This is a genomic window from Streptomyces sp. NPDC058685 (genome assembly GCF_042714725.1).
GTDB lineage: Bacteria > Actinomycetota > Actinomycetes > Streptomycetales > Streptomycetaceae > Streptomyces.
The window spans coordinates 1-57671 of the sequence record NZ_JBHXSL010000004.1 but is presented as its reverse complement, the minus strand read 5'-3'; the positions used below and the strand labels follow the sequence as shown (position 1 = coordinate 57671).

The 57671-nt window shown below is 70.7% G+C and carries 50 protein-coding genes; 24 read left to right on the top strand and 26 right to left on the bottom strand.

What is annotated here, in order from left to right:
* The first annotated feature begins 227 nt into the window (after positions 1-227).
* From ACFWU3_RS04795 to ACFWU3_RS04785, 3 genes are all read left to right on the top strand, one after another.
* Complete coding sequence (locus ACFWU3_RS04795) at positions 228-1247, top strand: endonuclease/exonuclease/phosphatase family protein (RefSeq protein WP_384431168.1); 1020 nt, start codon at positions 228-230, stop codon at positions 1245-1247.
* A gap of 98 nt (positions 1248-1345) precedes the next feature.
* Positions 1346-2290, top strand: coding sequence for an NADP-dependent oxidoreductase (locus tag ACFWU3_RS04790; protein WP_384431165.1), 945 nt, complete (start codon positions 1346-1348; stop codon positions 2288-2290).
* 119 nt (positions 2291-2409) lie between these two features.
* Positions 2410-4371, top strand: coding sequence for an FUSC family protein (locus ACFWU3_RS04785; RefSeq protein ID WP_384431162.1), 1962 nt, complete (start codon positions 2410-2412; stop codon positions 4369-4371).
* A 74-nt stretch (positions 4372-4445) separates the two neighbouring features.
* On the opposite strand, the gene ACFWU3_RS04780 is transcribed toward ACFWU3_RS04785, so the two are convergent.
* Both ACFWU3_RS04780 and ACFWU3_RS04775 read right to left on the bottom strand, forming a co-directional pair.
* A complete protein-coding gene (locus ACFWU3_RS04780; RefSeq protein WP_327682215.1) occupies positions 4446-4829 on the bottom strand; it encodes an RNA-binding S4 domain-containing protein in 384 nt (127 codons plus the stop codon).
* A gap of 10 nt (positions 4830-4839) precedes the next feature.
* A complete protein-coding gene (locus ACFWU3_RS04775) occupies positions 4840-5418 on the bottom strand; it encodes an ABC transporter permease (RefSeq protein WP_384431159.1) in 579 nt (192 codons plus the stop codon).
* Between the two features lie 170 nt (positions 5419-5588).
* Here ACFWU3_RS04775 and ACFWU3_RS04770 point away from each other — a divergent pair, with 170 nt between their 5' ends.
* Together ACFWU3_RS04770 and ACFWU3_RS04765 are read left to right on the top strand one after the other, a co-directional pair.
* A complete protein-coding gene (locus ACFWU3_RS04770; protein WP_384431156.1) occupies positions 5589-7061 on the top strand; it encodes an APC family permease in 1473 nt (490 codons plus the stop codon).
* A gap of 5 nt (positions 7062-7066) precedes the next feature.
* Positions 7067-8035, top strand: a complete 969-nt coding sequence (locus tag ACFWU3_RS04765) for a hypothetical protein (protein WP_384431153.1) — start codon at positions 7067-7069, stop codon at positions 8033-8035.
* Positions 8036-8056: 21 nt separating this feature from the next.
* On the opposite strand, the gene ACFWU3_RS04760 is transcribed toward ACFWU3_RS04765, so the two are convergent.
* On the bottom strand, positions 8057-10108 hold the full coding sequence (locus ACFWU3_RS04760) for a PhoX family protein (RefSeq protein WP_384431149.1): 2052 nt from the start codon (positions 10106-10108) through the stop codon (positions 8057-8059).
* A gap of 298 nt (positions 10109-10406) precedes the next feature.
* Here ACFWU3_RS04760 and ACFWU3_RS04755 point away from each other — a divergent pair, with 298 nt between their 5' ends.
* Positions 10407-12269, top strand: a complete 1863-nt coding sequence (locus ACFWU3_RS04755) for a VWA domain-containing protein (protein WP_384431147.1) — start codon at positions 10407-10409, stop codon at positions 12267-12269.
* Here ACFWU3_RS04755 and ACFWU3_RS04750 read toward each other — a convergent pair.
* Together ACFWU3_RS04750 and ACFWU3_RS04745 are read right to left on the bottom strand one after the other, a co-directional pair.
* Complete coding sequence (locus tag ACFWU3_RS04750) at positions 12266-13399, bottom strand: sensor histidine kinase (protein ID WP_384431144.1); 1134 nt, start codon at positions 13397-13399, stop codon at positions 12266-12268. The two genes, ACFWU3_RS04755 and ACFWU3_RS04750, sit on opposite strands and share 4 nt — an antisense overlap.
* Positions 13396-14049, bottom strand: a complete 654-nt coding sequence (locus ACFWU3_RS04745) for a response regulator transcription factor (protein ID WP_384431141.1) — start codon at positions 14047-14049, stop codon at positions 13396-13398. Before ACFWU3_RS04745 ends, ACFWU3_RS04750 begins: the two co-directional genes overlap by 4 nt.
* A gap of 146 nt (positions 14050-14195) precedes the next feature.
* Here ACFWU3_RS04745 and metG point away from each other — a divergent pair, with 146 nt between their 5' ends.
* A complete protein-coding gene (gene metG, locus ACFWU3_RS04740) occupies positions 14196-15809 on the top strand; it encodes a methionine--tRNA ligase (protein ID WP_384431138.1) in 1614 nt (537 codons plus the stop codon).
* 83 nt (positions 15810-15892) lie between these two features.
* On the opposite strand, the gene ACFWU3_RS04735 is transcribed toward metG, so the two are convergent.
* The 4 genes from ACFWU3_RS04735 to aspS form a co-directional block, all read right to left on the bottom strand.
* A complete protein-coding gene (locus tag ACFWU3_RS04735; RefSeq protein WP_384431135.1) occupies positions 15893-16669 on the bottom strand; it encodes a L,D-transpeptidase family protein in 777 nt (258 codons plus the stop codon).
* On the bottom strand, positions 16666-17496 hold the full coding sequence (locus ACFWU3_RS04730; RefSeq protein WP_384431132.1) for a hypothetical protein: 831 nt from the start codon (positions 17494-17496) through the stop codon (positions 16666-16668). Before ACFWU3_RS04730 ends, ACFWU3_RS04735 begins: the two co-directional genes overlap by 4 nt.
* Entirely contained in the window at positions 17483-18007 is a 525-nt protein-coding gene (locus ACFWU3_RS04725) for a SigE family RNA polymerase sigma factor (RefSeq protein WP_384431130.1), read from the bottom strand. The genes ACFWU3_RS04730 and ACFWU3_RS04725 overlap by 14 nt, the downstream gene beginning before the upstream one ends.
* Before the next feature lie 198 nt (positions 18008-18205).
* Positions 18206-19978, bottom strand: a complete 1773-nt coding sequence (gene aspS / locus ACFWU3_RS04720; RefSeq protein ID WP_384431127.1) for an aspartate--tRNA ligase — start codon at positions 19976-19978, stop codon at positions 18206-18208.
* A gap of 195 nt (positions 19979-20173) precedes the next feature.
* On the opposite strand from aspS, the gene ACFWU3_RS04715 reads away from it, so the two are divergent.
* Entirely contained in the window at positions 20174-22285 is a 2112-nt protein-coding gene (locus ACFWU3_RS04715) for a SpoIIE family protein phosphatase (protein ID WP_384431124.1), read from the top strand.
* Here the strand turns inward: ACFWU3_RS04715 and ACFWU3_RS04710 are convergent.
* The 3 genes from ACFWU3_RS04710 to ACFWU3_RS04700 form a co-directional block, all read right to left on the bottom strand.
* On the bottom strand, positions 22225-23304 hold the full coding sequence (locus ACFWU3_RS04710) for an AI-2E family transporter (RefSeq protein ID WP_384431121.1): 1080 nt from the start codon (positions 23302-23304) through the stop codon (positions 22225-22227). The genes ACFWU3_RS04715 and ACFWU3_RS04710 overlap by 61 nt on opposite strands.
* A gap of 159 nt (positions 23305-23463) precedes the next feature.
* A complete protein-coding gene (locus ACFWU3_RS04705) occupies positions 23464-24420 on the bottom strand; it encodes a pirin family protein (RefSeq protein ID WP_384431118.1) in 957 nt (318 codons plus the stop codon).
* Positions 24421-24528: 108 nt separating this feature from the next.
* Positions 24529-24987, bottom strand: coding sequence for an SseB family protein (locus ACFWU3_RS04700; RefSeq protein ID WP_384431115.1), 459 nt, complete (start codon positions 24985-24987; stop codon positions 24529-24531).
* 143 nt (positions 24988-25130) lie between these two features.
* Here ACFWU3_RS04700 and ACFWU3_RS04695 point away from each other — a divergent pair, with 143 nt between their 5' ends.
* The 3 genes from ACFWU3_RS04695 (at position 25131) to ACFWU3_RS04685 (ending at position 28791) form a co-directional block, all read left to right on the top strand.
* Positions 25131-26957, top strand: a complete 1827-nt coding sequence (locus ACFWU3_RS04695; protein ID WP_384431112.1) for an acyl-CoA dehydrogenase — start codon at positions 25131-25133, stop codon at positions 26955-26957.
* 88 nt (positions 26958-27045) lie between these two features.
* Positions 27046-28344: a M18 family aminopeptidase gene (locus ACFWU3_RS04690; RefSeq protein ID WP_384431109.1), complete on the top strand. Its 1299-nt coding sequence runs from the start codon at positions 27046-27048 to the stop codon at positions 28342-28344.
* A 75-nt stretch (positions 28345-28419) separates the two neighbouring features.
* Positions 28420-28791 (top strand): hypothetical protein, encoded by a 372-nt coding sequence (locus ACFWU3_RS04685; RefSeq protein WP_384431107.1) that lies wholly within the window; start codon positions 28420-28422, stop codon positions 28789-28791.
* Positions 28792-28996: 205 nt separating this feature from the next.
* On the opposite strand, the gene ACFWU3_RS04680 is transcribed toward ACFWU3_RS04685, so the two are convergent.
* A complete protein-coding gene (locus ACFWU3_RS04680; RefSeq protein WP_384431104.1) occupies positions 28997-30811 on the bottom strand; it encodes an NHL domain-containing thioredoxin family protein in 1815 nt (604 codons plus the stop codon).
* A gap of 74 nt (positions 30812-30885) precedes the next feature.
* On the opposite strand from ACFWU3_RS04680, the gene ACFWU3_RS04675 reads away from it, so the two are divergent.
* Positions 30886-31602, top strand: coding sequence for a hypothetical protein (locus ACFWU3_RS04675; protein WP_384431101.1), 717 nt, complete (start codon positions 30886-30888; stop codon positions 31600-31602).
* Positions 31603-31607: 5 nt separating this feature from the next.
* Here the strand turns inward: ACFWU3_RS04675 and ACFWU3_RS04670 are convergent, their stop codons facing one another.
* The 6 genes from ACFWU3_RS04670 to ACFWU3_RS04645 form a co-directional block, all read right to left on the bottom strand.
* Positions 31608-31838: a hypothetical protein gene (locus ACFWU3_RS04670; protein ID WP_384431099.1), complete on the bottom strand. Its 231-nt coding sequence runs from the start codon at positions 31836-31838 to the stop codon at positions 31608-31610.
* Between the two features lie 286 nt (positions 31839-32124).
* Positions 32125-32973 carry a helix-turn-helix domain-containing protein gene (locus ACFWU3_RS04665; RefSeq protein ID WP_384431095.1) on the bottom strand — a complete coding sequence of 283 codons (849 nt, stop codon included), beginning with the start codon at positions 32971-32973 and terminating at the stop codon, positions 32125-32127.
* Between the two features lie 12 nt (positions 32974-32985).
* On the bottom strand, positions 32986-33504 hold the full coding sequence (locus ACFWU3_RS04660) for a DUF6879 family protein (RefSeq protein ID WP_384431092.1): 519 nt from the start codon (positions 33502-33504) through the stop codon (positions 32986-32988).
* On the bottom strand, positions 33485-33757 hold the full coding sequence (locus tag ACFWU3_RS04655) for a hypothetical protein (RefSeq protein ID WP_326475721.1): 273 nt from the start codon (positions 33755-33757) through the stop codon (positions 33485-33487). The genes ACFWU3_RS04660 and ACFWU3_RS04655 overlap by 20 nt, the downstream gene beginning before the upstream one ends.
* Before the next feature lie 480 nt (positions 33758-34237).
* Positions 34238-35785 carry a recombinase family protein gene (locus ACFWU3_RS04650; protein WP_384431089.1) on the bottom strand — a complete coding sequence of 516 codons (1548 nt, stop codon included), beginning with the start codon at positions 35783-35785 and terminating at the stop codon, positions 34238-34240.
* A 42-nt stretch (positions 35786-35827) separates the two neighbouring features.
* Positions 35828-35983 carry a hypothetical protein gene (locus ACFWU3_RS04645; RefSeq protein ID WP_384431729.1) on the bottom strand — a complete coding sequence of 52 codons (156 nt, stop codon included), beginning with the start codon at positions 35981-35983 and terminating at the stop codon, positions 35828-35830.
* A 157-nt stretch (positions 35984-36140) separates the two neighbouring features.
* On the opposite strand from ACFWU3_RS04645, the gene ACFWU3_RS04640 reads away from it, so the two are divergent.
* Positions 36141-36635: an LURP-one-related/scramblase family protein gene (locus tag ACFWU3_RS04640; RefSeq protein ID WP_384431087.1), complete on the top strand. Its 495-nt coding sequence runs from the start codon at positions 36141-36143 to the stop codon at positions 36633-36635.
* A 41-nt stretch (positions 36636-36676) separates the two neighbouring features.
* On the opposite strand, the gene ACFWU3_RS04635 is transcribed toward ACFWU3_RS04640, so the two are convergent.
* Positions 36677-37477 carry a carbon-nitrogen family hydrolase gene (locus ACFWU3_RS04635; protein ID WP_384431084.1) on the bottom strand — a complete coding sequence of 267 codons (801 nt, stop codon included), beginning with the start codon at positions 37475-37477 and terminating at the stop codon, positions 36677-36679.
* Between the two features lie 166 nt (positions 37478-37643).
* Between ACFWU3_RS04635 and ACFWU3_RS04630 the strand changes: the two genes are divergently transcribed.
* Positions 37644-38468 (top strand): maleylpyruvate isomerase family mycothiol-dependent enzyme, encoded by an 825-nt coding sequence (locus ACFWU3_RS04630; RefSeq protein ID WP_384431081.1) that lies wholly within the window; start codon positions 37644-37646, stop codon positions 38466-38468.
* Between the two features lie 139 nt (positions 38469-38607).
* Here ACFWU3_RS04630 and ACFWU3_RS04625 read toward each other — a convergent pair whose 3' ends face one another.
* Together ACFWU3_RS04625 and ACFWU3_RS04620 are read right to left on the bottom strand one after the other, a co-directional pair.
* Complete coding sequence (locus tag ACFWU3_RS04625) at positions 38608-39906, bottom strand: MFS transporter (RefSeq protein WP_313945237.1); 1299 nt, start codon at positions 39904-39906, stop codon at positions 38608-38610.
* Positions 39903-40544, bottom strand: a complete 642-nt coding sequence (locus tag ACFWU3_RS04620) for a GntR family transcriptional regulator (protein WP_384431077.1) — start codon at positions 40542-40544, stop codon at positions 39903-39905. The genes ACFWU3_RS04625 and ACFWU3_RS04620 overlap by 4 nt, the downstream gene beginning before the upstream one ends.
* A 246-nt stretch (positions 40545-40790) precedes the next feature.
* On the opposite strand from ACFWU3_RS04620, the gene ACFWU3_RS04615 reads away from it, so the two are divergent.
* On the top strand, positions 40791-41714 hold the full coding sequence (locus ACFWU3_RS04615) for a D-alanyl-D-alanine carboxypeptidase family protein (RefSeq protein ID WP_384431690.1): 924 nt from the start codon (positions 40791-40793) through the stop codon (positions 41712-41714).
* Positions 41715-41809: 95 nt separating this feature from the next.
* Here the strand turns inward: ACFWU3_RS04615 and ACFWU3_RS04610 are convergent, their stop codons facing one another.
* Genes ACFWU3_RS04610 through pdhA form a run of 3 tightly spaced genes read right to left on the bottom strand, consistent with a single transcriptional unit; the run spans position 41810 to position 45431 of the window.
* Entirely contained in the window at positions 41810-43276 is a 1467-nt protein-coding gene (locus ACFWU3_RS04610; RefSeq protein ID WP_384431074.1) for a dihydrolipoamide acetyltransferase family protein, read from the bottom strand.
* 14 nt (positions 43277-43290) lie between these two features.
* The gene (locus ACFWU3_RS04605) at positions 43291-44271 is read right to left on the bottom strand and encodes an alpha-ketoacid dehydrogenase subunit beta (protein WP_384431071.1); all 981 of its coding nucleotides are present in this window, start codon (positions 44269-44271) and stop codon (positions 43291-43293) included.
* 2 nt (positions 44272-44273) lie between these two features.
* The gene (pdhA, locus tag ACFWU3_RS04600; protein WP_384431069.1) at positions 44274-45431 is read right to left on the bottom strand and encodes a pyruvate dehydrogenase (acetyl-transferring) E1 component subunit alpha; all 1158 of its coding nucleotides are present in this window, start codon (positions 45429-45431) and stop codon (positions 44274-44276) included.
* 327 nt (positions 45432-45758) lie between these two features.
* Here pdhA and ACFWU3_RS04595 point away from each other — a divergent pair, with 327 nt between their 5' ends.
* From ACFWU3_RS04595 to ACFWU3_RS04585, 3 genes are all read left to right on the top strand, one after another.
* A complete protein-coding gene (locus ACFWU3_RS04595) occupies positions 45759-46424 on the top strand; it encodes a response regulator (RefSeq protein ID WP_384431066.1) in 666 nt (221 codons plus the stop codon).
* A gap of 119 nt (positions 46425-46543) precedes the next feature.
* Complete coding sequence (locus ACFWU3_RS04590; RefSeq protein WP_384431063.1) at positions 46544-46960, top strand: pyridoxamine 5'-phosphate oxidase family protein; 417 nt, start codon at positions 46544-46546, stop codon at positions 46958-46960.
* A 15-nt stretch (positions 46961-46975) separates the two neighbouring features.
* Positions 46976-47983, top strand: a complete 1008-nt coding sequence (locus ACFWU3_RS04585) for a phosphotransferase (RefSeq protein WP_384431060.1) — start codon at positions 46976-46978, stop codon at positions 47981-47983.
* A gap of 63 nt (positions 47984-48046) precedes the next feature.
* Here the strand turns inward: ACFWU3_RS04585 and ACFWU3_RS04580 are convergent, their stop codons facing one another.
* Entirely contained in the window at positions 48047-49579 is a 1533-nt protein-coding gene (locus ACFWU3_RS04580; protein WP_384431057.1) for a protein kinase, read from the bottom strand.
* A gap of 351 nt (positions 49580-49930) precedes the next feature.
* On the opposite strand from ACFWU3_RS04580, the gene ACFWU3_RS04575 reads away from it, so the two are divergent.
* The 6 genes from ACFWU3_RS04575 (at position 49931) to ACFWU3_RS04550 (ending at position 57535) form a co-directional block, all read left to right on the top strand.
* Positions 49931-51547 carry a protein kinase gene (locus ACFWU3_RS04575; protein WP_384431054.1) on the top strand — a complete coding sequence of 539 codons (1617 nt, stop codon included), beginning with the start codon at positions 49931-49933 and terminating at the stop codon, positions 51545-51547.
* A 177-nt stretch (positions 51548-51724) separates the two neighbouring features.
* Positions 51725-52288, top strand: a complete 564-nt coding sequence (locus ACFWU3_RS04570) for a hypothetical protein (RefSeq protein ID WP_384431051.1) — start codon at positions 51725-51727, stop codon at positions 52286-52288.
* Between the two features lie 85 nt (positions 52289-52373).
* A complete protein-coding gene (locus tag ACFWU3_RS04565) occupies positions 52374-53042 on the top strand; it encodes a PadR family transcriptional regulator (RefSeq protein WP_384431048.1) in 669 nt (222 codons plus the stop codon).
* A 184-nt stretch (positions 53043-53226) separates the two neighbouring features.
* Positions 53227-53994 (top strand): ABC transporter ATP-binding protein, encoded by a 768-nt coding sequence (locus tag ACFWU3_RS04560; protein WP_384431045.1) that lies wholly within the window; start codon positions 53227-53229, stop codon positions 53992-53994.
* Positions 53991-56852 carry an FtsX-like permease family protein gene (locus tag ACFWU3_RS04555; RefSeq protein ID WP_384431043.1) on the top strand — a complete coding sequence of 954 codons (2862 nt, stop codon included), beginning with the start codon at positions 53991-53993 and terminating at the stop codon, positions 56850-56852. The genes ACFWU3_RS04560 and ACFWU3_RS04555 overlap by 4 nt, the downstream gene beginning before the upstream one ends.
* 140 nt (positions 56853-56992) lie before the next feature.
* Positions 56993-57535, top strand: coding sequence for a bacterial proteasome activator family protein (locus ACFWU3_RS04550; protein ID WP_352206441.1), 543 nt, complete (start codon positions 56993-56995; stop codon positions 57533-57535).
* Positions 57536-57671 lie beyond the last annotated feature (136 nt).

Below are 57671 nucleotides of genomic sequence, written 5' to 3'. Positions count from 1 at the left end.
GCGCGCACCGGTCCCATCCGACCGCCCGCGCCCCCTCCCCCGAACCACCGCCGCGACACCCGCAACAAACTCGCCCGGACCGGCGTCCTCACAGTGGGGCGACCCGTACGTCGGCACACGTCGGCATACGCAGACAGCGTCGGCACACGTCGGTACACATCGACACCCGTCGGCAGACGTCGAAACGCACCCGCACACATCCGCACCCCCCGCGCCCGGAGGACGTCTTGAACAGCGCCACATCCACGGCAGCCCCTGCCGCCGCGCCGGGCCCCCCGCCGTACCCCGCGCGGCGCCGTCGTGCCGCCGGGTGGCTCGTGGTGCTCCTGCTCGTCCTGCCCACCGCCGCCGCGGCCTGCCGGCTCGCGGACACCGACGCCGTCACCCCCGTGCCCCAGCTGCTCGCCTTCCTGCCGTGGCTGCTGATTCCCGCGGGCGCGGCCCTGCTGCTCGCGGCGCTCGCCCGGCTGCGGGCCGCGACGGTCTGGGCGGTCGCCGTGCTCGCGGTCGTCGGGTGGTTCGTCAAGCCGTACGACACCGGGCTCACCGAGCGTCCGAAGGGGCCGGTCGTCGCCCGGCTCACCGTGCTCTCGTCGAACGTCGAGTACGGCAACGCCACCCCGGACCTGCTGGCCGCGATCCGGCGCGAGCAGCCCGACCTGGTCTTCGTCCAGGAGTGCGCCGCCCGCTGCTCGGACGCGCTCGCCGCGGAGGTCTCCACCGCCGACTACCCGTACCGCAACGTCGTCGAGGGCGAGTTGGCCTCCGGGTCGGCGATCCTGAGCAGGCTTCCGCTGAAGGCCGCCCCGGGGATCGAGAGCACCCTCGCCATGCCCGGGTCGGTGGCCCTCGCGGGTGAGCGGCAGATCCATGTGCAGCTCGCGCATCCGCTGCCGCCCGTGCCCGGCGGGGTGGACGACTGGCGCAGGGAGCTCGGCCGGCTGCGGGCGTACGCCGGCGGGGTGAAGGGCTCGTCGGCGATCGTGGCCGGGGACTTCAACGCGACGCAGGACCACTCCGCGTTCCGCCGCATCCTCGACGCGGGCGGGCTGCGTGACGGCGCCACCCTCGGCGGCGCCTCGCGGGCCCCGTCGTGGCCCGCGGCCGTGCCCGCCCCGCTCGGCGCACAGATCGACCATGTGCTGGTCAGCGAGGACTTCTCGGTCCGTGCGGCCCGCTTCCTGGACCTGGACGACACCGACCACCGTTCGCTGCTGGTCCGCCTGGAACTGCACGACGTGCGCTGACCGCCGCGCCGGGTGAGAGTGAAGGCGTCGTGGTGATCCTCCCCCGGACTCCGTCTGGGGGTATCCCCAGGGGGCCGTCCGTCGGGAGGTGTTTCCGGATGCGCGCTGTCGCGGTCAAGGCGTTCAAGGCCGAGCCCGAACTGATCCAGGTCCCCAAGCCGGACCCCGCCGAGGGCGAGGTGCTGGTGAAGGTCGAGTACGCGGCGCTCAATCCCGTCGACCGGCAGATCGCCGACGGCGCGTTCGACGGCCGGGCCGAACACGTCTTCCCGCTGGTCCTGGGCTGGGACTTCGCGGGCCGCATCGATGTCGTCGGTCCGGGCGACAGCCGGTTCGTGGTGGGTGACGCGGTCTTCGGCCAGGCGGCCCGGCCACCGGTCGGCACCGGCACGTTCGCCGAGTACGTCGCCATGCCGCAGGACGGGCCGATCGCGTTCGTCCCGGACGGGCTGTCGTTCCGTACGGCGGCACTGCTGCCGACGGCGGGCATGACCGCGGCGGAGACGCTGGCCGCCACCGGTGTGACGGCCGGCCGGTCGGTACTGGTCGTGGGCGCGGCGGGCGGGGTCGGCAGCATCCTCACCCAGCTGGCCGCCGCGCGTGAGGTGCGCGTCGTCGCGGCCGTGCGCGGCGACGGGGAGCGGCGGATGGCCGCACTGGGGGCGGACACCACGCTCGACACCACGGCCCGGGACCTCGCCGCGGCCGTGCGCGACCTCTTTCCCGACGGCGTCGACGCACTGATCGACCTCGTCTCGGACAGCCAGGCCGCCTTCGCGGCGAACGCGGCCCTCGTCCGCGCGAGCGGCACGGCCGTCACGACGCGCGGTGTCGCGGCCGGCGCGCGCCTCCCGGCCGGCGTCGAGGGCGTCGACTTCCTCCAGCGCCCGTCCACGAATCTGCTGGACACCCTGGCCGCGGCCGCCGCCGACGGCGAGCTCCAGGTCCCGCTGGGCGCCGAACTCCCCCTGGAACAGGCCCCGGACGCCCTGGTCCGGTCCGGCGGGGGCGGGGCGCGCGGCAGGACGGTCTTCACCCTCTGAGGCTCCGGGGGACCCGGTCCTGCGGAGCCGAGCAAGGGGCCTCCGGAGCCGAGCGAGGGCGCATCCGAAGCCGAGCGGGGTCCCCTCCGCAGCGGAGGGACTTGCTCCCGTACGCCTTCATGAGGCATGTCTTGACCATGGAGACCCGAGCGGGACGGCTGTCCCCACCCGAGTGGCTGCTCAACGGGCTGCGGCCGCAGTCCGCCCCCGTGCCCTGGGCGGCCGTGGCGCGGGCGGGGGTGGCACTCGCCACGCCCCTCGCCGTCGGACTCGCCCTGGGCAAGCCGGCGTACGGCGCTCTGGCGTCGATGGGCGCGCTGTCCGGTGTCATCGGCGACACCGCGTCCGCGTACCGCATGCGGATCTTCAACATCGCCGTCCCGCAGCTGTTCGGCGCGGTGGGCGTCACGCTCGGCACCCTGGTGTACGGGCGGGAGTGGCTCGCGGTGGCCGTGCTGACCCTGGTCGCGCTGGTCTCGGGAATGATCTCGTCGATCGGCGCCGTCGCCTCCGTCTCCGGGCTGCTGCTCCTGCTCAACGCGGTGGTGGGCGCGGGCCTGCCGATGCCCCGGCCGTGGTGGGTGGCGCCGCTGCTGCTGACGGTCGGCGGGCTGTTCGTGCTCGTCCTCACGCTGCTGGGCTGGCCGTTTCGCAGACGGCTGCCGGAGCGGGCCGCCGTCGCCGACACCTATCGCAGCGTCGCCGATCTGCTGGCGGCGGCGGGCACGGCGGAGTACGCGGACCGGCGCGAGGCCGTGACCGACTCCCTGAACACCTCCTACGACCTGATCCTCGCCCGCCGGGCCCGTGCCCACGGCCGGAGCCGTGCGATGGTGCGGCTGCTGGCCCAGCTCAACGTGCTCGTCCCGCTGGTGGAGGCGGCGGCCGCGGCCCATCTGCACGGCCGGGCGTCCCGGCGCCCGGAGATCGCGGAAGCGGTACGGGAGCTGGGGGACGCGGTCGCCGAGAGACGCAGCGACCCGCCCGAGCTGGTCCTGCCCGAGCCGCAGGGTCCGGCGGACCGGGCCGTCGAGGCCGCCCTGCGGCACGCCGCGGCCGTGGTGCACGAGTCCGACCCCGACCCGTACAACGTCGACGACCGGCTCGGACGGCCGGCGGAGCTGCGCATCCGTTTCCGGCGCGCGGCCCGCAGTGTGCTGCTGTCCGAACCGTCCTGGCGCTACGGGCTGCGGCTCGCGCTCTGCATCGGTCTCGCGCAGTCGCTGGTGGCGCTGGTGCCCGTGACCCGTTCGTACTGGGTCGCGCTCACCATCACCTTCGTGATGAAGCCGGACTTCGGGTCGGTCTTCTCGCGTGCGGTGCTGCGGGCGCTCGGCACGGCGGCGGGGCTGGTGGTCGCCGCGGCCGTGCTCTCCGAGGTGCCGCGCGGATGGTGGGACGTACCGGTGATCGTGGTGCTCGCCGCGCTGATCCCCGCGTTCTCCGCGAAGGGGTACGCCTTCCAGACCGCGGCCATCACGCCGGTCATCCTGCTGTTCTCGGACATCCTCAACCACCAGGGCTTCGGCCTGGTGGTGCCCCGGCTCGTGGACAGCCTCATCGGCTGCGGCATCGCGCTGGTGGCCGGCTATCTGCTGTGGCCGGAGAGCTGGCACACCCGTGTCGGCGACCGGCTGGCGGACGCGGTGGACGAGACGGCGCGGTATGTGGCGGGGGCGTTCGACGCGGCCGGTGACCGGGCGGAACGACTGCGGCAGCGCCGGCGGATCTACCGCGACCTGTCGGCCGTGCGGTCGGAGTTCCAGCGCGCGCTGACCGAACCGCCGCCGGCGGGGACGCGGGCTGCCGCCTGGTGGCCGCTGGTGGTGGCCGCCGAACGCATCGTGGACGCGACGACGGCGGCCCGGGTCCGCGTCGACCACGGCGCGAGCCCGCCGCCGCCCGCCGAGGTGACGGACGTGGTGCGGGAGCTGCGGGGCCTGGCCGAGGGCATTCGCAGCAGCGTGGTGCTGGTGGAGGTACGCACGGAGCTGAAGGGCGGCGAGGACGGCGTTCTGGCGCCGCTGCGCCAGGAGGTGATGGCGGCGAGGGCGATCGCGTCCCCGGCGCGGGGAACCTAGCGGCATGTCGTCGGGGAGCACCACGCCGGCCCGCCGCGCACCTGTCCCCCGTACGCCGACGGGACCCCGAAGCGCTACGGCTTCGGCAGACCGCCCTGAAGCCGTTCCAGTTCCCGGCGGTCCCGCTTCGTCGGGCGGCCGGCCCCGCGGTCGCGGATGGCCACCGGCGCCGTGAACTCCCGCGGCGGGGGCGGCGGGCTGTTGTCCACGTACGCCTGGACCGCCACCGGTGCGCCGACCCGCTTGCGCAGGATCGTGGAGACGACCACCACCCGCTCCCGGCCCGCGTGGAACAGCCGCAGCTGATCGCCCACGCGCAGGCCGTGCGCGGGCTTGACCCGCTCGCCGTTGACGCGGACGTGTCCCGCCTTGCAGGCCGCCGCCGCCTGGGAGCGGGTCTTCGTCAGCCGTACGGACCAGATCCAGACGTCGACCCGCACGGTCCCCTCAGCATCCATGCCCTCGACTCTACGACTCCTGCGCCGCCCGCACCGGCAGGATTTTCAACGCCTGCCAGGCGGGGACCGGGGTGGCCGACAGTGCCAGGACGACAGCCGCGCCCACGACCGTGGCGTAGATCCAGAGCGAGCCCGTCGGCAGTACCCGCCCGGCGGCGGCGTGCGCGAAGGGCACGAGCGTCGTCGCCGCGGCCAGGGTGCCGAGCAGGACGCCGATGACCGCCACCAGCAGTCCTTCGACCGTCAGCATCCTCATGACCTGCGCCTTCGTCGCGCCGGTCAGCCGTTGGAGCCCGAACTGGCGCCGCCGTGCCCCGGTCGCCGTGGCCAGGCTGTTGACCACCGAGATCGCCGTGTACGCGACGATCATGCCGACCAGCAGACAGTTGATCCACGCCTGGGTCCCGGTGTCCTCGGAGTGCGCGGCGATCAGCGCCTCCCGGTCGGCGACCGCCAGGCCAGGGGTGCGGTCGGCCAGCACGCGCAGCCCCGCGGTCATGTCCGCGCCCGGCTCGGCGCGTACCAGGATCTGCTGCGGCAGCCCGCCCGTGGTGTGCGGCGCGAGCAGTTCGGCGGACCGGCACCCCATGGCGTCACCATGCCTCGTGAGGGTGGGGGATGCCCCACCCCCGTCACCGCAGCGCGTCCGTCCGACTACGATGCGCTCGTCCTTCTTTCGCGGAGGTCTTCACTCCGGAGCGGGAACGTTTCTGACCTGTCGACACATGTCGTACGGCACAAGGGCCTTCGGAGAATCGCATGCGCAACCACTCCGGCAGAGGGCTTCGGCCCAACGCTCTCGGGACTCTCGACACCGTCGTGATGGCCGTGGCCGGCAGCGCACCGGCGTACTCGATCGCCGCCACCACCTCCGTCCTCGTCGCGACCGTCGGTCTCGCCGGCCCCGCGTCCCTGCTGTACTGCGCGATCCCGATGCTCGGCATCGTGCTCGCCTTCGGCCGGCTCGGCCGGATCGACGTCAACGCGGGCGCCAGCTACTCGTGGGTGGGCCGCACGCTCCACCCGTTCCTGGGCTTTCTGTCCGGCTGGGCGCTGGTGGTCTCCACGACGATCTTCATGGTCGCGGGCTCCCTGCCGGCCGGAGCGATGACGCTGTCGCTCGTCGACCCCGCGCTCGCGGAGAACAGACTCCTCGCCACGGCCGTCGGCGCGGCCTGGTTCCTGGCGATGCTGCTGGTCGTCCTCGGCGGGGCCCGGCTCACCGTGCGGGCCCAACTGCTGCTGTCCGGCGTGGAACTGGCGATCCTGGTGTTCTTCATCGCCGCCGCGCTGCTGCACAGCGGAGCCGCGGCCGCGTTCGACTGGTCGTGGCTGGGCTTCTCGCACTTCGACGGTCCGGCCGGCTTCGCCTCCGGGGCACTGATCGCCGCGTTCTACTACTGGGGCTGGGACGTCACCAGCAATCTCAGCGAGGAGACGCGCGACAGCCGCCGCACCGCCGGGCTCGCCGCGCTCATCGGCGTCGGCGTGGTCTTCCTCCTCTTCGAGGCGTTCACCATCGCCGTGAACGTCATCCTCACCGCCGAGGACATCCGGGCCGGCGGAGCGGGCGTACTGGCCGTGCTCGGTGACGCGATCTGGCCCGGCGCCGGCGGCAAACTGCTCGTCGTCGCCGTGCTGTTGTCGACCGTCGCCACCCTGGAGACCACACTGATCCAGGTGACGCGCTCGTTGTTCGCGATGGGCCGTGACCGCACCATGCCCGCCGCGCTGGGCACGGTCCACCGGAAGTGGAACACCCCGTGGGTCGCGGTCGCCGTCGTCGGGACGGTGGCGCTCGTGATGTTCGCCGCGTCGACGGCGCTCGGCTCGGTCGGCGACGTCCTCCAGGCGGCCGTCGCCGCGATCGGTGTGCAGATCGCCTTCTACTACGGGCTCGCCGGGATCGCCGCGGTCGTCGCCTACCGGGGCACCCTGCTCACGTCCGTACGCGACTTCGTGCTCGGCGGCGTCTGGCCGCTGCTCGGGGCACTGTTCATGCTGTGGGTGCTCGTCGAGGCGCTGGGCGAGCTGAGCGCGGCATCGGTCGCGATCGGTGTCGGCGGTCTCGCGGCCGGACTGGTGCCGATGATCCACTACTGGCGCCGGGGGAGTTCGTACTACCGCCCCGCCCGCCTCGACGCGACGCTCTCCCTGGCGGCGGATCAGGGCCGCACGGACTCCTCCCGCGACACCGACTACGCCAACAGGTCGCTGGCCACGGAGTTCTGAGGGACGTGCCGCAGCCTCCACGCCGTCGCTTCGCACCGGACTTCGACCCCGCCTTCGGAGACCGGGCGCTGGCCGGTGCCCTGCACGACATCGTCATCGGACGCTGGCAGGGGGTACGGGACCTGCTGCGGGACACGGGTGACAACTGGGCCCTGCGGACGCACCGGGTGCGGCTGCTGTCCCACGCGGCGGCCGGCCGGGCCGCCGTCGAGGCGTGGAGTGCCGCCGAGCCGCACAGCGCGGACGCGGCGGTGCTGCGGGCGGCGACCGAGGTCGTCCGCGTCTTCCACCGCGCGATCGAGGCGGGCCGGCGTACCGGCCTCGACCGGGCACGGCTCGACGCGGCGGTGCTGGCCTGTCTGGCCGCGGCCGACGCGCATCCGTCGGACCCCATGCCGTGGGTGTCGCTGCTGACGACCGCGCGGCTGTACGGCACCGGGGTCTCACGGCGTGAACTGCGGCGCTGGTTCGACGAGTTGCGCCGCCGCGACGCCGACAACATCGAGGGCCACACCCAGCTGCTGCGCTACTGGTCGGCGCGCTGGCACGGGACGCACGGCGCCATGTACGACTTCGCCAGGGACGTGGCGGGCGCGGCCCCGCCCGGATCACCGCTGCCGGTCCTGGTGCAGATCGCCCGGGTCGAGGAGTACCGCCATCTCACCGAGGACGCCACGGGCCGTGTGCCCGTGAAGGACTTCGGCCGCCACTGGCACCACGAGCTCGCGGTGGCCGAGGTGCGGCGCACCTGGGAGCGCTGGATACTCGCCCGGCCGCCGGGGCCCGCCGCCCCCGAGGAGGTCGGCGAACTCAACCACCTGGCGCACGCGGCCTGCTACGCCGGGATGCCCGAGGAGGCACGGCAGCTGTTCGCGCTGCTGGGCGGGCGGGCCGCGCGGGTGCCGTGGCAGTACACCGGTGACGCGGCCGAGGAGTTCACGAGGTGGCACGCACAGGTGCGCGCCACCTCGTGATCACACTGCCGGAGTCCCGGATCAGACGCCGATGTCTCCGCCGTCCTTGCGCCACACGGCCACGACCGACGGGCGGACGATCTTGCCCGGTCCGTCCGGCCACGCGCTCGCCGGCTTCTCGACCGACGCACCGTCGACCTCGCCCGGGTGCTGCACCGCGACGAGCACCCGGCGGTCCTGGATGAGGGGACCGCAGGTCTCGGCGCCGATCGGCACGGTCAGGAACTGCTTGAGCTCACCGCGGCGCTCGCCCTGGGTCGCGACGCCGAACAGGCCGTCGTGCGAGCCGAGCTGGTTGCCGTCCGTGGAGATCCACAGGTTGCCGTGCGGGTCGAAGGCCACGTTGTCCGGGCAGGAGATCGGGCTGACCTTGTTCTTCGGGAAGCCCGCGAAGTACGTGGCCGGGTCCTCCGGGTCGCCCGCTACCAGGAACAGCCGCCAGGCGAACCCGTCGCCCGCCGGGTCGTCCCAGTTCTCGGCGAGTTCCAGGATCTGGCCGTGCTTGTTGGCGTTGCGCGGGTTGGCCTCGTCGGCGCCCGCCTTGCCGGCCTTGCCGCGGTCGGTGTTGTTCGTCAGCGCGACGTAGACGCGGCCGGTGCGCGGGGACGGCTCGACGTCCTCGGGGCGGTCCATCTTGGTGGCGCCGACCTTGTCGCCCGCGAGACGGGTGAAGACGTACACCTCGTCGGCGGTCATGCCCTCGACGTGCGAGGTGTCGCCGGTGGCGAGCGGGATCCACTGGCCGCTGCCGTCGAACTCGCCGTCGTTCGGGAGCTTGCCGGTGCCGTCGATCTGCGACGCGGGGGAGTCCCCGGTCAGCTTGGCGACGTAGAGGGTTCCCTCGTCGAGCAGCGTGCGGTTGTGCTCGCGCGCGGCACGGGAGTTGCCCTTCTTCATCCGCTTCGACGAGACGAACTTGTAGAAGTAGTCGAAGCGCTCGTCGTCGCCCATGTAGACCACGGGGCGGCCGTCTGCGGTCAGCCGCGGCTGGGCGGCCTCGTGCTTGAAGCGGCCGAGCGCGGTGCGCTTGCGGGGCGTGAAGTCGGGGTCGTACGGGTCGAGCTCGACGACCCAGCCGAAGCGGTGGACCTCGTTCGGCTCCTGCTTGAGGTCGAAGCGCTTGTCGAACCGCTCCCACTTGCGCTCGGTGGCGGCGGTGCCGACGCCGTAGCGCTTGTCGGTGTCGCTGGAGCCGTTGGCGAAGTACTGGTTGAAGTTCTCCTCGCCGTGCAGCGTGGTGCCCCACGGGGTGGTGCCGCCTGCGCAGTTGTTGAGCGTGCCCAGCACCTTGGTGCCCGAGGGGTCCACCGACGTCTTCAGCAGCGCGCTGCCCGCGGCCGGTCCGGTGACCTTGAACTCGCTGGTGGTGTGCAGGCGGCGGTTGAGGTGGTGCCGGGTGACGGGGGTGAGGCGGCCCGACGTCCGCTCGCCCTCGACGACGACGACCGACAGACCGTGCGCGGCCCAGGCGATCTCGACCTGTTCGCGGGTCGGGTTGGCCGGGTCGTAGCCGCGGAACATCAGGATCTCGTCGGTGTACTCGTGGTTCGCGACGAGGATCTGACGGTTGCGCTCGTCCAGGGGGAGCAGGCTCAGGAAGTCGTTGTTGTAACCGAACTGCCCGGCCTGCGCCTTGGCGGTCTGCTTGTCCGGGTTGAAGGCGGGGGCGCCGCGGAGGATCGGCTCACCCCACCGGATGACGACGTTCTGGGAGTGGCCGGCCGGGACGGTGACCTTGTCGTCCTTGTTGGGGGCGACCGGGGCGAAGCGCAGACCGCGCGCGCCGTCGGGCCTGCCGCCGGTGCCCGGGGTACCGGCGGGCGCTGCGGAAGCCTGGTCGTCGAGCCCGATGACGGCACCGGTACCAGCGGCAGCGGCGACCGTCACCACGGCGGCGGCACGCATCATGGATCGTCTCGACAGGGCGCTCGCTATGACGTCGCCGACGTACTCGTTGTCGCTGGTGTTCGGCACTTCGTGGAAACAGGCGTCGCCGCAGCGGTAGCGGCAGGTGAGGGCGGAACGTCCGCCGGCGTGCGGCTTGGTGGTCAACAACGGCAGCAGTTTGCGCACTTCGTCCTCCTACGGCGCACCCCGCGCCGACAGCGTGTCGGAAAAAGATCCGGCTGCGACATTAGGGGCGGTCATGTGCAAGGTGGCAGCTACGAGGTGAACGATGGATGAATCCGGGGCTGCTTGTGCGGGCGGACGGGCGTTCGCCAACGGCCCGGCGCCGGGTCCCCCGCCCCTGCCGGGCTCCCGGCGGGACGGCGGCTAACCTTACGTGTCCGCCCTGGCCAGGACACACCTTGGACACCCCGGCCCATGTGCGGACATTCATCGCACTCAACTCATGCGAAAGGCCTCGCACATGGGCATTCGGAGCTTGCTGCGCAAGGTATTCGGTCGCGACCGGTCGGAGCCCACCGAGTCGACGGCAGCATCCGTCCCGCCCCAGTCGGAACGCACGGAGACCGCCACGACGACCGCGCCGTCATCGGCGACGGTGCCGGCCCCGACTCCGGCGGACAGAGCGGCGGACCTGGTCTCGGCGGCGTTCGACAAGGCGGCCCCCAAGGGCCGGAAGAAGTCGGTCCCGCAACAGGCGAGGACGGAACCGGAGCCGGCGTCGGCGAAGCCGGAGTCCGCGGCGCCCGCGTCCGAGGCCGACGCGGCCCCGGCGCCTGCGGAGTCGGCGAAGACGGAGGAGCCTGCGGCGTCCGCGGCCGCGCCCGTTGAGGCCGAGACCCCGGCGAAGCCGGAAGCCGCCGAAGAGGCCGCCACCGCGAAGTCGGAGGCACCCGAGGCGAAGCCGGAAGCACCCGCGGCCGAGCCCGCCGTCGAGCCCGCCGCCGAGCCGAAGGCCGAGAAGCCCCAGGCCCCCGCCGCGTCGGCCGCCACCAAGGCCGAGGCGAAGCCGAAGGCCGACGCCCCGGCGAAGAAGGCAGCCGCCGAAGAGGCCGCCGCCACCGCGAAGTCGGAGGCACCCGCCGAGCCCGAGGCCGAGAAGGCTCCGGCCGCCGCCACGTCGGCCGCCACCAAGGCCGAGGCGAAGCCGAAGGCCAAGGCTCCCGCGAAGTCGGAGGCCCCCGAGGCGAAGCCGGAAACTCCCCCGGCCGAGCCCGCCGCCGAGCCGAAGGCCGAGAAGCCCCAGGCCCCCGCCACGTCGGCCGCCACCAAGGCCGAGGCGAAGCCGAAGGCCGACGCCCCGGCGAAGAAGGAAGCCGCCGAAGTGCCCGCCGCCACCGCGAAGTCGGAGGCACCCGCCGAGCCCGAGGCCGAGAAGGCTCCGGCCACCGCCGCGGGCACGGCCGAGCAGCCCGCCGCCGAGGCGAAGGTGGAGACCCCCGCGGCCACGCCCCGGAAGGCCGCCGCCAAGAAGGCCCCGGCGAAGAAGGCTCCGGCCAAGAAGGCCCCGGCCAAGACCGCTGCCGCTCCCGCCACGGTGGAGGCCGACGCCGGCGACAAGCCCGCCGCCAAGGCGGCCACCAAGGCCGCCGCCACCAAGGCCGCCGCGACCAAGAAGTCCGCCCCCGCCAAGCGCGCCACCACCAAGGCCACCTCGGCGCCCGAGCCCGCCGCCCCCGCGCCGGCCGAGACGACTGCCGGTGCCACCGCCTCCCTCGGTGCCCGTCGCGACGCCGCCCGCGCCGCCCTCGCCGACGCCGGACTCTCCTCCGCCCGTGCCCGCGTCTATCTCGTCCTCGACCGGTCCGGTTCCATGCGGCCGTACTTCAAGGACGGCAGCGCCCAGCACCTCGGTGAGCAGGCTCTCGCTCTCGCCGCCGAGTTGGACGCGGACGCGGGCGTCGGGGTCGTGTTCTTCTCGACCGAGATCGACGGGACCGGGGAGCTCACCCTCGACTCGTACGAGGGCCGTATCGACGAACTGCACGACTCCCTCGGGCGCATGGGGCGGACCAACTACCACCTCGCCGTCGAGGAGGTGCTCGCCCTGCACGCCAAGGCCGGTACCGACGCCCCCGCGTTCGTGATCTTCCAGACGGACGGCGCTCCCGAGTCCAAGACGGCCGCCACCGACGCGCTGGCCGCGGCGGCCGGCAAGAAGGTGTTCTGGCAGTTCGTCGCCTTCGGCGAGCACGACGCGAAGGCGTTCGACTACCTCCGCAAGCTGTCCGTCGACAACGCCGGGTTCTTCCACGCGGGCCCGGCCCCGCGCGACCTGTCGGACGCCGAGGTGTTCGGCGGACTGCTGAAGACCTGGAAGCCCTAGCGGGCCCTGCCAGGCAGCGTCACGGTGACGGCCAGCCCGCCCTCGGGCCCGGGCTCGGCCGTCACCGTGCCGCCGTGCGCCTGCGCGATCGTGCGGACGATCGAGAGACCGAGGCCCGCCCCGGGCCCCATCCGGTCCCGCCCCTCACCTCGCCGGAACGGCTCGAACAGCGCCGCGATCTCCTCCGCGGGGACGACCGGACCGGTGTTGACGACGGTGAACACACCGCCGGACACCGCGACATCCACCGTACCGTCCGGGATGTTGTGGTCGACCGCGTTCGCCACCAGATTGCGCACCAGCTGCGCCAGCAGCAGCCGGTTGCCGCGCACCACCGCGCCCCGCGCCACCCGCGCCGTCACGTCGTGGCGCGCGGCCTCCTCCACGACGACCTCGCCGAGGTCGACGTCCTCGCGTTCCGCCAGTCCCCGTTCGCTGCGCGCCAGGACCAGCAGACCCTCGATGAGGCGTTCGCTGCGCCGGTTGCTGTCGAGCAACACCCGCTTGGTCGCGGCCAGTTCCTCCGGGGTGGCGCCCGCGTCCAGGCCCACCTGGATCGCGGTGCGCTGGGTGGCCAGCGGCGTACGCAGCTCGTGCGAGGCGTTCGCGATGAACCGCCGCTGACTGTCGAACGCCTTCTCCAGCCGGGCCAGCAGTGAGTCCAGCGTGTCGCCGAGCTCCTTGAGCTCGTCGTCGGGGCCGCTCGCGCCGATCCTTCCCCAGCCCCCGCCCGGCGGGACCTCCGGCAGCGCCCGCTCCGAGAGGGTCCGTGCCTTCGCCGTCATGGCGTGCACGGGCCGCAGCACCCGCCCGGCGGTCCACCACCCCACCACGACCGCGCAGAGCGCCGTCGCCAGCAGGGCGAACACCGACCAGATCAGCATCTGCCGCCCCGCCTCGGCCTGGACGCTCCCGGTCAGCTGCACCACGGTCGCGCCCCGCACGTCCCGCACCGGCAGTTCCGGCAGGGCGCGCGCCCTGATGGCGGTCACCTTGTCATCCGTACCGGCGCGCGAGAGGACGTTGACGATGCCGAGCAGACAGGCGCCGAGGACCAGGAAGACGCCTCCGTAGACGAGGGCGATCCGGGTCCGGATCGTCGAGCCGGGCCCCAGTCCGTCGCGGCTCACAGGGCGTACCCCACACCCTGGGCCGTACGGATCAGCGCGGGCTCCCCCAGCTTCGACCGCAGCTTGCTCATACAGACCCGGACCGCGCCGGTGAAGGGATCGGCGTGCGCGTCCCACGCCCGCTCCAGCAGTTCCTCCGCCGAGACCGGCGCCCCGTCCGCCTCCAGCAGGATCTGGAGCACCGAGAACTCCTTCGGGGAGAGGTCCAGCTCCCGGCCGTCGCGCTCGGCCGTGCGCCGGACCGTGTCCAGCCGGACGCCCTGGCGCTCCAGCAGCGGCGGCACCGGCCGTGCGCTGCGCCGGCGCAGCGCACGGACCCGGGAGACCAGCTCGGGGAACTCGAAGGGCTTGCCCAGATAGTCGTCCGCCCCGAGGTCGAGCCCCTCCACCCGGTCCTCCACGGACGAGGCGGCGGTCAGCATCAGGATGCGGGTGCGGGCGGCGGAGGCGACCAGTTCGCGGGCCACCTCGTCGCCGTGCACCCGCGGCAGGTCGCGGTCGAGGACGACGACGTCGTAGTCGTGCAGTCCGAGGTGGGCGAGGGCCGCGTCCCCGGTGTGGACGGTGTCGACGGCGAATCCGGCCCGCCGCAGCCCCGTGGCGACCAGTTCTGCCAGAACCTGTTCGTCCTCGGCGACCAGTACCCGCATGTTGTCCTCCCCCTGCACAGTCCGCGCCGCCTCTCCCCCCAGGATGCGTCTTTTTACGGCACAGGATGTTTCGCTGACGTCTCCGTGCCGGTGGCCGGGGTTTATCGGGGTGAGGTGACCTTCCGGGGGCCGTTAGGATTTCGACCATGGCGGCCACTGGATCCGAGAAGCAGGGGGCGAAGGCGTACTACGTCACGACCCCCATCTACTACGTCAACGACGCTCCTCACCTGGGCCACGCCTATACGACCGTCGCAGGCGACGTGCTCACCCGCTGGCACCGCCAGCGCGGTGAGAAGGTGTGGTACCTCACCGGCACGGACGAGCACGGTCAGAAGATCATGCGCACTGCCGAGGCGAACGGCGTCACGCCCCAGGAGTGGTGCGACAAGCTCGTGGAAGAGGCCTGGAAGCCTCTCTGGGAGCACCTGAACATCGCGAACGACGACTTCATCCGGACGACGGAGAAGCGGCACACGGACCGTGTGCAGGAGTTCGTGCAGGACCTGTACGACAAGGGCGAGATCTACAAGGGCGGCTACGAGGGCCCGTACTGCGTGGGCTGCGAGGAGTACAAGCTCCCCGGCGACCTGATCGACGGCGAGGGCGAGTTCGCCGGGCAGAAGCTCTGCTCGATCCACAAGACGCCGGTGGAACTCCTCAAGGAGGAGAACTACTTCTTCAAGCTCAGCGAGTACGGTCCGAAGCTGCTGGAGCTCTACGAGGCCGACCCCGGCTTCATCCAGCCCGAGTCGGCCCGCAACGAAGTCATGAACTTCGTCAAGCAGGGCCTCCAGGACCTGTCGATCTCCCGGTCGACGTTCGACTGGGGCGTGAAGGTGCCGTGGGACGACAAGCACGTGATCTACGTGTGGATCGACGCGCTCCTCAACTACGCGACCGCGGTCGGCTACAACGAGAACCCGGCGAAGTTCGAGGAGACCTTCCCGGCGAACGTGCACCTGGTCGGCAAGGACATCCTGCGGTTCCACGCGATCATCTGGCCCGCGATGCTGATGGCGAACGGCCTGCCGGTGCCCGGCAAGGTCGCGGCCAACGGCTGGCTGATGGTCGGCGGCGAGAAGATGTCGAAGTCGAACCTGACCGGCATCAAGCCGCAGGACCTGACCTCGCACTTCGGCGTGGACGCGTACCGCTGGTACTTCCTGCGCGCGATCGCGTTCGGCCAGGACGGCTCGTTCTCCTGGGAGGACTTCACCGCCCGGTACACCAGCGAGCTCGCCAACGACTACGGCAACCTCGCGTCCCGTGTCGCGGCGATGGTCGGCAAGTACTTCGGCGGCACGCTGCCGGAGGCCACGGCGTCCGGCGAGGCCGAGAAGGCGGTCCAGGAGGGTCTGGCCCGTGCGGTCGCCGAGGCCGACCGCAAGATCGGCGACGAGCTGGACTTCCAGGGCGGCATCCTGTCGGTCTTCGAGTTCGTGAAGCAGGTCAACGGCTACATCACCGAGCAGGAGCCCTGGAAGGTCGCCAAGGACACCTCGCCCGAGGGCCAGGCACGTCTCGCGACGATCCTCTACACGGCGGCGGAGTCGCTGCGCGCGGTCGCCGTCCTGCTGAACCCGGTCATGCCTCAGACGTCGCAGGCGCTGTGGGACTCCCTGGGCGCGGAGCCCGGTCTCGGCGCTCTGGCGGACCAGCGTGTCCAGCAGGCGGGCGAGTGGGGCGGGCTGCCGGTCGGCGCGACGGTCACCAAGGGCGCGGTGCTGTTCCCGCGCCTGGAGGAGAAGCCGGCGTAACGCCGTCGCGCACCTCGACACCGCTGAGCCCCGGCACCGCCGGGGCTCAGCGCGTTCCGTCCCCTCCCACGGGTCCCACGGGTTCAGCGGGCCAGGGATTCGGCGGGTCCCATCACCACGACCGGCCGCCGGTCGGGGTCGAGCTTCTTCAGGAGCTCCTTCATCCGTCCGCGCGGAAGCGACACACACCCCTGTGTCGCGCCTCCGTGGTCCACGTGGATCCAGATCCCGCCGCCCTTGGACGAGCCGAGCGGCCGGGTCCAGTCCAGCGGGGTCGTGCCGGGCTTGCGGTTGTAGTTGATCGCCACCACATAGTCGAACGCCCCGGTCAGCGGCTCACCGTCGAAGTTCGTGCCGCGCGCGGTGAACCCCGGCCCCCGGTCGTAGGGCAGCGCCGTGCCCGGGTCCGGCAGCCGGCCGCCCGCGTCCGTGAGGCCGAAGACGCCGATCGGTGACCGCAGATCGTTCTGGCGGTGGTCCTCCGTCCAGCCGCGCAGCGCGTTGTGTGCCGGCCAGGGACCGGCGACGGCCTGCCAGCCTCGGGCGTCGTCACGCTCGTAGAGGGTGGCGACGGCACGGTTGGCGTCGCGGGCGCCGCCGGTGACCACGAGTGCCTGGCGGGACGCCGTGCCGATCCGGGCGCGGGTCGACGGTCCGATGCCGGGTATCTCCTTCGGCCGTGCGCTCAACGGCTCGGCCACCCCCGCTCGGCCGCCCTTGGTGTCGGTGACGGCGGAGGCGTCCGCGGAAGGAGGCGCCCCCGCGGTGACGCCCGCACCACAGCCGGTGAGCACCAGAGAGGCCGCGAGCGCCACTGCCGGGATCACTCCGGTCCGCAGGGGCATGTACGGGCCTTTCATTCCGGGATCTTCGGCTGCTGTGTCGCGGGCAGGGTGCCGAAGGGCGTCGGTGTGGGCGCGGGGGAGGCCGTCACGCCGCCGAACCGCATGCCGGCCACGATGCGCCGGGCTTCGTCCACCGTTCCCCGGGGTGTGCCGGTGGCGACGCAGAGGGTGACCAGAAGCCCTGCGTCGGGGTCCGGTACGCCGCCGACCAGTGTGCTGTAGGACGTCCGACCGCCGATCTTGCGGCAGGCGGGCGTCACGGTGACCGTGTCGTACAGCTCCGCCGGCTGTCTGGCCTTGGTCCCGAAGCCGGCGCCGCGCTCCATCGTCAGGGTAAGCAACACACCGCCGGGCCGCAGAACCTCCAGCGGCAGGCAGCCCCGGACGGCCTTGTCCGGGCAGGCCCGGCCGACCGCGCCGGGCAACTGGTTGCCGGCGAAGCCCTGCGCCGCCGACTTGAACTCGGGCGTCTCCGGAACCGCCAGCGCCCGCCACCGCTCGGGAAGCCGCAGGGTCAGCGCGGAGAGCTCGGGAAAGGTCACGGCGGTCTCCGGCGCCGCCTTCTGCGCCGCCCTCCCCGAAGGCATCGGTGCGGCGGGGGTCACCTGCCGGGTGCCGTCGTCGCGCAGGAGATCCGGCGCCAGCGTCCCGGCGAGCACGACAGCGGTGACGGCGACCGCGGTGGCGCCCCCGGTCCGGCGCATGCGCCGGCGGCGGGCCATGCGTTCGCGTACCTGCTGGAGCCGTCCCTCGGGGGCGGGCAGCTTGGGTGTCGCGCGCTCCAGCAGGACGCGGAGCTCCTGCTCGGCGTACTCGCTCTGGTCGCCCTCACGGTCGGGCACGACGCTCACCGCCTTCCACGACGGCCGCGGGCAGCAGCGCCCGCAGGGTGCGCAGGGCCTTCGCGGACTGGCTCTTGACGGTGCCCGGGGCGCAGCCGAGCGTGGCCGCGGTCTCCTCGACGCTCAGATCCTCGAAGTAGCGCAGGACCACCACCGCCCGCTGACGCACCGGCAGCAGGCGTACGGCCGCGGCGAGCGACTGCTCCAGGTCGACCCCGGCGTACGCGTCCCACTGCGCGGCCGTGTCGGGGAGCACCCCGTGCGGCACCTCGCCCCGCCAGCGCCGGCGCCACCAGGAGGCATGGGTGTGCACCAGCGCCTTGCGTATGTACGCCTCCGGATGGTCCGCCGCGATTCTGTGCCAGCGCGGCCACACCTTGGCCAGCACGGTCTGCAACAGGTCCTCGGCGAGATGGGCGTCGCCGGTCAGCAGCCAGGCCATGCGCAGCAGTCGCGGGCCGCGGGCGGCGACGAACTCCTCGAAGTCGCCGTCGTCGCTCTCGGAGCCCATCGCACCGCCACCGTCCTTGCGTTCGGTCGTCCACGTCAGATGAACGCGCCGGGGTGCCGATCGGGTTGCCCGGCAGTGCCGCTCGTCGGAACGCCCTGCGAGCAGTGCGCCCCGCCGTGTCCGGCGGTGCCGGCGACGGCGAAGGCCCCGCCCCGATTCACCCGGTGCGGGGCCTTCGCTTCAGCGCTGCGTGTCCGGCTACTCGCCGGGCTTGACGGCCGGCTTGCGGATCTGGAGGTGCAGTTCCCGCAGCCGCGACTCGTCCAGCTCGGTCGGCGCGCCCATCATCAGGTCCTGCGCGTTGCCGTTGAGCGGGAAGGCGATCGTCTCGCGGATGTTGGGCTCGTCGGCCAGCAGCATCACGATGCGGTCGACACCCGGGGCGATACCGCCGTGCGGCGGGGCGCCGAGGCGGAACGCCTTCAGCATGCCCTTGAACTCGTGCTCCACGGTCTCGCGGTCGTAACCGGCGATCTCGAAGGCCTTCAGCATGACCTCGGGCTCGTGGTTCCGGATGGCGCCGGAGGAGAGCTCGATGCCGTTGCAGACGATGTCGTACTGCCAGGCGAGGATGTCGAGCGGGTCCTTCTCCTCCAGGTCCTTCATGCCGCCCTGCGGCATCGAGAAGGGGTTGTGGGAGAAGTCGACCTTGCCGGTCTCCTCGTCCTTCTCGTACATCGGGAAGTCGACGATCCAGCAGAACCGGAAGACGTTCTCCTCGAAGTGGCCGGCGCGCTTGGCGGCCTCGACGCGGACCGCGCCCATGATCTTGGAGACCTCGTCGAAGTCGCCGGCGCCGAAGAAGACGGCGTGGCCGGCCTCCAGGCCGAGGCGCTCGGTGAGGACCTTGACGTCGTCCTCGGTGAGGAACTTGGCGATCGGGCCGGACAGCGAGCCGTCCTCGCCCACGCGGACCCAGGCGAGGCCCTTGGCGCCGTGCTCGACCGCGTACTCGCCGAGGCCGTCGAAGAACTTCCGCGACTGGCCGGCCACGTCCGGCACCGGCAGGGCGCGCACGTGCTTGCCGGCGAAGGCCTTGAAGTCCGAGCCCGCGAAGACGTCGGTGATGTCGACCAGTTCGAGCTGCGCGCGCAGGTCGGGCTTGTCGTTGCCGTACTTGAGCATCGACTCGCGGAACGGGATGCGCGGGAACGGCGAGGTGACGTGCCGGCCGCCGCCGAACTCCTCGAAGAGCTCGGTCATCAGCTTCTCGATCGGCTGGAAGACGTCCTCCTGCTCGACGAAGCTCATCTCCAGGTCGAGCTGGTAGAACTCGCCGGGCGAGCGGTCGGCGCGGGCGTCCTCGTCGCGGAAGCACGGCGCGATCTGGAAGTAGCGGTCGAAGCCGGAGACCATCAGCAGCTGCTTGAACTGCTGCGGCGCCTGCGGCAGCGCGTAGAACCGGCCGGGGTGCAGCCGGGAGGGCACCACGAAGTCCCGTGCGCCCTCGGGGGAGGTCGCGGTCAGGATCGGGGTCGCCATCTCGTTGAAGCCGAGGGCCACCATCTTCTGGCGGATCGAGGCGATGACGGCGGAGCGCAGCATGATGTTGCGGTGCATGCGCTCGCGGCGCAGGTCGAGGAAGCGGTACTCCAGGCGCCGCTCCTCGTTGACGCCGTCGTCGGCGTTGATCGTGAACGGGATCTGCTGGGCCGCGCCCAGCACCTCCACCTCGGAGACCTCGATCTCGACCTCACCGGTCGGCAGGTCGGGGTTGACGTTGTCGGCGCCGCGCGCGGAGACCTTGCCGTCGACACGGACGACGGTCTCCTTGGTGAGCTTCGACAGCGCCTCGTTGGCCGGGGTGCCGGGGCGGGCGACGAGCTGCGTGATGCCGTAGTGGTCGCGCAGATCGATGAAGAGGATGCCGCCCAGGTCTCGGCGATTGTGCAGCCAGCCGCTCAGCCGGACGTCGGCTCCGACGTCAGAGGCGCGGAGCTCGCCGCAGGTGTGGGACCTGTACCGATGCATCGTCGTTCATCCAGTCTTAGCGATTGGGGGTGGCCGGGCCCGTCAAGGTTACCGCCCGGCCCCCCTTGGCCTCATTGGCATATACATGTCCCGCTTGGACTCCCCTCTCGCTCCCCTGCCGCGCCGGATCGCCGGGCCGTCCGGCCCCCGCCCCCCGGGAAGTCATCGGACCGAAGATCGGAATAAAGTGAGGCAATGCGCACCGAGGACGTCCTGGCCGCGATCGCGACCGGCCTGTGGCGGTGGGACAACGCATCCGGGACCGTCACCCTCGACGCGGAGGCCGCCCGGCTGCTCGAGCTGCCCGCCGAATCCGGTACGTATCCCGAGGGCACCGTGCGCTCCCGGTTCCACCCCGTCGACTGGAACGAGATCAACGGCGTCGTCAGCCTCGCCATCGCCGAGGGGACGCTCGCCGAGGGCCGGCTGCGGATCGTCGACGAGGCCGGACGGGTGCTCCGTACCGTCCGCAGCCGCTCCAGGCCCATCGCCCAGGAGGGCGGCTACCTGCTGATCGGCATGCTCCAGGAGGTCGCCGAACCGGCGGAGGGCACCTCCGCCCAGACCGCCATCACCGGCGACTGGCGGCGCTCCCGCGAGGCGTTCCTGCTGGACGCGGGGCGCGCGCTGGCGGAGGCCCGCTCCACCGCCGAGGTCCTGCGGGTCGCGGCGTCCCTGTCCATGCCGGGCTTCTCGCCGGACGGTCTCGCGGTCTTCGGTGTCGCGGGCGAACGGCTCACGATCATCGGCCACCACGGGCACCAGACGGACGACGACCGCCCCTTCCTCGACATGTCGGTGGACACGGACTACCCGGCGGCCGAGGTGGTGCGCACGGGCCGGGCCGCGTACCTGCCCACACCGGAGGAGTACCGCCGCCGCTACCCCTCCACCTGGCCGCTCGCCGAGCGCTTCGGCCGCCAGTCCTGGGCGTTCCTGCCGCTGATCGTCGCCGGGCGCACGATCGGCGCCTGGATGGCGGCGTTCAAGCACCGGGTGGCCTTCACCCCCGACGAGCGGTCCGTGCTGACCACCGTCGCGCGGATGCTGGCGCAGGCGCTCGCCCGCGCGGGCGTCGCCGACTCGGAGCGCGAGCTGTCGCTGGGCCTCCAGCGTTCGATGATGCCGGTGCTCGGGCCCGCGATCCCCGGGATGTCGGTGGCCGCCCGGTATGTGCCGACCGGCGGCGGCCTCCAGGTCGGCGGCGACTGGTACGACATGATCCCGCTGCCGTCGGGCCGGATGGCGCTGGTGATCGGCGACGTCCAGGGGCACGATGTGCGCGCCGCCGGTCTGATGGGCCAGCTGCGGATCGCGCTGCGCGCCTACGCCTCCGAGGGTCACCGGCCGGACGCGGTGCTCTCCCGGGCCTCCCGCTTTCTGCACGGCATCACCGACACCTACGACGAGGGCGACCACTGCAGCCCGCGGTTCGCCACCTGCCTCTACCTGGAGGCCGATCCGGCGAGCGGGCGCATCGAGATCGCCCGCGCCGGCCACCCGGAACCGGCCGTCAGGATGGCCGACGGCACGGTGCTGACGCGGCCCACGGACGGCGGGCTGCCGCTGGGCATCGATCCGGACACCTACTACCCGACGACCAGCTTCACGCTGGAGGCCGGCGAGACGATGATGATCTGCACCGACGGGCTCATCGAGACCGGCGGGCACGATCTGGACACCGGGTGGGCCCGGCTGCGCGCGGTCCTGGAGAGCGACGACGGCGGTTCGCTGGAGGAGCTCGCCGACCGATTGGTCCAGGCGGTCCACGGCCCCGGCTCGCACTACACCACCGGCCCGCTCGCCGACCGGCGCGAGGACGACATCGCCGTCCTGCTGATCTCCCGCGACGGATCGCCCGAACGCGAGGCCGCGCGGCGCACCGCGATGAGCGTGGCGCAGGCGGAGCCCGAGCTGATCGCGGTGGCCCGGCAGCAGTTGCGGGAGATGCTGCACGACTGGGCGGACGCGGAGCAGGTCGACTCCGCGGTGCTGATGCTCTCGGAGATGATGACCAATGTGCTCGTCCACACGGACGGGAACGCCCTGCTCCTCGCGGAGGTCGTCGGCCGCGACAGCACCCGGCAACTGCGCGTGGAGGTCACCGACTCCAGCGACGAACTGCCGCACAAGCGCCGCCCCGGCGAACTGGCCTCCTCCGGGCGGGGCCTGCTGCTGATGGAGATGCTCGCGGACGCGTGGGGGGTGAACCCGCGGGGCGAGGGGAAGTCGATCTGGTTCGAGCTCTACGAGTCCCCGGCGCCGGGCGAGGTGCCGCCCGCCGGGCCCGAGCCCGAGGCCGCGTAGCGGGTGCGCAGTTCGCCGATCACACCGAACACGGCGGCCGTGACCGGGACGGCGAGCAGCATCCCGAGGATGCCGGCCACCCCCGCTCCCGCGGTGATCGCCAGCATGACGACGGCCGGGTGCATCTGCACCGTACGGCTCTGGATGACGGGCTGGAGCACATGGCCCTCCAGCACCTGGACGGCCAGCACCACCCCGAGCGCCCACAGCGCGATCACGAAACCGCGGTCGGCGAGCGCCACGAGCACGGCGACCGTGCCGGAGAGGAAGGCCCCGAGGTACGGGATGTAGGCCCCGACGAAGACGAGGGCGCCGAGGCCCATGGCCCCCGGCACCCGCAGGATCAGCAGTCCGACGGTGATGCACAGCGCGTCGATCAGCGCGATGAACGTGGTGCCCCGCATGAAGCCCTCGACGGCCTCGAAGGCCCGCCGCCCCATGGCCTCGGCGGCGTCTCCGCTCGATCCGGGCACCAGGGAGCGCACCAGTCCGACGGCCTTGTGGGAGTCCCGCAGGAAGAAGAAGATCAGCAGCAGGGCCAGGACGGCGGTGGCGATCAGTTCGGCCACCACGCCCAGTCCGCTGATGACGCCGGACGCGGCGGTGCTGCCGAACTTCCCCAGCAGCTCCCGGGCGTTGGAGGCGAGATCGTCGAGCGATGTCCCGGCGGACCCGAGAAGGCCGGAGAGGTCCCTGGCCGCCTGCCGGACCGAGGCCACGATCTGGTCGCCGGTCTCGATCAGCGCGTTGACGACGATGTACCCGGCGCCGCCGACGACGGCGACCACGGCGGCACAGGTCAGCCCGGCGGCCAGCGAGCGGTGCATCTTCATCCGGATCAGCCGCCGGTGCAGCGGCCCGAGCAGGGCGGTTCCGAGCAGGGCGAGCAGGACCGGGGTGACGGCGGCCTGGAAGGTGCTGATCAGCCAGATCAGGACTGCGCCGACCCCCGCCACGAGGAGCGCGACCACGCACCAGGCGGTGACGCGCCGCACGGGCTCGGGCAGAAGGGTCAGCACGCCCCCACCCGATCACAGCCGGACGGCCGCGTCCCGCCTTTCACCGCCAGGCGGGTGACGCCCCATCAGGTGGCGGTCGCCGTGAGCCGGAACGGCACGGACCCCGCCGGGCGGCGTGCGGGAAGCGCACACCACTCGGCGGGGTCCGGAGGATCACCCTCACATCCCGTGGACGGCCGGGACGGTGCCGAGGCGGCCCTTCTGGAAGTCCTCGACGGCCTGCTGGAGTTCGGCCTGCGTGTTCATCACGAAGGGTCCGTAGTGCGCCATGGGCTCGCGGATCGGACGGCCGCCCAGCAGCACGATCTCGAGGTCCGGGGTGTTCGAGTCCTGGGTCTCGTCCGCGCGCACGGTCAGCGAACCGCCGTCGCCGAAGACCGCGGTCTGCCCGGTGCGGACCGGCCGGCGGTCGGTGCCGACCGAGCCGCGTCCGGCCAGGACGTAGGCGAGACCGTTGAACTCCTCGCGCCACGGCAGCGTGAGCTGCGCGCCGGGACGCAGCGTCGCGTGGATCATCGTGATCGGCGTGTGCGTGATGCCGGGACCCTCGTGACCGTCGAGCTCACCCGCGATGACGCGCAGCAGCGCACCGCCGTCGGGCGTGCTGAGCAGCTGGACCTGGCCGCCGCGGATGTCCTGGTAGCGGGGGTCCATCATCTTGTCGGCCGCCGGCAGGTTCACCCAGAGCTGGAGCCCGTGGAAGAGCCCGCCGGACATGACGAGCGACTCCGGCGGCGCCTCGATGTGCAGCAGGCCGGAGCCCGCGGTCATCCACTGGGTGTCGCCGTCCTGGATGGTTCCGCCGCCGCCGTTGCTGTCCTGGTGGATGAACGTTCCGTCGATCAGATAGGTGACGGTCTCGAAGCCGCGGTGCGGGTGCCAGGGCGTTCCCTTGGGCTCGCCCGGCGCGTAGTCCACCTCGCCCATCTGGTCCATCATGATGAACGGGTCGAGGTAGCGGTAGTTGATCCCGGCGAACGCGCGGCGCACCGGAAAACCCTCCCCCTCGAAGCCAGTGGGCGCGGTGGTCACCGCGAGGACGGGCCGCGGCACGGCGTCCGCGGGTGCGGACACGCGCGGCAGGGTGAGCGGGTTCTCGACAGTCACTGCAGGCATGGGAGGACCTCCTTGTACGACCACTTTAGTTGAATGCTGAACTTCTTGCCACCCGGAACCAGAAACGCCCGGGAGGTATTCCTCCCGGGCGCCCGCTGAGCGGCATCGTCAGCCGTACATCCGCCGCATCGCGAAGTCGACCATCTGCTCGACGGCCTTCGAGTCGAAGACCATACGGTGCTCGCCCTCCATGTCGAGGACGAAGCCGTACCCCGTCGGCAGCAGGTCGATGACCTCGGCGCCGGTGATCACGAAGTACTTGGACTCCTTGCCCGCGTACCGGCGCAGCTCCTTGAGGGAGGTGAACATCGGAATGACCGGCTGCTGGGTGTTGTGCAGCGCCAGGAACCCCGGGTTGTCGCCCCGCGGGCAGTAGACCTTGGAGGTCGCGAAGATCTGCTGGAAGTCCTCCGCGGACAGAGAAGCCGTGGTGAAGGCCCGTACGGCGTCGGCGAGGGACGGCGGCGACGGCTCGGGATACAGCGGCTGCCCGTGCGGCTGTCCCCCGTATGGCTGCTGGGGGGCGTACTGCTGTTGAGCGCCCGGGTTCTGGTCATAGCCGTACATGCCCGCAAGAGTAACGAGTCACAGTTCACCCAAGAGGGGTTGCATCTTATTACCGACGGGTAGCATCATCGTAGCTACTTACTGGTACGTGGACGAGAAGTCCGCTGTCCGGCCCTTCTCCCGATCCTTACGGAGCCGTCGCCATGGGGCACTACAAGTCGAATCTCCGCGACATCGAGTTCAACCTCTTCGAGGTCCTCGGGCGCGACAAGCTGTACGGCACGGGTCCGTTCGCGGAGATGGACGTCGACACCGCCAAGAGCATCCTGGAGGAGGTTGCCCGGCTCGCCGAGAACGAGCTGGCGGAGTCCTTCGCGGACGCCGACCGCAACCCCCCGGTTTTCGACCCCGAGACCAACACCGCGCCCGTACCGGCGTCCTTCAAGAAGAGCTACCAGGCCTTCATGGACTCCGAGTACTGGCGCCTGGGCCTGCCCGAGGAGATCGGCGGCACCACCGCGCCCCGCTCCCTGATCTGGTCGTACGCCGAGCTGCTGCTGGGCTCCAACCCGGCCATATGGATGTACTCCTCGGGCCCGGCCTTCGCCGGCATCCTCTTCACCGAGGGCAACGAGGCGCAGAAGAAGGTCGCCGAGATCGCCGTCGAGAAGCGCTGGGGATCCACCATGGTCCTCACCGAGCCGGACGCCGGCTCGGACGTGGGCGCCGGCCGCACCAAGGCCGTCGAGCAGGAGGACGGCTCCTGGCACATCGAGGGCGTGAAGCGCTTCATCACCTCCGGTGAGCACGACATGGAGGAGAACATCCTCCACTACGTGCTGGCCCGCCCCGAGGGCGCCGGACCGGGCACCAAGGGCCTGTCCCTCTTCCTGGTCCCGAAGTTCCACTTCGACTGGGAGACCGGCGAGCTGGGCGAGCGCAACGGCGTGTACGCCACGAACGTCGAGCACAAGATGGGCCTCAAGGCGTCCAACACGTGCGAGATCACGTTCGGCGACCAGCACCCCGCCAAGGGCTGGCTGATCGGCGACAAGCACGACGGCATCCGCCAGATGTTCATGATCATCGAGTTCGCCCGGATGATGGTCGGCACGAAGGCCATCGCCACCCTCTCCACCGGCTACCTGAACGCGCTGGAGTACGCCAAGGAGCGCGTCCAGGGCCAGGACCTGGTGAACTTCGCGGACAAGACCGCGCCCAAGGTCACCATCACGCACCACCCCGACGTGCGCCGCTCGCTGATGACGCAGAAGGCGTACGCCGAGGGCATGCGCGCCATGGTCCTCTACACGGCGTCCATCCAGGACGAGATCGCCGCCAAGGAGACCGAGGGCGAGGACACCGCCGCCCTCGTCGCCCTCAACGACCTGCTGCTGCCGATCGTCAAGGGCTACGGCTCCGAGAAGTCCTACGAGCAGCTCGCCCAGTCGCTCCAGACCTTCGGCGGCTCCGGCTACCTCCAGGAGTACCCGGTCGAGCAGTACATCCGGGACGCCAAGATCGACACCCTCTACGAGGGCACCACCGCCATCCAGGGCCAGGACTACTTCTTCCGGAAGATCGTCCGCGACCAGGGCCAGGCGCTGAACGCCCTCTCCGAGGAGATCAAGAAGTTCCTCGCGGTCGGCACCGGCGGCGACGAGCTGGCCCCGGCCCGCGACGCGCTCGCCAAGGCGGCGGTGGACCTCGAGGCGATCGTCGGCACCATGACGAACGACCTCATCGCCACCGGCGAGGACGTCAAGAACATCTACAAGGTCGGCCTCAACACCACGCGTCTGCTGATGGCCTCCGGCGATGTCGTCGTCGGCTACCTGCTGCTGCGCGGCGCGGCCGTCGCCGCCGAGAAGCTGGAGACCGCGTCGGCCAAGGACGTGGCGTTCTACCGCGGCAAGATCGCGGCCGCGAAGTTCTTCGCCGCCAACATCCTGCCGGGCGTCTCCTCCGAGCGCGCCCTCGCGGAGACCGTTGACCTCTCGCTGATGGACCTTGACGAGGCGTCCTTCTGACCGACCACGCTTCGTGCGGCCCGCTCCCTCCGGGGGCGGGCCGCTTTCCTCTTTCCGCCCGCCGCGGGCCCCTCGTTATGGTGGCTCCATGAGCAGCAGCGCCCCCGCCCGCTTCGACCGCGGACACACCGACGACCTCATGTCCTTCCTGACGGCCTCGCCGACGCCGTACCACGCGGTGGCGACCGCGGCCGAACGGCTGGAGAAGGCCGGCTTCCGCCAGGTGCGGGAGACCGACGCCTGGGACGGGACCACCGGTGGCCGGTTCGTGCTCCGCGGCGGCGCGATCATCGCCTGGTTCGTGCCGGAGGGAGCGACCGCGCACACCCCCTTCCGGATCGTCGGCGCCCACACCGACTCCCCGAACCTGCGCGTCAAGCCGCTGCCCGACACCGGTGCGCACGGCTGGCGGCAGGTCGCGGTCGAGATCTACGGCGGCCCGCTCCTCAACAGCTGGCTCGACCGCGACCTCGGACTCGCCGGCCGGTTGAGCCTGCGCGACGGCTCCCACCGCCTGGTGAACATCGACCGGCCGCTGCTGCGCGTGCCGCAGCTGGCGATCCACCTCGACCGCTCCGTGCACACCGACGGCCTCAAGCTCGACAAGCAGCGGCACATGCAGCCGATCTGGGGCCTCGGCGACGTCCACGAGGGCGACCTCATCTCCTTCCTCGAAGAGGAGAGCGGCCTTACCGAGGGCGACGTCACCGGCTGGGACCTCATGGCGCACTCCGTGGAGCAGCCCGCCTACCTCGGCCGCGACCGTGAACTGCTCGCCGGACCGCGCATGGACAACCTGCTGTCCGTGCACGCGGCCACCGCCGCACTCGCCGCCGTCTCCACGTCGACCGGCCTGCCGTACATCCCCGTGCTCGCCGCCTTCGACCACGAGGAGAACGGCTCCCAGTCCGACACCGGCGCCGACGGCCCCCTGCTCGGCACGGTTCTGGAACGCTCGGTCTTCGCCCGCGGCGGCAGCTACGAGGACAAGGCCCGCGCCTTCGCCGGCACCGTGTGCCTGTCCTCCGACACCGGCCACGCCGTGCACCCCAACTACGCGGAGCGCCACGACCCCACGCACCACCCGCGCGCCAACGGGGGCCCCATCCTCAAGGTCAACGTCAACCAGCGCTACGCCACCGACGGCAGCGGCCGCGCGGTGTTCGCCGCGGCCTGCGAGAAGGCCGGCGTGCCGTGGCAGACGTTCGTGTCCAACAACGCGATGCCCTGCGGCACCACGATCGGCCCCATCACGGCGGCCCGGCACGGCATCCAGACCATCGACGTCGGTGTGGCGATCCTGTCCATGCACAGCGCGCGGGAACTGTGCGGCTCCGACGACCCCTATCTGCTCGCGAACGCGATCGCGTCGTTCCTGGAGGGCTGAACTCCCGCGCTGCTCAGGCGCGTTCGGCGAGCACGGAAACATCCGGGAAAGCCCCGGGACGGCACCGTGGTGCCCATGGTTCTGCTCGGTCATGACACGGTCGCCGTCCACCACACCGGCCCCTCGCGCCGCACGCTGCTGCTCGCCGCCGCCTCGGCGGCCGCCGTCCTGGCCGCCACCGCCTGGGGGCTCGTCGACCGGCACCACGACCGGCCGCCATGGGCGAAGGACGTGGCGTACGAGTCCGGCTTCCTCCAGGGCAACCGCGTCCGGCAGTACGACCGCACCGGCCAGGAGGTGAAGGACCTCCTGGCCGGCGGGTGCTCACGGCTGCACGCCGAGGGCTGGGGCGGACGCAAGGCCTCCTACGATCCGGGCCTGTGGGTGGCGGGCTGCCTGGACGGCGCGGCCGGCCGACCGGCCTCCCGGCAGGGCCTGTTCCACTAGCCCCACCAGGGCCGGGCGCTGTCCGGGGCCAGTGCCTCGACCGGCAATGTCTGCCCGTCAAGGACTGGGAGTCCCTCCCTCCACGCCCGCAGGGCGTAGGAGGAGCGTCCGGTGCGTGCTGTCGCAAGACGGCCGGAAGCCTTGTAGCGGAGCTGCCAAGGCTTGTGGCCAACGCGGCGTGGGGGCACCTCCCGTGCCCGAAGGGCTACTGGCGGCCCTCGTCCATCCCGGCGAGGACCAGCGGCAGCCGGGCCGCCCCGTCCGCCGTCACCTTCACCGGGACGCCCCAGTCCTGCTGATGCACATGGCAGGCGGGGTACTCGTTCTCCGGATCGTCGTCGCAGGACGCCGCCATCGCCGAGATGTGCAGCACGCCCTCGCCCACCGCCGGATCGATCTCCAGCTCCCGCGACAGATCCGTCCCGGCGCCCTCGCCGGCCACCAGGAGCTCGGGCGGCGTCGAGGAGACGAGCAGCCGGGTGGAGGGTCCGTAGCGGGTGTCGAGCTTCTGGCCGGCCGGGGCCTGGAAGACCACGTCCAGTCGCAGCGTGCCGCCGGCGACCTCGGTCGCCGCACGCTGTGTCCGGTGCGCGACGGCCTCGACCCGTACCGCCTCGTCCGGCAGCCGCAGCCGGGTCAGCCGGTGCCGGGCCGACTCCACCACGACGATGTCGTCACCGACGAGAACGGCCCCGGACGGCTCCCGCAGATCGGTGGCCAGCGTGCTGACCTCGCCGCTCACCGGGTCGTAGCGGCGCAGCGCGTGGTTGTACGTGTCGCTCACGGCGACCGACCCGTCCGGCAGGGCGGTGACCCCCAACGGGTGCTGGAGGAGGGCCTGGTCGGCCGGCCCGTCCCGGTGCCCGAAGTCGAACAGTCCCGTGCCGACGGCCGTGTGCACCACGAGATCCGGATCGATCCAGCGCAGGGCGGACGTCTCGGAGTCGGCGATCCACAGCCGCTCCTCGGTGGCGGCGAGTCCGGACGGCTGCGCGAACCAGGCCTCGGCGGCGGGCCCGTCGACGAGCCCTTCGTTGGTGGTGCCGGCCGCGGCCTCGACGGTCCCGGTCTCCGGGTCGTACGTCCACAGCTGGTGGACGCCCGCCATGGCGATCCACAGCTTCCCGCCCCACCAGGCCACGTCCCACGGCGAGGACAGCGCCACATCGAGCGCGGGACCGCTGGTGGGCGACCCCTGCCACCACTGCCGGCCGGTCCCGGCGAGCGTCTCGAACGCGCCGGTCTCCGGGTCGTACGCACGGACGGTGTGGTTCACGGTGTCCGCGACGGCGACCCGCCCGTCGGGCAGCAGAGCGAGCCCCTGCGGCTCATTGAGGATCCCGTCCCCGATCCGCCGTACGACGCTCTCCCCGTCGGGCTCCAGCTCGACGAGCTGATCGCGGGTGGAGTCGGACACGAGGAGGTTCCCGGACGGCAGCAGCACGGCCTTGCCGGGGAAGCGCAGATCGGTGGCGACGGGCTCGGGCGCCACATAGGGCCCGTCCCCACGCCGCAGCGTCCCCTTGGCCTCGTGCTCGGCCTCCAACTCCTCGACGAGCCTGGCGATGGCGTGTGCGTGCCCCTCACCGGCGTGCTGCGCGACGACGTACCCCTCGGGGTCGATCACGACGAGCGTGGGCCAGGCGCGGACGGCGTACTGCTTCCAGGTGGCGAGCTCGGGATCGTCCAGGACGGGGTGGTGCACCTGGTACCGCTCGACGGCGTCGACGACGGCCTGGTGCTCGGCCTCGTGGACGAACTTGGGCGAGTGGACGCCGATGATCACGACGGTGTCGCGGTGCTTCTCCTCGAGATCGCGGAGTTCGTCGAGGACGTGGAGGCAGTTGATGCAGCAAAACGTCCAGAAATCCACAACAACGCACTTACCTCGCAGATCGGCGAGGGTGAGCTCTTTGCCGCCGGTATTGAGCCAGCCGCCCTTGCCGATCAGCTCGGGGGCACGGACACGGGCGCGACGGGGTGCGGGCGCGGGGGTGGGCGCCGGGGCAGCATCGTTCATCCTTCAAGCTTGCCATCCTGGTATGAACGTCGGATCACACGCGTACGGCAGGACCTACGACAGGGGAGCGAAGGTTGGCTACGGACGAGGGCGAGACGACTGCCGGCGAGACGGCGCGGACGGTGCAGGGGTTCATGGCGCTGCCGGGGCCGGTGGAGGGCCGTAGGGAGGTGTTCGCCGGATGCGTGGCGGAGGTCGTCCGGGTCCTCGGGCTCGATGTCGTTCACAAGCCGCAGCCCGGCGATCCACGAACTTGGGTGAACCAAGCTCGGACGGCGCTGTACAAGGCCTGCCGCCGGGACCTGATCCTTTCCGAGGAGTCCTTCGAGACGCTGATCAAGGCAGCCGTCTACGACCCCGACCCGAGCTTCAACCGCCATTTCCTCGAACCGGCGCTGAACGCGTTCGGGCGCGGGCGGGTCCAAGCCTCGTTGCTCGGATACCTGCGGGCGGGCACGGACGTCGAGCGGGCGGGCGCGGCGAATGCCTGGTACTGGTCGGCTCTACCCCTGCGTATGCCCACCGTACGGGCGGAGCACCCCGCAGGCACCGGTCCGGCGGAGCCCGACGACGCCCCGACCGTGGTGGCCGAGTGGTACGAAACCGCGCTACGCGAGTTCGTGATTAACGAGCACCTTGACGTCCGGCGCTGCATCCTGCCGGGCCTGCCGCTCCGGAGGTCGGCCTATCCGCCGGAGCTGCACGACCTGGTGGACGCGGCAGTGGCGATAGCCCGGTCGCATCCGGACGAGTACATCCGCCACCGCGTGGAACACCAGGTCGGTGACTGACCCCCTCACTGGGCACGCTCGACCACGGCGACTTCCGAGAACTCGCGCAGGAAGGTCATGTGCCCGGTCCGGCCCGTGTGCCCGATGCACATGTCCGTGCACACGTCCGCGTCCCCGGTCGGTGCGGCAGTCCACTGGCAGTCCGGGTTCAGGCACCGCGCCGTGGCCGTCGTCTCCGCCGAGGGGTGGCGGTGCATGACGTAGCTGACGTACCGGAGTACGGCCCTCACGGTCATGCCGATTCCCCAGGGTGCGGGTGGTTCCGAAGCTCCACGTTGCAATCGCTGACCGTGGAGTGGTCGCCCCGGTGACGGGCTTCCCGACGCTGGACGGCCAGAGCGGCGCAGACTCCGCAGCCGGCCGCCGGTGCAGGGTCCGGGTCTGTGCGCAACGGCAGCTCTACCGGGGGTTGCTCATACGCGATCGTCTTCACGGCCCCGCTCCTCGTGTCGTCCGTGTAGCGACCACGCTAGGAACGGTGGAGCTGCAACTCCCAGGAGATTGCATGAGGTTGCACGGTCATCACCCGAGGGTCTGAATGGCGCTGGTGATGAGTGCGCGGGCCTTCGCCCCATGGACGGCCATCTCGGCCAGTTCCGTGAATGTGTCCGCGTACGCGGCAACCTCGCTAGGCTGGGTCAGCGTGAGGTAGCCGGAGACCAGCTCGACGTTGACCTGTGCCGTGTCGAAGATCCAGAAGCCTTCCACCGGCATCCGGGACCGATCGGTCCGCGTGGGCACCACGCCCAGGCTGACGCTGGGCAGGGAGCCGACCGTAAGCAGGTGGCTGAGCTGTTCCTCCTGCACGTCCGGCCCGCCGAGACCGTTACGCAAGACCGACTCCTCAACCAGGAACGCGAACCGGCGGTCACCCTCGTAGAGGACGCGCTGACGCTCCATGCGCACGGCGACGGCATCGGCCACGTCATCGACCTCGACCCGTCTCCGCTGCACGGCACGCAAGACGGCTTCCGTGTAGCCGTAGGTCTGGATCAGGCCCGGAACGAACCACGAGGAGTAGGAGCGGAACCGGCGGGTTCGCTCGAAGAGCGGCAGCCGGGCTTCCTGTGCTTGCCTGAGCCCGGCGCGCTCCATGCGTCGCCAGCCGATCCACATGTCTTCGACGGTCCGCAGCGAGGCGATCAGATCGTCCGTCTGCCCTTCGGCCCCGCACGCACGGCACCAAGCCCGGATGTCGTCGGCGGAAGGAGGCGTACGGGCGTTCATGATCCGGGATGACTTGGACGGGTGCCATCCGCAGAGCCGGGCGAGATCGCGCCCGTTCAGACCGGAGTCCCGACATAGCTCAGCGAGTCGGTTCGCCAGCGCCTGCCGGGCCTGCTGGGCATTCGAGGAGGGAGAGACAGCCATGGTGGTGACCGGTCAGCGCGGCTTGTACTCCTCGTGCGGGATGGCGCGTTGCCAGACGGCCTCGAACGCCGTGGTGCACAGTTGGACCCGCGCAGGATCGTCGGTGTACTCCCGCCCGTCTTCGTCCAACTGGCCCTCTCCGGTGAAGTGGTGGAAGAGGGCTTGGCTGCCGTCGAAGACCCAGAAGTCCGTACCTGGCAACGCCAAGTCCGTCGTCTGCCGGCGGGGCAGCCACCGGACCATCTCACCCGCAGCGAGATTGGTGAAGGTGCAGTCGTACTCATAGCGCACGTAGTCACTGATCGGCTCGGACACGATGCGGACCCGGCGGACCACCACTCCGCGCGCCGTGGCAGCACTCACCGCGTCGTGCCAGCCGCCCCACCACGACGACCGATCAGCCGGGTCCAGCCGTTCGCCCTGCTGCCAGGCAAGGAACTCCGGGTCATCGAGCATGTAGCTGTCACGCAACTCAAGATGCACGGCCGACTGCTGCGCGCGGGCCAGTGCGTTACGCGCGGGTGGCTGCACTTCCGGCTTCTCCGTTCTCGTCCGGGCGCGGGATGTACTTCAGCATCACCGCAGGGAGCCTGATGATCGTTTCGTGGTCCGGCACGTCCGTGGAGTGCCCGGGGATCGAGCCGATCTCCTGGCAGGCCTTCACCTCTTCCGACGTCGCTTTGTACGACTGGATCAGCAGGTCACCGGTCTCCTCATCAAGCCAGATGGTCGGGGACTCGTCGGTCGGCGTGTTCGGGATGATGCCGAGGAACCTTAGGTTCACGATCACTCCAGGTGTCGAGTCGGTTGCACGAACGTGCACGAGCCTCACTCCTGTGGCTGACCGGCGCAAGAGGGCGTCAGGACAAGCTTGTTGGTTCACGGCGCGGGTACGACGAAGCCCCCGGCAGCCACCCAGCACGGGCAGCCACCGGAGGCTCCAGCAACCCTTCGCACAACCTATGACCCCTTAACGGGGGCGTTCCCAGGGTCTCAAAGAGGCCCTTTCCCAGTGGCCGCAAGCGTCGGCAGTCCAAAAACGGAGCCGCACCCAGGGCGCGTTTTCCGAGCTGGGGCCGGGGGTGCAGTGAGGGCTGCGCCTGAACTTTGGACATCCCGGGTGACGAAGTGACGGAATGACGATTAGTTCTGATCCACTCATAGAAACAACAACACTTCTATAAGAGGTAACGGAGGGAGAGCGTCGCTTCGTCACTTCGTCACGCGTGTCCGCTGCCGACAGCTGGAGGGTTTACGCCGGTGCTCAGGTGACGCTGTCGGTACCCAGCTTCGCCCAATGGATCTGGATGCGTTGCTCAGGGATGATCCGCTGTCCGCGCACTCCCTTGGTCACTTCAACCCGGTCTATCGCGAGTGACAACCGGCCGCGCCGGTCTTCGTTCGTGGCCTCAGCCCACGCCTCACGCAGGATGAGGCCGTCAAGCATCGGCGACACGTCCACGGACGGCATGGGGAGCTTGCGAAGATCGGTGCCAAGCCCTTCGATGCGCCCCCTCAGGCGCTCTGCAAGCCGGTTGTAGCGCTCCACGGCTGCGGGGCCACTGAACTCACCGCGCACGTATCGCGCGTCCTCCAGATCGGCGAGGCGGGCTTCCTCATCCTGGATCTCAGCAGTAAGCGCATCACGTTTCGCGAAGGTCTCCGGGTCCACGCGGTGGACCCAGCGGTCTGCGATCGCGACAAGCAACGGGTCGTCCGGTTCGAGCGCTGGGAGCTTCGTGAGGAACTGTTCCGTCACGTACTGGTCAACCGCTTCAGCCAGCGCTGACGCTCCGATGCACTGGTTGCCCGCGCGGCGAGCCATGCACTGGTAGCTGCCTCCCACGCGGTGCATTCGGCGACCGCAGCCGGGTACCGCGCAGTAGACGAGGCCCGTGAGCAGCGCCGTCCCCTCGGGCTTCGGCCGCCGCTTTCCTGCGTGTACGAACGTCCTGGATTCCAGGGTGCGGATGATCCGTTCACGCTCTCCGACCGTGATGATCCCCTCGCCGATCTCGACGGTGTCCAGAGTCTCGGGATCGCGGTACGGGAAGACCCTGCCTGTGTACTTCCGCTCGCCGTCGTCCGTCTCGACGGTCTCAGTCTCCGGCATCAGGCCGGCGAAGGCTGGGGAGCGCAGGAGCTGCATGACGCTCGCCGCATTCCACTGCCCGCCTCTGGGCGAAAGAATCTCGTATTCGTTGAGAAGTCGGGCGATCTTGACCAGCGACGTTCCGGCAAGCGCTTCATCCGCGATGAGACGGGCGTAGACGGCGTGCTCCGGGTCATGGACGAGCTTCTTGGCCTGCGGGTCGATGAGCAGCCCGTACGGAGGCTGTCCGCCGATCCACTGACCCTTGCTGCGTAGGTATCGCTTGGCATGGCCGACGCGTGTGCCGAGATTCTTCGATTCGGATCGGGCGAGTTCGGCGAGCATCGCCACGACCATGCGTGCCGAGTCGTTCGAGGTGTCGAGACCGTCCACGACAGAGACGAGACGGCCGCCGGCCTTCTCGATGTCGTCCAGCACCTTGCCGACCTGGCCGATGCCCTTGCGGGACAGGCGATCCAGTTTCCAGACGATCAGCGTGCCGACGACGCCCGCCGTGACGGCCGCCAGCGCGGCGTCGAAGCCCTTGCGCTCAACGGTCTTGTAGCCGGAGCGCCCTCTGTCTATGTGGACCTTGCGGACGGTCAGTCCGTGGCGTTCAGCCCAGGCACGGCAGTCTGCTTCCTGCCGTTCGATTGCGGTCTTGCCGTCCCGGTCAAGAGACAGGCGGAGGTACAGGTCACAGATTGTGTCTTGGTGCACACACTCAGTGTGACGAAGAGTTCGGTGGCCCGTTGTTGATTTTCAGAAATCGAGCAGAACAATCTTTCCGCGGAGGTCCGCGAGCGCGTACTGCTTGTCACCGGTGTTGAGCCAGCCGCCCTTGCCGACCAGTTCAGGGGCACGGACGCGGGCACGCTTGCGGGGCGCGGGGGTGGGCGCCGGGGCGGCATCGTTCATGGTTCAAGCTTGCCACCTGGGTGTGAATGGCGGATTGCAGGCCCACGGCAGGGCGGACGCCGGCCTCGGCGGCCGACAGAGCCGGCACGGGCGCCCGAACGCGTGCACGTGCGCCCGGACCCCCATCCACCGTCGCCGCCGGGGGTACGCATTCCGCATGAAATATCTCGTGCGCGACAAAATCCTCGCGATCGGCGACGACTACTGGATCGACGACGAGCAGGGCCGTCACGCCTTCCTCGTCGACGGCAAGGCGCTGCGTCTCCGGGACACCCTGGAGCTCAAGGACCCGAACGGCATGATCCTGGTCACGCTCCGCAAGAAGCTGATCAGCCTGCGGGACACCATGACCATCGAGCGCGACGACAGCACCCTCGCCACCATCCGCCGGAAGCGGCTGTCGCTCCTGCGCAATCACTACCGCGTCACCCTCGCCGAGGGCACCGAGCTGGATGTCAGCGGGCGCATCCTCGACCGGGAGTTCGTCGTCGAGTACGAGGGTGAGCTGCTCGCGCACATCTCACGGCAGTGGTTCCACGTGCGGGAGACGTACGCCGTCAACGTGGTCCGGGAGGACGCGGACGCCGCGCTGATGATCGCCGTGGCCGTGTGCGTGATCCGGATGGCGGAGAAGGAGCGCGAGGAGGACTGAGCGGCCGTGCCCCGCCCCGGAGGGTCCGGGTGCGGGGGGGCTCAGCGCAGGATGTCGGGCGTCACCACGCCGAGGCGCCGGTCCTTCAGCACCGGGAACTGGTCCCGCGTCGCCGCCACCTTCGCGGGGTCGAGGTCGACGGTCAGGATCTCCTCGTCCGGCCCCGCCTCGGCGAGCACCTCGCCCCACGGGTCGACCACGATGCTGTGCCCCGCCTGCTCGACGTCCGCATGGGTGCCCGCGGTGCCGCAGGCGAGGACGTACGCCTGGTTCTCGACCGCGCGGGCGCGGGCCAGCAGGGTCCAGTGGCCGCGGCGGCGGGCGGGCCAGCCCGCGGGAATGACGAACAGACCGGCTCCCGCGTCCACCAGGCCGCGGAAGAGCTCGGGGAAGCGCAGGTCGTAACAGGTGGCGAGACCGATCGTCAGATCGGGCAGCACGACCGTCGCCAGGTCCGCGCCCGCGCCCATCATCACCGCCTCGCCCTTGTCGAAGCCGAACCGGTGGATCTTGCGGTAGGTGCCGGCGAGCTCGCCCGCGGGGGAGATGACGAGGGAGGTGTTGTAGAGCGTGCCGTCGGGGTCGCGTTCGACGATCGAACCCGCGTGCAGCCAGACACCCGCGTCCCGCGCGGCTTCGGCCATCACCTCGTACGTCGGCCCGGCCGGTGTCTCGGCCTCGTCCTCGAACGACTGGTACGCGAACGCTCCGACCGGCCACAACTCGGGCAGGACCACCAGATCCGCGCCGCGCTGCTCACGAACGAGCGAAGCCGCACGCTGTCTACGGGAATTGACCGATTCGTCCGGGTCTGCTGCGATCTGGATGAGGGAGGCGCGCACACTACCACCGTCCTGGCATTCGAGCCCTCGGGGCGGGCCTACGATCGTCACACGAAAGCACTGCCGGGGTGACGCTCGGCAGCGTAACTTAACTGCCGAGCCTCCCACGCAGCCCAGCAGTCAGCAGCAGCCCAGCCCGCGTACCGCAGAACCGCCGAGGGGTCCCGTGACCGTCCATCCCAGCCTCCAGACCTACGCCGACGCCTCGACCCACTCCCTTGAATCGATAGCCGAGCTGGTGCAGCCGCTCGTCGAGGGTGAGTGGAACCGTCCGACGCCGTGCCCCGCCTGGTCGGTGCGTGACCTGGTCTCGCACGTCATCGGCATGGAGTGCGAGATGCTCGGCGATCCCCGGCCGATCCACACACTGCCGCGTGATCTCTACCATGTGCAGAGCGACTTCGCGCGCTACATGGAGATGCAGGTCGATGTGCGGAGGCACCACACGGCCCCGGAGATGACCTCCGAGCTCGAGTACACGATGATCCGGCGCGCCCGCCAGCTGCGCAACGAGACCCGTGGGCCCGACGCGGTGGTCCGCGCGCCGCTGGGCGCCGAGCAGACCCTCGAACTCGCCATGCGGATGCGCGCGTTCGACCTCTGGGTGCACGAGCAGGATCTGCGGGCCGCCATCGGCCGGCCGGGCAACGAGGACTCCCCCGGTGCCTACATCACCCGGGACTGCCTGCTGGAGGCGCTCCCGAAGACGGTCGCCAAGGACGCCGGCGCACCGCCGAACTCGGCGGTCGTCTTCGATGTGCACGGTCCGGTCGAGTTCCTGCGTACGGTCCGGGTGGACGCGGACGGACGCGGAACGGTCGACGGCGCACCCTCGTTGGGGCCCGTCGTGACCCTGGCCATGGACTGGGAGACGTACCACCGGCTGGCGTGCGGCCGTATGCGGGCGACGGCGGCGGTGGACCGGGTGAAGGTGGACGGTGACCAGGACCTGGCCACGGCGATCCTGCGGGAGTTCGCGGTCACTCCCTGACGCCCGCGCGGTCCGGCCGAGGTCGACGACGGCCGAAAGCCCCCGGTTGCCGCGCCGGTCCGCCCTGGGCCGGCGGTCCGAGACGGTGCGGTCCGAACCGGTGCGCCCGGCGCCCGCGGCGCGCAGCCCGGCGTGGTCCCTACGCCGGGACGTGCACCGCCTCCACCCGGCTCGCCACCAGCCGCTCCCGCTCCCGGCGCGCCGTGCGGGCCCGCAGGCGCAGGATCTGGGTGATCCCCAGCGCTTCCAGCACGAACACCGAGGAGAACGCGATCCGGTAGTTGTCACCGGTCGCGTCCAGCAGGACGCCCACGGCGAGCAGTGTCGTCATCGACGCCACGAAGCCGCCCATGTTGACGATCCCGGACGCCGTGCCCTGCCGCTGGGGCGGGTTGGCCGGCCGGGCGAAGTCGAAGCCGATCATCGACGCGGGCCCGCAGGCGCCGAGCACGGCGCACAGCGTGATCAGCAGCCACATCGGGGCGTGGTCGCCGGGGTGGACGAGTGTCGCCGCCCACAGAAGCGCGGTCGCGCCGACGGTGCCGAGCGCGAGCGGCGCACGCGCCGCGTGGTGGCGGGCGATGATCTGCCCGTACACCAGCCCCACCGCCATGTTGGAGAGCACGACCAGGGTCAGCAGCGAGCCGGCCGTCTCCCGGGACAGCCCCTGGGCCTCTACCAGGAAGGGCATCCCCCACAGCAGCAGGAACACCATGGCGGGGAACTGGGTGGTGAAATGCACCCACATACCGAGCCGGGTGCCGGGCTCGCGCCAGGACAGGGCGATCTGTTTGCGGACGAACGCGGCTCCCGCGTGCTGCGCGGGCGGCGGTTCGTGGCCCTCGGGGTGGTCCTTGAGGAAGACCAGCATCAGGACGAGGACCAGCACACCGGCCCCGGCGCTGCCCGCGAAGGTGGCGGTCCAGCCCATGCCGTGCAGCATGCGGGCGATGACGAGGGTGGAGACGAGGTTGCCCGCCATCCCGAAGAGCGCGGCGACCTGTCCGATGAGGGGTCCGCGCCGGGCGGGGAACCAGCGGCTGCCGAGCCGCAGCACACTGATGAAGGTCATCGCGTCGCCGCAGCCGAGCAGTGCGCGGGCGGCGAGCGCCGTGCCGTACGAAGGGGCCAGCGCGAAGCCGAGCTGTCCGACGGTGAACAGCACGACGCCGAGGGTCAGGACCTTCTTGGTGCCGAGCCGGTCGACCATCAGGCCGACGGGTATCTGCATCCCGGCGTAGACCAGCAGCTGGAGTATGGAGAAGGTGGACAGCGCCGAGGCGTTGACGTCGAAGCGGTCGGCGGCGTCGAGGCCGGCGACGCCGAGGGAGGTCCGGAAGATGACGGCGACGAAGTAGACGGCGACGCCGATGCCCCACACGGCGGCGGCCCGGCGGCCGCCCGGAGGGTCTCCCGGCAGGGCGGCGTGGGTCGTCATCGGACCTCGCCCCGCGCCAGGTTGCTGAACCAGCCGACGTGCCGGTGGACGAGGGCCGCGGCCCGGTCCGGGTCGGCGGCGCGCAGGGCTTCCAGGATCTCGCTGTGCTCGGCGACGTTCTTGGTGATCCGGTCGGGGTGCGCGTGCATCACGGCGACGCCCATCCGCAGCTGCCGGTCGCGGAGTTGGTCGTAGAGGCGGGACAGGATCTCGTTGCCGCCGCTGCGGACGATCTCGGCGTGGAAGCACCGGTCGGTGACGGCGACCGCCGCCAAGTCGCCCTCCTGGACCTGCCGTTTCTGCTGCTCCAGGAGCTCTTCCAGACGGGCGAGCAGCTGCGGCGGGGCGGGCACGGCCTTGCGGGCTGCGTGCTCCTCGACGAGCAGCCGGGTCTCCACGACGTCGGCGATCTCCTGCGCGGAGACGGCGAGGACGAGGGCGCCCTTCTTCGGGTAGAGCTTGATCAGCCCTTCGACCTCCAGCTTGAGGAGGGCCTCACGGACGGGCGTGCGGGACACCCCTACGGCGTCGGCCAGTTCACCCTCGGTGAGAAGCGTCCCGCCCTCGTAACGGCGGTCGAGGACTGCCTGCTTGACGTGGGTGTAGACGCGGTCGGCGGCGGGGGCTGCGGCAGGCATGCGCACAGCTTAGATACAAGACAGGTGCATCAGAAAGCCATGTCCACGATGCAGGACGGACAGCCGGGACGGGTGAGCACCGTCAAGCACAGCCAAAAAAGTCCGACAAGATGCACACAGGACTACATCCTTCGGGCCCGGTCACGCGTCTCGTAACGGGACCCTCTTTTCGCCGTGTCCCCTTCGGACTTGTTTAGACGCATTTGCGAACTCGGAGCGTTTTCTGTGATATCGAGCCACAAGGGCCTGCGCAGAGCAGCCACGCTCGCTCTCGCGAGCGGTCTGCTGCTGACGGCTTCACCTCTCGCCGCACCCGCGCAAGCCGCGCAGCCGATCCCGTCCATCACCGCCAAGGGCGGTTTCCTGCTCGACCAGCTCGACGCCAAGCCGATCTACGGCAAGGCCAACAACACCCGCCGCCAGATGGCGAGCACCACGAAGCTCGTGACCGCCATCACGGTTCTCACGATCAAGGGCGTGGACCTCAACAAGAAGGTCACCGTCAAGCAGGTGTACCGCGACTACGTTGTCAAGCAGGGCGCGAGCACCGCGGACCTGCGCACCGGCGACAAGCTGACGGTCCGCCAGCTGCTCTCCGCCATGATGCTGCCGTCCGGCTGCGACGCCGCGTACGCCCTCGCCGACACCTTCGGCACCGGGACGACGACCGCCGCCCGCACCAGCTCGTTCATCGGCAAGATGAACGCCAAGGCCAAGCAGCTGGGCCTGGTGAACACCAAGTTCGACTCGTTCGACGGCATCTCCGCCAAGGGCAACAACTACACCACCCCGTGGGACCTGGCGAAGCTCGCCCGCCACGCGGTGAGCAGCTCCATCTTCCGTGATGTGGTCAAGGCGACGTCGTACAAGACCACCGCGACGACGAGCACCGGCGGCACCCGCACGTACACCTGGTACAACACCAACACCCTGCTCGGCTCGTACAGCGGCGCCATCGGTGTGAAGACCGGCACCGGCACGGCTGCCGGACCCTGCCTCGTCTTCGCCGCCACCCGCGGCACCAAGACCTACGTCGGCGTCGTCCTCGGCAGCTCCAGCGTCGCCGAGCGCACCAAGGACGCGGCGAAGCTGCTGGACTTCGGCTTCGGCTCCACCACCGCCAAGACGATGAAGGTGCGCTCGCTCCCGGCCGGCGCGCAGCGCGACTGATCCACCGGACCCACCGGTGAACCGAACGAGGTCCCGTGACGCACAGCGTCACGGGACCTCGTCGTTCAGCACCGGTCAGGGCCGGTACGGGCCGGTCAGGCCCAGGTGATCAGCCGCTTCGGGTTCTCCAGGACCGCCGCGACATCCGCGAGCATCTTGGAGCCCAGCTCACCGTCGACCAGACGGTGGTCGAAGGAGAGCGCGAGCGTGGTGACCTGACGGGGCTTGACCTTGCCCTTGTGGACCCACGGCTGGAGCTTGATCGCACCGACCGCCAGGATCGCGGACTCGCCGGGGTTGAGGATCGGCGTACCGGTGTCGACGCCGAAGACGCCGACGTTGGTGATGGTCACCGTGCCGCCCTGCATCGCCGCCGGGGTGGTCTTCCCCTCACGGGCGGTGGCGACCAGCTCGCCGAGCGCCTGCGCCAGTTCGGGCAGGGTCTTGTCGTGCGCGTCCTTGATGTTCGGCACGATCAGTCCGCGCGGGGTGGCCGCCGCGATGCCCAGATTCACGTAGTGCTTCTGGACGATCTCCTGGTTGGCCTCGTCCCAGGCGGCGTTGACCCCGGGGTTGCGCTTGATCGCGACCAGCAGCGCCTTGGCGATCAGCAGCAGCGGGTTGACCCGCAGCCCGGCCATGTCCTTGTCGGCCTTGAGTTCGTCGACGAGCTTCATGGTCCGCGTCACGTCGAGGGTGATGAACTCCGTGACGTGCGGCGCCGTGAACGCGCTGCCGACCATCGCGGACGCGGTGGCCTTGCGCACGCCCTTGATCGGGATGCGCGTCTCCCGCGCACCGGCCGCGACCGGCGCGGGCACCGCGGCGGCGGCCACGGGCTCGGGGGCCGGAGCGGGCGCCGGGGCCTGCGCGGGCGCAGCCGCCGGGGCGGCCGCCGCGTGGACGTCCTCCCGGGTGATGATGCCGTCCGGTCCGGTCGGGGTGACCGTCGCCAGGTCGATGCCCAGGTCCTTGGCGAGCTTGCGGACCGGGGGCTTGGCCAGCGGCCGGGGCAGTGCGGTGGTGCCGCCGTGCCCGTTCATCTCGGCCTGGATCGCGGCGGCGGGGCTCTGCGGCGGCGCGGCCTGCGGCTGGTGCGAGCCCGCGCCCTCGGCGGCGGGCTGGGCCGGTACGCCCTGCCCGGCGCCCGGCTTGCGCGGGCGGCGCTTGGAGGAGGTCTCGGCGACGCCGTAGCCGACGAGGACCGGCTGACGTCCCTTGGGAGCCTCCTCCTCGGCGGCGGGCGCGACCGGCGCGGCCTTGGTCTGTGCCTCGGGCTGGTCGTCCGCTTCACCGCCGCCGGGCGCCACGTCGATCGTGATGATCGAGGTGCCGACGTCGACCGTCGTGCCCTCCTCGAAGCGCAGGGCGTGCACGATCCCGTCGTACGGGATGGGCAGTTCGACGGCCGCCTTCGCCGTCTCGACCTCGCACACCACCTGGCCGTCGGTCACCGTGTCGCCGGGCTGCACGTACCACTTGAGGATCTCCGCCTCGGTGAGTCCCTCGCCCACGTCGGGCATCTTGAACTCGCGGAAGCGAAGCGAAGTGTCTTGAGTCATGGTCACGGCACTCCTCAGTACGCGAGCGAGCGGTCGACGGCGTCCAGCACCCGGTCAAGACCCGGAAGGTACTCCTCCTCGAGCCGCGCCGGCGGATACGGCGCATGGAACCCGCCGACCCTGAGCACCGGAGCCTCCAGGTGGTAGAAGCACCGCTCGGTGATACGAGCGGCGATCTCCGCGCCGGAGCCGTAGAAGACGGGGGCCTCGTGCACCACGACCAGCCGGCGGGTCTTCTCGACCGACGTCTGGATGGTGTCGAAGTCGATGGGAGACATCGAGCGCAGGTCCAGGACCTCGATGGACTTGCCCTCCTCCTCCGCGGCGGCCGCGGCCTCGACGCAGACCTTCACCATCGGGCCGTACGCGGCCAGCGTGAGGTCGGTGCCGGGCCGCAGGACACGGGCGGTGTGGAGCGGTCCGGGGATCGCCTCGGTGTCGACCTCGCTCTTGTCCCAGTAGCGGCGCTTGGGCTCGAAGAAGATGACCGGGTCGTCGCTCTGGATGGCCTGCTGCATCATCCAGTACGCGTCGGAGGAGTTCGACGGCGAGATCACCTTGAGGCCGGCCACGTGGGCGAAGAGCGCCTCGGGGGACTCGGAGTGGTGCTCGACCGCGCCGATGCCGCCGCCGTACGGAATGCGGATGACGACCGGCATCTTGATCTTGCCGAGCGCGCGGGCGTGCATCTTCGCGAGCTGCGTGACGATCTGGTCGTAGGCCGGGAAGACGAAGCCGTCGAACTGGATCTCCACGACGGGCCGGTAGCCGCGCAGGGCGAGACCGATCGCCGTGCCGACGATGCCGGACTCGGCGAGCGGGGTGTCGATCACCCGCTCCTCACCGAAGTCCTTCTGCAGTCCGTCGGTGACGCGGAAGACGCCGCCGAGCTTGCCGACGTCCTCACCCATGATCAGGACCTTGGGGTCGGTCTCCAGGGCCTTGCGCAGCGATTCGTTGATCGCCTTGGCGAGGGGAAGTTTGGTGGCGGCCATGATCAGTTGCCCTCCTCGGCGAAGGACGCCTGGTACGCGAGGAACTGGGCGCGCTCCTCGTCGACGAGGGCGTGCCCGTCTGCGTAGACATTCTCGAAGATCGCCAGGTCGTCCGGGTCGGGCATGGCCCGCACCGCCTCACGGACCCGCTTGCCGAGCGTCTCGCTCTCCTCCTCCAGGGAGGTGAAGAAGGCTTCGGCCTCGGCCTTGTCGAGAACGGCGTTCTCCAGGTACGTACGGAGCCGCAGGATCGGGTCCTTCGCCTCCCACGCCTGGCGCTCCTCGTCGGCCCGGTACTTCGTCGGGTCGTCCGAGGTGGTGTGCGCGCCCATCCGGTAGGTGAACGCCTCGACCAGCGTCGGGCCCTCGCCGCGGCGGGCGCGCTCCAGCGCGGACCGGGTCACGGCCAGGCAGGCGAGCACGTCGTTGCCGTCGACGCGGATGCCGGGGAAGCCGAAGCCCTGGGCGCGCTGGTAGAGCGGCACCCGGGTCTGCTTCTCGGTCGGCTCCGAGATCGCCCACTGGTTGTTCTGGCAGAAGAACACCACGGGAGCGTTGTAGACCGCGGAGAAGGTGAACGATTCCGCGACGTCGCCCTGGCTGGACGCGCCGTCACCGAAGTACGCGATCACGGCCGAGTCGGCACCGTCCTTGGCCACGCCCATCGCGTAGCCGGTGGCGTGCAGCGTCTGCGAGCCGATGACGATCGTGTACAGGTGGAAGTTGTTGGTGTTGGGGTCCCACCCGCCGTGGTTCACACCGCGGAACATGCCGAGCAGATTGGTGGGGTCGACACCGCGGCACCAGGCGACGCCGTGCTCGCGGTAGGTCGGGAAGACGTAGTCGTCGTCGCGCAGCGCGCGGCCCGATCCGATCTGTGCGGCCTCCTGGCCCAGCAGGGATGCCCACAGCCCGAGCTCTCCCTGCCTCTGCAGGGAGGTGGCCTCGGCGTCGAAGCGGCGCGTGAGAACCATGTCGCGGTACAGGCCGCGCAGCTCCTCGGGCGTCAGATCGATGCTGTACTCGGGGTGCTCGATCCGCTCGCCCTCGGGCGTCAGCAGCTGTACGAGCTGGGGCTCCGAGCCCTGTGGCTTCTTCGCGGCGCTGACGCGCTTGCTGCTGCGTCGCGGTTTGCGCGCGGCAGTGCTCTCCACGGTCACGTGCGTGCTCCTCCGTCGGTCCGGCCCCCGGGTTCGCCGGGTAAACCAGTGCGGCTCGCCTGATTCCAGTACCCGTGCACGGGGTGGGTGCGACGCAGCCGGGAACAGGCGTGACAGGTGCCCCGGCGAGCGCCCTGCCAAAGGCACGTTACCCAGTGGGCCGCATTACTGCGAAACCCCATTTGACCTGCGATTTTGCTTGGATATCCAAGTAAATCGCGAAATACGGGAACAACCACTGGTCACAGCCTTGCAGGCCGCCGGAACACGGGCACGTTATCCCGGGCACCCCGGGCACGGGAAGAGTAGATGTGTGAGACTGCTTTCGTGCCCGAAGACGGAAAAATCACCGTATTTCTTCTCGACGACCATGAGGTCGTGCGCCGCGGAGTCCGTGAACTGCTGGCCGGCGAGGAGGACATCGAGGTCGTCGGAGAGGCGGGCACGGCGGCAGATGCCCTGGTCAGAATCCCTGCGACCAGCCCGGATGTCGCCGTTCTCGATGTACGGCTGCCCGACGGCAGCGGTGTCGAGGTGTGCCGCGAAGTGCGTTCCGCCGATGAGCACATCACATGTCTGATGCTCACCTCGTTCTCCGACGACGAGGCACTTTTCGACGCGATCATGGCCGGCGCGTCGGGATACGTACTGAAGGCGATCCGCGGGAACGAGTTGTTGACGGCGGTACGGGACGTGGCCGCCGGCCGGTCGCTGCTCGACCCCGTGGCGACCGCGCGGGTGCTGGAGCGGCTGCGCGGCGGCGACAGCCCGAAGAGCGACGAGAAGCTGGCGGCCCTGACGGAGCAGGAACGCAGGATCCTGGACCTGATCGGCGAGGGACTGACCAACCGGGTCATCGGCGAGCGGCTGCACCTCGCCGAGAAGACCATCAAGAACTACGTCTCCAGTCTGCTGTCCAAACTGGGCATGGAGCGGCGTTCGCAGGCCGCCGCCTACGTGGCCCGGATGCAGGCGGAGCGCGAGTACCGCTGACGCCCCGCCTCACCCGTCCGGGCTGACCCGTTCCGGCCCTCGCCGCCGGGACCTCCGCCCCTGCGGGCCGAGGACGCCGGGCCCTTTCGGGCGGGGCGTCCGTCACGGAGAGTGGAGTCATGTCCACCGAGGAAGCCCGAGCGGTCGAACTGCTCGGCCGCGTGCCCTACGGCCGCGTGGCGACGAGCATGCGGGCCATGCCGTTCGTCGCGCCGGCCCGGCACATCGTGGTGGACGGCAGCGTCCTCCTGCGGATTCACCGCGGTTTCGGCTACCACAGCGCGTGCAGCGGCAGCGTGGTGGCCTACGGCGCGGACAACCTCAACTCCGGTGCGGCGGTCCGCTGGTCCGTGCAGTTCAGCGGTACGGCGGTGGTGGTCCAGCCGTCCGAGGAGGTGCTGCGGCTCTTCGGGGAGCAGCCGCACCACATGAACGGCGAGGCGTTCGATCCCGTCTATCTGCGGATCGAACCCCGGTTCGTGAGCGTGCACACGATGGACTATCTCGAAGAGCGTCCCACCCGACACGCTGCGTGATCTAACATCTGGCGGGTGCCGCGCTCATCTGCAACCGCCCCACCCCTCGGTCCGCTTCTGCGCCGCTACGAGGACCCGGGCGAACCACTGTCCTGCGAGCCGGTCACCCTGGGCCTCCTCAACCGCGGCTACCGGCTGTCCACCACCCGCGGCGCCTACTTCCTCAAGCACCACCTCGACGGCGACCGCGAGGCCATCGCCCGCCAGCACCGGGCGACCAAGCGTCTCCAGGCGCTCGGCGTTCCGGTCGCCCCGCCCGTCGAGGACGCCGAGGGCGGCACGGTCGCCGTGATCGGCGGGCGCTGTTACGCCCTGCACCCCTGGGTCGACGGCCGCCACCGCGACGGCGCCCACCTCACGACGGCCCAGTCCCGCCGGCTCGGCTCCCTCCTGGGGCTCGTCCACACCTGCCTCGACCAGGTCATGGAAGTCGACCACACAGAACTCGGCGAGTACGAGAGCGCCGACCCCGAGGAGACCTTCGCGCTCATCGACGAACTGCTGTCCCTGGCACGGTCGGCCCGGCCCCACGACAGCTTCGACGCCCTCGCCGAGCACCGGCTCGTCCAGCGCCGGGGGCTCCTGGAACGCCACGCCGGGCGCAGACCGCCGCCGGGCTCCGCGGGCGGCTGGGTGCACGGCGACTTCCACCCGCTGAACCTGCTCTACCGGGGTGCCGAGCCCGCCGCGATCGTCGACTGGGACCGGCTGGGCGTGCAGCCGCGCGCCGAGGAGGCCGTACGGGCGGCGGCGATCTTCTTCGTCCAGCCGGCGGGCGAACTGGAGCTGCCGAAGGTGCGCGCCTACGCCCGGGCCTACCGCCGGGCCGCCGGCGCGGACGCGGCGGAGCTCGCGGCGGCGGTGCACCGGGTGTGGTGGGAGCGGCTCAACGACTTCTGGATACTGCGGTGGCGCTACCAGCTGAACGACCGAAGGGCCGACCCGCAGTTTCCCGCGGTGTCGGCCCTGGCGGTCTGGTGGACGAGCGAATACGAGGCGGTCCGGGACGCTTTCACGGCCTAGGGCCTGTGGATCGTGCCGGACTCGGCGCCGAACACCGGGTGCCCTGGAGCACCCCGCCCGACGTCAGCCGCCCTCGGTGCCGCCCGGGTCGCCCGGATCACCGTTGGCACCCTCGTTGGTGCCGCCCGTCGGCGGATCCGTGGGCGGGTCCGTCGGCTCGGTCGGCTGATCCGTGGGCTCGGTCGGCTGGTCCGTCGGTTCCGTCGGCTGGTCGGTGGGACCCGCCGACGTCTGCGGATCGCTCGGCGTGACCGGCCGGGTGTACGTCGGCTCCTGGGTCGGCTCCTGGTTGCCGCCGGTGCTGTTGTCCGGCTCCTCCGTCGGCTGGGTCTCCTCCTCGGTCGGCGTCGGCGACTCGTCCGGCGTCGTGGGCGTCTCGGAGACCGACGTCTTGTCGGAGGGGGTGCCGCCCGTGTCGCCCGCCTTGTTCAGGGCGAAGGCGATACCGGCCGCGATGGCCACCACGGCGAGCACGGCCAGCAGCCATGCCTTGCTGCGGCCCTTGCGGCCGCCCGGCCGATGACCGTCGTACGCGCCGTCGTTCGGGTTCGGCGGAGGCAGGAGCGGACCCTGCGAGGTATCGCCGTGCACGGGGTGGTGCACGGCGGTCGGCCCGGTGGTGCCCATGGCGGGCGTCGGCCCGCCGTCGTTCAGCAGGACCGGCCCGGTGTTCCAGCTGCCGTTGTGGCTGCCCTGCTGCTGAAGCATCTGGAGCGAGTACTGCACCAGGCCGCGCATCTCCTCCGCGCTCTGGAACCGGTCGTCCGGGTCCTTCGCGAGCGAGCGCATCACCATGCCGTCGAGCTCCGGCGGCACCACGTCCGAGACCTCGGACGGCGGGGCCGGGATGTCCTGGACGTGCTGGTAGACCACCGAGAGCGGGGTCTCCCCGGTGAAGGGGGGCCGCAGCGCGAGGAGTTCGTAGAGGAGACAGCCCGTCGCGTAGAGGTCGGAGCGGTGGTCGACGGCCTTGCCCAGTGCCTGCTCGGGAGACAGGTACTGCGGCGTGCCCATCACCATGCCGGTCTGCGTCATCGTCGTCGACGCCCCGTGCAGGGCGCGCGCGATGCCGAAGTCCATCACCTTCACCGCACCCGAGTTGGTGATGATGACGTTCGCGGGCTTGATGTCACGGTGCACGATGCCGTGCTGGTGGGAGTACGCGAGTGCTTCGAGGACGCCGGAGACGATGATCAGGGCCTGCTCGGGCGGCGGGGCCTCGGCGTTCAGCAGCAGATCCCGGATCGTGCGGCCCTCGACCAGCTCCATGACGATGTACGGCACGGACTGACCGCCCACGACGTCCTCGCCGGAGTCGTAAACGGCCACGATCGCATGGTGGTTGAGGCCCGCGACCGACTGTGCCTCGCGGGTGAAGCGGGCCTTGGAGACAGGGTCCTCGGCGAGGTCGGCGCGCAGCAGTTTCACCGCGACGGTCCGACCGAGCCGTACGTCCTCCGCCGCGTAGACTTCGGCCATGCCGCCGCGACCGAGGCGGTGCGTGAGCCGGTACCGGCCGTCACCGACCAGTCCGCCGGTGCCCCAGGAGTCCGCCGCATCCGGCACGCCGCCGCCTGCTTCGGGTTCGGGTGCCATCATTCCTCGCCGTCGTGTCTGTCCGCGTGCTTGGGGGTGCGTGCGGGAATCGCTGTCGTCCTCAGGGTGCTTGTGCCGCCTCACGCTACAGCCTCCGCGAGACGCGCCTGCTCGAGATGGACCGGCCATCAAAGCCGCTGCCGGTCCGACGGCGCAAATTCCATGCTTTTCCTGTAACGAGTCCGAGACTCTTCTTGTGCGTACGGTCACGGAACGGGCACCCGGCTTGACGTGTCGGACCCCTCGGGCAGACTTGCCCCGTAATAGGGATCACGCCATGCATCACGGATCACGCGGCGACGCGGGCCATCGCGGGCCGTCAGGTGTTCGCGCCGAGGGGGAAGCACAGTCATGAGCCAGGACGGCGCGCAGGGCCGCTATGCGGGTGGGTCCGTGGCGGGTGGCCGGTATCAGCTTCGCGACCTGCTCGGCGAGGGCGGTATGGCCTCCGTCTATCTGGCGTACGACTCGGCGCTGGACCGCCAGGTCGCCATCAAGACGCTGCACACCGAGCTCGGGCGCGAGCAGTCCTTCCGTGAGCGCTTCCGCCGCGAGGCCCAGGCCGTCGCCAAGCTGTCGCACCCCAACATCGTCTCCGTCTTCGACACCGGCGAGGACGAGCTCGACGGCTCGCTGATGCCGTACATCGTCATGGAGTACGTCGAGGGCCGGCCCCTCGGGTCCGTCCTTCAGGCGGACGTCCAGCAGTACGGCGCGATGCCGGCCGAGAAGGCGCTCAAGGTGACGGCCGATGTGCTGGCCGCACTGGAGACCAGCCACGAAATGAGCCTGGTGCACCGGGACATCAAGCCCGGCAACGTGATGATGACCAAGCGCGGCGTCGTCAAGGTGATGGACTTCGGCATCGCGCGCGCCATGCAGTCGGGCGTCACCTCGATGACGCAGACCGGCATGGTCGTCGGCACCCCGCAGTACCTGTCGCCGGAGCAGGCGCTGGGTCGCGGCGTGGACGCCCGCTCCGATCTGTACTCCGTCGGCATCATGCTCTTCCAGCTGCTGACCGGACGGCTCCCGTTCGACGCCGACTCCCCGCTGGCCATCGCGTACGCGCATGTCCAGGAGGAGCCGGTCGCTCCGTCCTCGATCAACCGCTCCGTCACACCGGCGATGGACGCCCTCGTCGCCCGTGCGCTCAAGAAGAACCCGAACGAGCGGTTCCCGAACGCGGCCGCGATGCGCGACGAGTGCGCACGGGTGATGGGTGCCGGACAGACGGGCGCCCCGGTGATCGTCGGTGGCGCCCCGGCCGCGAGCGGCTCGGGTGTCGGCTCGGCCGTCTTCCCGCCGCTCGACCAGTCGGCGCCGCCGCCGCACAGCGTGCAGACGCCGTACCAGCCGAGCCCGTACGGCCCGCCGACCCCGGCGCCCGCCCCGACCCCGGCTCCGCAGTACGGCTATCCGCAGACTCCCGCTCCGGCGTACCAGACGGCGGGGCCCCTGGCCTCGACGCCGCCTCCGTACACGATGTCCCCGCAGACGGCCACGACCGGCCCGGGCGGCGGCAGCGGCGGCAAGCGGAACATGCCGGTGATCATCGGTGCGATCGCGGTCGCGCTGCTGGCGATCGGCGGTCTGATCGCGGCGATCTCGATGAAGGACAACGGGAAGGACGACAACACCGGCGGGGACCCGAGTTCGAGCACCTCCCAGCAGGGCGGTGAGGTCCCGCCGGACCGGTCGCGGACCATCGAGGCCACCAAGTGCTCCGAGGCGACGGAGGACGGCCAGGACCCCAAGAAGGTTGTGGTCCCCGACCTCCGTTACAAGGACGTGCTGTCCGTCAAGGACTGTCTGCGGGCGGCCAAGTGGACGTGGACCGTCAAGACGGAGGACAACCCCCAGTGGCCCAAGGACGCCGTGATCGAGCAGTACCCGAGCCAGGGCTCTGCCGTCCTGCCGGGTAGCCAGGAGTTCGAGCTGAAGATCTCCACGGGCAAGTCCGGCTGACCTCGTCTTCTGTTCCGCTTCCTCTTCCGACACGGCCCGGTACGCACGACGCGTGCCGGGCCGTTCGTGTGCCGCGGCCGATGACCCGTACGGCCGGTGCCCGAGATGCCGTCCTTGGTACGTCATGTGACGCTGAGTCCATCAACACAGCGGTTCGGCACGGGAGGGGGTCACCCGGTGACTCCAAGGCTCCGCACGCGGTGCGCCATCGCGGTCGCCTCATTGCTGCTGGTCGCCCATCCGGCACAGGCAGACGAGTCCGGGACCCCCGAAGCCTCCCCCTCCGGCAGACCCACCGCGTCGTCCTCCCTCGCGGGCAAGCCGGCCGGCGAGGGGCGGCCCCGGCCGGGCCGGCCGCTGCCCCCGGTGAGCGTGAGCCCGAGCACACCGTCCGGCTCCGCCAAGCCGTCGCTCACCCCGTCCGGCACACCCTCCGCCACGCGTTCCGCGTCCGTTTCCGCGACTCCGTCCATCTCGGCGCCCCCCTCCCGCAGGCACCACCATCCGCCGCGGCCCCGTCTCACGGAGGAGGAGGAACCCTGGACGGAGGAGTACGAGGAGGACGCGGAACAGCCGGCGCCTCCGCCGACCCCGTTCGCGCCCGCCGCCGCACGTCAACAGCAGGAACAGGCCGCGCCCCAGGCCGTCGCCCGGCAGATCTCGCCGCTGTCCCTCGGCATCGGAATGGCTCTCATGGGCCTCGGAATCGGCTTCCTGGCCGTACGGATGAGGCGTCGCTGAGGCGCTTGTCATCCTTACGACGGAGGCAACGGCTCCGCCTCCCGATGGTTGGCGCGCACCGGCATACCCGGTATACATACCGAGTATGTCCATCCGTCACGGGCTCCTCGCCCTCCTGGAACACGGTCCGCGGTACGGCTCACAGCTCCGCACGGAGTTCGAGTCCCGCACCGGTTCCACCTGGCCGCTGAACGTGGGTCAGGTCTACACGACCCTCAACCGTCTGGAACGCGACGGCATGGTCGCCCAGAGCGGTGCGGATGACGCCGGCCACGCGCTGTACGTCATCACCGAGGCCGGTCACACCGAGCTCACCAACTGGTTCGAGACTCCCGTGGACCGGAGCAATCCGCCGCGCGACGAGCTGGCCATCAAGCTCGCCATGGCGATCGGTGCTCCGGGCGTCGACATCCGTGCCGTCATCCAGTCCCAGCGCCATCACACCGTGAAGGCGATGCAGGACTACACCCGGCTCAAGGCCCAGGCGCTGGCCGCCATCGAGAGCGGCGGGTCGCAGGAGCGCGACGACGTGGCCTGGCTGCTCGTCCTGGAACAGCTGATCTTCCAGACCGAGGCCGAGGCACGCTGGCTCGACCACTGCGAAGTCCGGCTCATCAGGCTCTCTGCCCAGGCCGAGCGGGGAGCCTCACGCCCGACGGCCACCTCGCTGCTCGGACAGCAGGCGCAGTCCACGCAGTCCGCACCCGCCTCGCAGTCCCCGCAGGCCGATCGCTCCGGGCAGTCCACGGCCTAGCGACAGGCCCCTGGCCGGGGCCGACTCCGCCCCGGGGCCCGGGAGTTACCGGGCCCCGATCCCACCGGTCCGAGCACAGCGCTTTGGACCCCGCCGTCCGAGCACCGCTCCGGACCCCGGGCCTCACGCCCATCAGTCTCCGCTCACCCGTCCGTCCAAGGGGGACCCTCCCATGTCCGATCGCATGTCACAGCAGCCACACACGTCACAGCAGTCACAGCAGTCACAGCAGCCCGTCCTGCAACTGCAGGAGCTGACCCGTGTCCACGGAAGCGGCGCCACCGAGGTCCATGCCCTGCGCGGCATCAACCTCGACGTCTTCCCCGGCGAACTCGTCGCCGTCATGGGCCCGTCCGGCTCCGGCAAGTCCACGCTGCTGACCATCGCGGGCGGGCTCGACACCCCCACCTCGGGACGGGTGATCGTCGAGAACACCGACATCACCACCGCCAACCGCAAGACGCTCGCCGCCCTGCGCCGCCGCAGCATCGGCTACGTCTTCCAGGACTACAACCTCATCCCGGCGCTGACCGCCGCCGAGAACGTCTCCCTGCCGCGCGAACTGGACGGCATGTCCGCCCGCAAGGCCCGCAACGAGGCCATCGCCGCCCTGGAGGAGATGGACCTCGGACATCTCGCCAACCGCTTCCCCGACGAGATGTCAGGCGGCCAGCAGCAGCGCGTCGCCATCGCCCGCGCCCTGGTCGGCGAGCGCCGGCTCGTCCTCGCCGACGAGCCGACCGGCGCCCTCGACTCCGAGACCGGCGAGTCCGTGCTCGCGCTGCTGCGCGCCCGCTGCGACGCCGGCGCTGCCGGCATCCTCGTCACGCACGAGCCGCGCTTCGCCGCCTGGGCGGACCGCGTGGTCTTCCTGCGTGACGGCGCCGTCGTCGACCAGACCATCCGCAGCCAGGCCGACTCGCTGCTCTCGGGCCAGGCGGCCGAACTGTGAACAGCTCGTACCACTCCTGGCGGGCCGCGATCCGTATCGCCCGCCGTGACGCCTGGCGCTACAAGGGACGCAGCTTCCTCGTCCTCGCGATGATCGCCCTGCCCATCCTCGGTGTGAGCGCCGCGGACCTCACGCTGCGCAGCGCGGAGCTCTCCACCGCGCAGACCATGGAGCGCAAGCTCGGTGCCGCCGACGCGCGGCTGGACGACCCCGGTATGGGCGGGTCGCCCCTCATGCAGTCCCCCAACGGCGACAACTACATGCCGGTGGGCAACTTCGACAACCGGCCCTACCCGGAGGGCAAGGGCGATGTCAGCAAGGCGCTGCCCGCGGGCTCCACATCGCTGCCCGACACGACCGGCCGGGCCAAGCTGCGGACGGCACACGGGCTGCTGAACACCGAGGTCCGCGAGATCAAGGCGTCCGACCCCCTGGTCAAGGGGATGCTGACCGTCACGGACGGCCGGTTCCCGAAGAAGGACGACGAGGTCGCGGCGACCACGCACTTCCTGGAGAACAGCGACCTGAAGGTCGGCTCCAAGGTCACCGCCCGCGGCCTCGACCGCGAGTACACGATCGTGGGCGCCTACGAACTCCCGGACGCGCTCGACACCGATCAGATCAACGCGCTCCCCGGGGCGCTGCTCGCGCCGCTGGACAAGGCGCTCGAGAAGACGGGTCTGCCGAGCTCGTCGTCGTCCACCACGTACCTGGTGAAGGTCTCGGGTGGTTTCACGTGGAACATGGTCAAGGCGGCCAACGCCAAGGGCGTGAAGGTCGAGTCCCGTGCCGTCGCCCTCGACCCCCCGGCCGATTCCGAGGTCCCGCTGTTCCAGCAGGAGGGCTGGGGCAACTTCGAGCAGAGCACGGCCGCCAAGGCGGCCGCCCTCGCCGCCGCGGGAACCGTCGTCGGTCTGGCCATGCTGGAGATCTGCCTGCTGGCAGGCCCGGCCTTCGCCGTCGGCGCCCGGCGCTCGCGCCGCCAGCTCGGTCTGGTGGGAGCCAACGGCGGTGACCGCCGCCATATCCGTGCCATCGTCCTCTCCGGCGGTCTGGTCATCGGCATCGCCGCGGCCGTCGTCGGCACGATCCTCGGACTGCTGCTCACCTTCGCGCTGCGGCCCGTGCTCGAGAACTACATGGGCGCACGCTTCGGCAGCTTCGACATCCGGCCGCTGGAACTCCTCGGCATCGGACTGCTCGCGGTGTTCACCGGTGTCATGGCCGCGCTGGTGCCCGCCATCACCTCCTCGCGTCAGTCGGTGCTGGCATCGCTCACCGGCCGTCGCGGTGTCCGCAAGAGCAGCCGGGTGCTGCCGGTGATCGGTCTGGTGGCGGTCACCCTGGGCGCGGCCATCGCGCTCTACGGATCGACGATGACCGACCAGTTCATCGTCGTGGCGGGCGGCAGCGCCCTCGCCGAACTGGGCATCGTCGCCCTGACCCCCGCCCTGGTCGGCCTGTTCGGCCGGACGGGACGCATCCTGCCGCTGTCCCCGCGTCTGGCCCTGCGGGACGCGGTGCGCAACCGGGGCCGTACGGCTCCCGCGGTCGCCGCGGTGCTGGCCGCCGTCGCCGGCACGGTCGCGGTGGCGACGTACGCCGCGAGCACGGACGCCCAGAGCAAGGCCGACTACGAGGCACGGCTGCCGCACGGCGCGGTCTCCGTGATGATCGACGAGGACGGCGGACGGGACGTCCCGTCCGTCCGCGCCTCGGTGCAGAAGATGCTCCCCGTCGATGTCCGTGCGGACGTGGACAGGGTCTCGGTCGGCAAGGCCGGCTGCTCGATGTACGGCGGCGGGGAGGGCTGCGGACGGTACGAGGTGATCGTGCCTCTCGCCAACCAGTGCCCGCTGTGGCGCACGGATCCGGCCCACCCGAACGACGATCCGTCGGAGAAGTTCAGCAAGGCCGAGCGGCGCAAGCTGGCCAAGGACTGGCGCTGCCTGACCAGCAACGAGGTCAGCTACACCGACAGCGGCCTCCTCGTGGGCGACACCAAGCTGATGCAGGTCCTCGGAATCGACGACCCGGCTGCCGAGAAGGCACTGGCCGCGGGGCAGATCGTCTCGTTCGACAAGCGCAATGTGGACACCAAGGGCAAGATCGGCATCCGCCTGATCACCGACACGAAGGCGGCCGACGAGGCACAGGAGAAGGGCAAGGAGGCCCCCGGCGAGGTCAAGTCCTTCGCCACCTACCAGGCCGACGCCCAGCAGAAGTCCTACGGCGTCGCGATGATCATGTCGCCCGCCACCGCGAAGGCGGCCGGGGTCCGGACGGTTCCGTTCGGTGCCTACTACTCCACCGACAAGATGCCGAGCAGCGAGCAGCGCCAGCAGCTGGACGCCGAGCTCGACAAGACCGGCTCCGAGGTCAATCTGCACGTCGAGGAGGGCTACACCAGCGAGAACAGCATCATCCTGCTCGCTCTGACGGTCTTCGCCGGTCTGATCACCATCGGCGCGGCCGGGATCGCCACAGGTCTCGCCCAGGCGGACGCCGAGGCCGATCTGAAGACGCTGGCCGCGGTCGGCGCCCCGCCCCGGGTGCGCAGGACCCTCAGCGGGTTCCAGTGCGGAGTGGTGGCGGCGATGGGTGTGGTGCTCGGTTCGGCGGCCGGAGTGCTCCCGGCGATCGGACTGCGCCTCACCGAGAAGCGCCAGGAACTGAAGTGGTACGAGGAGGCCCTCGATCAGGGCTACGCCGGCAGTGACTCGCTTCCTTACGTGCCGATCCTCGTCCCCTGGGCGACCCTGGCGGCCCTGCTGATCGCGGTCCCCGTGGGCGCGGCCCTGCTGGCGGCGCTGGTGACCCGCTCCCGTGGCGCCCTGTCCCGCCGCGAGGCCACATGATCGGCCCGGATCGCGTCCTGATCAGCTCGTGACCGGCTCCTGATCGCACTGCCTGCACTTTTGTGCCCCCGTACGAGGGTGGATCACTCTCGTACGGGGGCACACCGTGTGATGACGCACATGTGCGAGAGAATGGCGGCATGGAGATGCCGAGGAATGAACGGTCGCAGGAGAGCCCCCACGTTCTTGTCGTGGGACAGGACGGAATGGCGCTCGGCGGCAGTGGCGGAGACGATGAGTCGCGGGAGGTCCCGTTGACCGAGATGGTGGAACAGCCGGCGAAGGTCATGCGTATCGGCAGCATGATCAAGCAGCTGCTGGAGGAGGTCAGGGCGGCACCTCTGGACGAGGCGAGCCGTGTGCGGCTCAAGGAGATCCACGCCGGCTCGGTCAAGGAGCTGGAGGACGGGCTCGCGCCCGAACTCGTCGAGGAACTGGAACGGCTTTCGCTCCCCTTCACCGACGAGGCGATCCCCTCCGAAGCGGAACTGCGGATTGCGCAGGCTCAGTTGGTGGGCTGGCTCGAGGGACTTTTCCACGGTATCCAGACGGCGCTGTTCGCCCAGCAGATGGCGGCACGCGCCCAGCTGGAACAGATGCGCCGTGCCCTTCCGCCGGGCGCCTCCCACGAGGACGAGGAGAACCCGCCGCACGGAGCGCTTCGCTCGGGCCCGTACCTCTGACACGGAGATAGGCGGGGAGGTTCTGGCGGAGGGTTCTACGCAGCGGTTCCGGCCGGGGTTCCGCGAGGAACCTCTGATGCGGAACCACTGACATGGACTCCGGTCGGCGGGCCGGTGCGGCGCTGCTTCTCAGCGC

Coding starts and splice junctions, on each gene's coding strand:
- ACFWU3_RS04790 (WP_384431165.1), top strand. CDS start 1,346: ATGCGCGCTGTCGCGGTCAAGGCGTTCAAGGCCGAGCCCGAACTGATC.
- ACFWU3_RS04785 (WP_384431162.1), top strand. CDS start 2,410: ATGAGGCATGTCTTGACCATGGAGACCCGAGCGGGACGGCTGTCCCCA.
- ACFWU3_RS04780 (WP_327682215.1), bottom strand. CDS start 4,829: ATGGATGCTGAGGGGACCGTGCGGGTCGACGTCTGGATCTGGTCCGTA.
- ACFWU3_RS04775 (WP_384431159.1), bottom strand. CDS start 5,418: ATGGGGTGCCGGTCCGCCGAACTGCTCGCGCCGCACACCACGGGCGGG.
- ACFWU3_RS04770 (WP_384431156.1), top strand. CDS start 5,589: ATGCGCAACCACTCCGGCAGAGGGCTTCGGCCCAACGCTCTCGGGACT.
- ACFWU3_RS04755 (WP_384431147.1), top strand. CDS start 10,407: ATGGGCATTCGGAGCTTGCTGCGCAAGGTATTCGGTCGCGACCGGTCG.
- ACFWU3_RS04745 (WP_384431141.1), bottom strand. CDS start 14,049: ATGCGGGTACTGGTCGCCGAGGACGAACAGGTTCTGGCAGAACTGGTC.
- metG (WP_384431138.1), top strand. CDS start 14,196: ATGGCGGCCACTGGATCCGAGAAGCAGGGGGCGAAGGCGTACTACGTC.
- ACFWU3_RS04735 (WP_384431135.1), bottom strand. CDS start 16,669: ATGAAAGGCCCGTACATGCCCCTGCGGACCGGAGTGATCCCGGCAGTG.
- ACFWU3_RS04725 (WP_384431130.1), bottom strand. CDS start 18,007: ATGGGCTCCGAGAGCGACGACGGCGACTTCGAGGAGTTCGTCGCCGCC.
- aspS (WP_384431127.1), bottom strand. CDS start 19,978: ATGCATCGGTACAGGTCCCACACCTGCGGCGAGCTCCGCGCCTCTGAC.
- ACFWU3_RS04715 (WP_384431124.1), top strand. CDS start 20,174: ATGCGCACCGAGGACGTCCTGGCCGCGATCGCGACCGGCCTGTGGCGG.
- ACFWU3_RS04705 (WP_384431118.1), bottom strand. CDS start 24,420: ATGCCTGCAGTGACTGTCGAGAACCCGCTCACCCTGCCGCGCGTGTCC.
- ACFWU3_RS04700 (WP_384431115.1), bottom strand. CDS start 24,987: ATGTACGGCTATGACCAGAACCCGGGCGCTCAACAGCAGTACGCCCCC.
- ACFWU3_RS04695 (WP_384431112.1), top strand. CDS start 25,131: ATGGGGCACTACAAGTCGAATCTCCGCGACATCGAGTTCAACCTCTTC.
- ACFWU3_RS04690 (WP_384431109.1), top strand. CDS start 27,046: ATGAGCAGCAGCGCCCCCGCCCGCTTCGACCGCGGACACACCGACGAC.
- ACFWU3_RS04685 (WP_384431107.1), top strand. CDS start 28,420: ATGGTTCTGCTCGGTCATGACACGGTCGCCGTCCACCACACCGGCCCC.
- ACFWU3_RS04680 (WP_384431104.1), bottom strand. CDS start 30,811: ATGAACGATGCTGCCCCGGCGCCCACCCCCGCGCCCGCACCCCGTCGC.
- ACFWU3_RS04670 (WP_384431099.1), bottom strand. CDS start 31,838: ATGACCGTGAGGGCCGTACTCCGGTACGTCAGCTACGTCATGCACCGC.
- ACFWU3_RS04665 (WP_384431095.1), bottom strand. CDS start 32,973: ATGGCTGTCTCTCCCTCCTCGAATGCCCAGCAGGCCCGGCAGGCGCTG.
- ACFWU3_RS04645 (WP_384431729.1), bottom strand. CDS start 35,983: ATGAACGATGCCGCCCCGGCGCCCACCCCCGCGCCCCGCAAGCGTGCC.
- ACFWU3_RS04640 (WP_384431087.1), top strand. CDS start 36,141: ATGAAATATCTCGTGCGCGACAAAATCCTCGCGATCGGCGACGACTAC.
- ACFWU3_RS04625 (WP_313945237.1), bottom strand. CDS start 39,906: ATGACGACCCACGCCGCCCTGCCGGGAGACCCTCCGGGCGGCCGCCGG.
- ACFWU3_RS04620 (WP_384431077.1), bottom strand. CDS start 40,544: ATGCCTGCCGCAGCCCCCGCCGCCGACCGCGTCTACACCCACGTCAAG.
- ACFWU3_RS04610 (WP_384431074.1), bottom strand. CDS start 43,276: ATGACTCAAGACACTTCGCTTCGCTTCCGCGAGTTCAAGATGCCCGAC.
- ACFWU3_RS04605 (WP_384431071.1), bottom strand. CDS start 44,271: ATGGCCGCCACCAAACTTCCCCTCGCCAAGGCGATCAACGAATCGCTG.
- ACFWU3_RS04590 (WP_384431063.1), top strand. CDS start 46,544: ATGTCCACCGAGGAAGCCCGAGCGGTCGAACTGCTCGGCCGCGTGCCC.
- ACFWU3_RS04580 (WP_384431057.1), bottom strand. CDS start 49,579: ATGGCACCCGAACCCGAAGCAGGCGGCGGCGTGCCGGATGCGGCGGAC.
- ACFWU3_RS04575 (WP_384431054.1), top strand. CDS start 49,931: ATGAGCCAGGACGGCGCGCAGGGCCGCTATGCGGGTGGGTCCGTGGCG.
- ACFWU3_RS04565 (WP_384431048.1), top strand. CDS start 52,374: ATGTCCATCCGTCACGGGCTCCTCGCCCTCCTGGAACACGGTCCGCGG.
- ACFWU3_RS04560 (WP_384431045.1), top strand. CDS start 53,227: ATGTCACAGCAGCCACACACGTCACAGCAGTCACAGCAGTCACAGCAG.
- ACFWU3_RS04550 (WP_352206441.1), top strand. CDS start 56,993: ATGGAGATGCCGAGGAATGAACGGTCGCAGGAGAGCCCCCACGTTCTT.